The 57118-nt window shown below is 71.2% G+C and carries 46 protein-coding genes; 26 read left to right on the top strand and 20 right to left on the bottom strand.

What is annotated here, in order from left to right; genetic code table 11:
• Nucleotides 1-102 precede the first annotated feature (102 nt).
• Entirely contained in the window at nt 103-1593 is a 1491-nt protein-coding gene (locus ACFWU3_RS28975) for an oligopeptide:H+ symporter (RefSeq protein ID WP_384443584.1), read from the bottom strand.
• Nucleotides 1594-2054: 461 nt separating this feature from the next.
• On the opposite strand from ACFWU3_RS28975, the gene ACFWU3_RS28980 reads away from it, so the two are divergent.
• Nucleotides 2055-2732 carry a response regulator transcription factor gene (locus ACFWU3_RS28980; protein ID WP_313945949.1) on the top strand — a complete coding sequence of 226 codons (678 nt, stop codon included), beginning with the start codon at nt 2055-2057 and terminating at the stop codon, nt 2730-2732.
• 633 nt (nt 2733-3365) lie between these two features.
• Nucleotides 3366-4631, top strand: coding sequence for an ATP-binding protein (locus ACFWU3_RS28985; protein WP_384443586.1), 1266 nt, complete (start codon nt 3366-3368; stop codon nt 4629-4631).
• A gap of 47 nt (nt 4632-4678) precedes the next feature.
• On the opposite strand, the gene ACFWU3_RS28990 is transcribed toward ACFWU3_RS28985, so the two are convergent.
• A complete protein-coding gene (locus ACFWU3_RS28990) occupies nt 4679-5188 on the bottom strand; it encodes a GtrA family protein (RefSeq protein ID WP_384443588.1) in 510 nt (169 codons plus the stop codon).
• Between the two features lie 42 nt (nt 5189-5230).
• Here ACFWU3_RS28990 and ACFWU3_RS28995 point away from each other — a divergent pair, with 42 nt between their 5' ends.
• The 4 genes from ACFWU3_RS28995 to ACFWU3_RS29010 all read left to right on the top strand — a co-directional run bounded on the left by ACFWU3_RS28995 (nt 5231) and on the right by ACFWU3_RS29010 (nt 9963).
• The gene (locus ACFWU3_RS28995) at nt 5231-6475 is read left to right on the top strand and encodes a 5-(carboxyamino)imidazole ribonucleotide synthase (RefSeq protein ID WP_384443590.1); all 1245 of its coding nucleotides are present in this window, start codon (nt 5231-5233) and stop codon (nt 6473-6475) included.
• Entirely contained in the window at nt 6472-7005 is a 534-nt protein-coding gene (gene purE / locus ACFWU3_RS29000) for a 5-(carboxyamino)imidazole ribonucleotide mutase (protein WP_340473455.1), read from the top strand. The genes ACFWU3_RS28995 and purE overlap by 4 nt, the downstream gene beginning before the upstream one ends.
• A gap of 6 nt (nt 7006-7011) precedes the next feature.
• The gene (locus ACFWU3_RS29005) at nt 7012-8208 is read left to right on the top strand and encodes a dipeptidase (protein ID WP_384443592.1); all 1197 of its coding nucleotides are present in this window, start codon (nt 7012-7014) and stop codon (nt 8206-8208) included.
• A 648-nt stretch (nt 8209-8856) separates the two neighbouring features.
• Complete coding sequence (locus ACFWU3_RS29010; RefSeq protein WP_384443594.1) at nt 8857-9963, top strand: membrane dipeptidase; 1107 nt, start codon at nt 8857-8859, stop codon at nt 9961-9963.
• Between the two features lie 31 nt (nt 9964-9994).
• Here ACFWU3_RS29010 and ACFWU3_RS29015 read toward each other — a convergent pair whose 3' ends face one another.
• Nucleotides 9995-10357, bottom strand: coding sequence for a VOC family protein (locus tag ACFWU3_RS29015; RefSeq protein ID WP_384443596.1), 363 nt, complete (start codon nt 10355-10357; stop codon nt 9995-9997).
• A 116-nt stretch (nt 10358-10473) separates the two neighbouring features.
• On the opposite strand from ACFWU3_RS29015, the gene ACFWU3_RS29020 reads away from it, so the two are divergent.
• Nucleotides 10474-10992 carry a CGNR zinc finger domain-containing protein gene (locus ACFWU3_RS29020; RefSeq protein ID WP_384443598.1) on the top strand — a complete coding sequence of 173 codons (519 nt, stop codon included), beginning with the start codon at nt 10474-10476 and terminating at the stop codon, nt 10990-10992.
• 217 nt (nt 10993-11209) lie between these two features.
• Here ACFWU3_RS29020 and ACFWU3_RS29025 read toward each other — a convergent pair whose 3' ends face one another.
• Nucleotides 11210-12553 (bottom strand): UDP-glucose dehydrogenase family protein, encoded by a 1344-nt coding sequence (locus ACFWU3_RS29025; RefSeq protein WP_384443600.1) that lies wholly within the window; start codon nt 12551-12553, stop codon nt 11210-11212.
• A 163-nt stretch (nt 12554-12716) separates the two neighbouring features.
• On the opposite strand from ACFWU3_RS29025, the gene ACFWU3_RS29030 reads away from it, so the two are divergent.
• On the top strand, nt 12717-13898 hold the full coding sequence (locus ACFWU3_RS29030; protein WP_384443602.1) for an acyl-CoA dehydrogenase: 1182 nt from the start codon (nt 12717-12719) through the stop codon (nt 13896-13898).
• Between the two features lie 123 nt (nt 13899-14021).
• Here the strand turns inward: ACFWU3_RS29030 and ACFWU3_RS29035 are convergent, their stop codons facing one another.
• The 3 genes from ACFWU3_RS29035 to ACFWU3_RS29045 form a co-directional block, all read right to left on the bottom strand.
• Nucleotides 14022-15167 (bottom strand): RNA polymerase sigma factor, encoded by a 1146-nt coding sequence (locus ACFWU3_RS29035; RefSeq protein ID WP_384443604.1) that lies wholly within the window; start codon nt 15165-15167, stop codon nt 14022-14024.
• Complete coding sequence (locus ACFWU3_RS29040; RefSeq protein WP_384443606.1) at nt 15164-15583, bottom strand: YciI family protein; 420 nt, start codon at nt 15581-15583, stop codon at nt 15164-15166. Before ACFWU3_RS29040 ends, ACFWU3_RS29035 begins: the two co-directional genes overlap by 4 nt.
• 178 nt (nt 15584-15761) lie before the next feature.
• On the bottom strand, nt 15762-16967 hold the full coding sequence (locus ACFWU3_RS29045) for an LCP family protein (protein WP_313945971.1): 1206 nt from the start codon (nt 16965-16967) through the stop codon (nt 15762-15764).
• Nucleotides 16968-17085: 118 nt separating this feature from the next.
• Between ACFWU3_RS29045 and ACFWU3_RS29050 the strand changes: the two genes are divergently transcribed.
• The gene (locus ACFWU3_RS29050) at nt 17086-17634 is read left to right on the top strand and encodes an acyl-CoA thioesterase (RefSeq protein ID WP_313945972.1); all 549 of its coding nucleotides are present in this window, start codon (nt 17086-17088) and stop codon (nt 17632-17634) included.
• A gap of 35 nt (nt 17635-17669) precedes the next feature.
• On the opposite strand, the gene ACFWU3_RS29055 is transcribed toward ACFWU3_RS29050, so the two are convergent.
• The gene (locus tag ACFWU3_RS29055) at nt 17670-19034 is read right to left on the bottom strand and encodes an LCP family protein (protein WP_384443657.1); all 1365 of its coding nucleotides are present in this window, start codon (nt 19032-19034) and stop codon (nt 17670-17672) included.
• Nucleotides 19035-19244: 210 nt separating this feature from the next.
• Here ACFWU3_RS29055 and ACFWU3_RS29060 point away from each other — a divergent pair, with 210 nt between their 5' ends.
• Nucleotides 19245-20261 (top strand): glycosyltransferase family 2 protein, encoded by a 1017-nt coding sequence (locus ACFWU3_RS29060; RefSeq protein WP_384443609.1) that lies wholly within the window; start codon nt 19245-19247, stop codon nt 20259-20261.
• Nucleotides 20262-20337: 76 nt separating this feature from the next.
• On the opposite strand, the gene ACFWU3_RS29065 is transcribed toward ACFWU3_RS29060, so the two are convergent.
• The 4 genes from ACFWU3_RS29065 to ACFWU3_RS29080 all read right to left on the bottom strand — a co-directional run bounded on the left by ACFWU3_RS29065 (nt 20338) and on the right by ACFWU3_RS29080 (nt 26707).
• On the bottom strand, nt 20338-22050 hold the full coding sequence (locus tag ACFWU3_RS29065) for an LCP family protein (protein ID WP_384443613.1): 1713 nt from the start codon (nt 22048-22050) through the stop codon (nt 20338-20340).
• Between the two features lie 51 nt (nt 22051-22101).
• Nucleotides 22102-23856 carry an LCP family protein gene (locus ACFWU3_RS29070; protein WP_384443615.1) on the bottom strand — a complete coding sequence of 585 codons (1755 nt, stop codon included), beginning with the start codon at nt 23854-23856 and terminating at the stop codon, nt 22102-22104.
• 220 nt (nt 23857-24076) lie between these two features.
• Nucleotides 24077-25522: an LCP family protein gene (locus ACFWU3_RS29075; protein WP_384443617.1), complete on the bottom strand. Its 1446-nt coding sequence runs from the start codon at nt 25520-25522 to the stop codon at nt 24077-24079.
• 432 nt (nt 25523-25954) lie between these two features.
• Nucleotides 25955-26707 carry a TIGR03089 family protein gene (locus ACFWU3_RS29080; RefSeq protein WP_384443619.1) on the bottom strand — a complete coding sequence of 251 codons (753 nt, stop codon included), beginning with the start codon at nt 26705-26707 and terminating at the stop codon, nt 25955-25957.
• Nucleotides 26708-26837: 130 nt separating this feature from the next.
• Between ACFWU3_RS29080 and ACFWU3_RS29085 the strand changes: the two genes are divergently transcribed.
• The 3 genes from ACFWU3_RS29085 (at nt 26838) to ACFWU3_RS29095 (ending at nt 30468) form a co-directional block, all read left to right on the top strand.
• Nucleotides 26838-28178, top strand: a complete 1341-nt coding sequence (locus tag ACFWU3_RS29085) for a peptidoglycan recognition protein (protein ID WP_384443621.1) — start codon at nt 26838-26840, stop codon at nt 28176-28178.
• 85 nt (nt 28179-28263) lie between these two features.
• Nucleotides 28264-29346, top strand: coding sequence for a sugar phosphate nucleotidyltransferase (locus ACFWU3_RS29090; protein WP_384443623.1), 1083 nt, complete (start codon nt 28264-28266; stop codon nt 29344-29346).
• A 99-nt stretch (nt 29347-29445) separates the two neighbouring features.
• The gene (locus ACFWU3_RS29095; protein WP_384443625.1) at nt 29446-30468 is read left to right on the top strand and encodes a DNA-3-methyladenine glycosylase family protein; all 1023 of its coding nucleotides are present in this window, start codon (nt 29446-29448) and stop codon (nt 30466-30468) included.
• Nucleotides 30469-30692: 224 nt separating this feature from the next.
• Here ACFWU3_RS29095 and ACFWU3_RS29100 read toward each other — a convergent pair whose 3' ends face one another.
• The 3 genes from ACFWU3_RS29100 to ACFWU3_RS29110 are packed head-to-tail and all read right to left on the bottom strand — an operon-like array spanning nt 30693 to nt 33457.
• On the bottom strand, nt 30693-31991 hold the full coding sequence (locus ACFWU3_RS29100; protein WP_384443627.1) for a coenzyme F420-0:L-glutamate ligase: 1299 nt from the start codon (nt 31989-31991) through the stop codon (nt 30693-30695).
• Nucleotides 31988-32944 carry a 2-phospho-L-lactate transferase gene (gene cofD, locus ACFWU3_RS29105; RefSeq protein ID WP_384443629.1) on the bottom strand — a complete coding sequence of 319 codons (957 nt, stop codon included), beginning with the start codon at nt 32942-32944 and terminating at the stop codon, nt 31988-31990. Before cofD ends, ACFWU3_RS29100 begins: the two co-directional genes overlap by 4 nt.
• 12 nt (nt 32945-32956) lie before the next feature.
• Entirely contained in the window at nt 32957-33457 is a 501-nt protein-coding gene (locus tag ACFWU3_RS29110) for a cysteine dioxygenase family protein (protein WP_356706208.1), read from the bottom strand.
• Nucleotides 33458-34119: 662 nt separating this feature from the next.
• Here ACFWU3_RS29110 and ACFWU3_RS29115 point away from each other — a divergent pair.
• The 3 genes from ACFWU3_RS29115 to ACFWU3_RS29125 all read left to right on the top strand — a co-directional run bounded on the left by ACFWU3_RS29115 (nt 34120) and on the right by ACFWU3_RS29125 (nt 39966).
• On the top strand, nt 34120-34383 hold the full coding sequence (locus ACFWU3_RS29115; protein ID WP_023541320.1) for a WhiB family transcriptional regulator: 264 nt from the start codon (nt 34120-34122) through the stop codon (nt 34381-34383).
• A gap of 241 nt (nt 34384-34624) precedes the next feature.
• Nucleotides 34625-38452 carry a glycosyltransferase gene (locus ACFWU3_RS29120; RefSeq protein WP_384443631.1) on the top strand — a complete coding sequence of 1276 codons (3828 nt, stop codon included), beginning with the start codon at nt 34625-34627 and terminating at the stop codon, nt 38450-38452.
• Nucleotides 38449-39966: a DUF5719 family protein gene (locus ACFWU3_RS29125; RefSeq protein WP_384443633.1), complete on the top strand. Its 1518-nt coding sequence runs from the start codon at nt 38449-38451 to the stop codon at nt 39964-39966. Before ACFWU3_RS29120 ends, ACFWU3_RS29125 begins: the two co-directional genes overlap by 4 nt.
• Before the next feature lie 104 nt (nt 39967-40070).
• Here ACFWU3_RS29125 and ACFWU3_RS29130 read toward each other — a convergent pair whose 3' ends face one another.
• Nucleotides 40071-40493 (bottom strand): DUF3499 domain-containing protein, encoded by a 423-nt coding sequence (locus ACFWU3_RS29130; RefSeq protein WP_352210434.1) that lies wholly within the window; start codon nt 40491-40493, stop codon nt 40071-40073.
• 274 nt (nt 40494-40767) lie between these two features.
• On the opposite strand from ACFWU3_RS29130, the gene ACFWU3_RS29135 reads away from it, so the two are divergent.
• The 7 genes from ACFWU3_RS29135 to ACFWU3_RS29165 all read left to right on the top strand — a co-directional run bounded on the left by ACFWU3_RS29135 (nt 40768) and on the right by ACFWU3_RS29165 (nt 48612).
• On the top strand, nt 40768-41196 hold the full coding sequence (locus tag ACFWU3_RS29135; RefSeq protein ID WP_313945987.1) for a metallopeptidase family protein: 429 nt from the start codon (nt 40768-40770) through the stop codon (nt 41194-41196).
• A gap of 220 nt (nt 41197-41416) precedes the next feature.
• Nucleotides 41417-43033 carry an L-lactate permease gene (locus ACFWU3_RS29140; protein WP_384443636.1) on the top strand — a complete coding sequence of 539 codons (1617 nt, stop codon included), beginning with the start codon at nt 41417-41419 and terminating at the stop codon, nt 43031-43033.
• Nucleotides 43034-43083: 50 nt separating this feature from the next.
• On the top strand, nt 43084-44448 hold the full coding sequence (locus tag ACFWU3_RS29145) for a phosphomannomutase/phosphoglucomutase (protein ID WP_384443638.1): 1365 nt from the start codon (nt 43084-43086) through the stop codon (nt 44446-44448).
• A gap of 445 nt (nt 44449-44893) precedes the next feature.
• Nucleotides 44894-45076, top strand: a complete 183-nt coding sequence (locus ACFWU3_RS29150; RefSeq protein WP_384443640.1) for a Trm112 family protein — start codon at nt 44894-44896, stop codon at nt 45074-45076.
• 34 nt (nt 45077-45110) lie between these two features.
• Nucleotides 45111-46247, top strand: a complete 1137-nt coding sequence (locus tag ACFWU3_RS29155) for an SIS domain-containing protein (protein ID WP_384443642.1) — start codon at nt 45111-45113, stop codon at nt 46245-46247.
• A gap of 109 nt (nt 46248-46356) precedes the next feature.
• Nucleotides 46357-47532, top strand: coding sequence for a mannose-6-phosphate isomerase, class I (gene manA, locus ACFWU3_RS29160; protein WP_384443644.1), 1176 nt, complete (start codon nt 46357-46359; stop codon nt 47530-47532).
• A 99-nt stretch (nt 47533-47631) separates the two neighbouring features.
• The gene (locus tag ACFWU3_RS29165) at nt 47632-48612 is read left to right on the top strand and encodes a cation diffusion facilitator family transporter (RefSeq protein ID WP_384443646.1); all 981 of its coding nucleotides are present in this window, start codon (nt 47632-47634) and stop codon (nt 48610-48612) included.
• A gap of 94 nt (nt 48613-48706) precedes the next feature.
• Here the strand turns inward: ACFWU3_RS29165 and lepB are convergent, their stop codons facing one another.
• On the bottom strand, nt 48707-49399 hold the full coding sequence (gene lepB, locus ACFWU3_RS29170) for a signal peptidase I (protein WP_384443648.1): 693 nt from the start codon (nt 49397-49399) through the stop codon (nt 48707-48709).
• Nucleotides 49400-49535: 136 nt separating this feature from the next.
• Nucleotides 49536-51590, bottom strand: a complete 2055-nt coding sequence (locus ACFWU3_RS29175; RefSeq protein WP_384443659.1) for a fructose-specific PTS transporter subunit EIIC — start codon at nt 51588-51590, stop codon at nt 49536-49538.
• 435 nt (nt 51591-52025) lie between these two features.
• Between ACFWU3_RS29175 and ahcY the strand changes: the two genes are divergently transcribed.
• Together ahcY and ACFWU3_RS29185 are read left to right on the top strand one after the other, a co-directional pair.
• On the top strand, nt 52026-53483 hold the full coding sequence (ahcY, locus tag ACFWU3_RS29180; RefSeq protein ID WP_327683636.1) for an adenosylhomocysteinase: 1458 nt from the start codon (nt 52026-52028) through the stop codon (nt 53481-53483).
• Between the two features lie 344 nt (nt 53484-53827).
• The gene (locus tag ACFWU3_RS29185; protein ID WP_384443650.1) at nt 53828-54442 is read left to right on the top strand and encodes a hypothetical protein; all 615 of its coding nucleotides are present in this window, start codon (nt 53828-53830) and stop codon (nt 54440-54442) included.
• A gap of 73 nt (nt 54443-54515) precedes the next feature.
• Here the strand turns inward: ACFWU3_RS29185 and ACFWU3_RS29190 are convergent, their stop codons facing one another.
• Nucleotides 54516-55589 (bottom strand): RDD family protein, encoded by a 1074-nt coding sequence (locus tag ACFWU3_RS29190; RefSeq protein WP_384443652.1) that lies wholly within the window; start codon nt 55587-55589, stop codon nt 54516-54518.
• 121 nt (nt 55590-55710) lie between these two features.
• On the opposite strand from ACFWU3_RS29190, the gene ACFWU3_RS29195 reads away from it, so the two are divergent.
• The gene (locus ACFWU3_RS29195) at nt 55711-56718 is read left to right on the top strand and encodes a stage II sporulation protein M (RefSeq protein ID WP_384443653.1); all 1008 of its coding nucleotides are present in this window, start codon (nt 55711-55713) and stop codon (nt 56716-56718) included.
• Nucleotides 56719-56868: 150 nt separating this feature from the next.
• Here ACFWU3_RS29195 and ACFWU3_RS29200 read toward each other — a convergent pair.
• On the bottom strand, nt 56869-57118 hold a 250-nt coding region (locus tag ACFWU3_RS29200), incomplete at its 5' end, for a hypothetical protein (RefSeq protein ID WP_384443655.1).

The following is a 57118-nucleotide window of genomic DNA, read 5'->3' on the forward strand; positions in this document are numbered from 1 at the left end:
GGGGGGGGGGGGGGGGGGGGCCCCGCCGGTGGGGGGTCTTACTCGGGGCCCGCCCCCCCGCCGGGCTGGGGGCCGGCCCCCCTTCCCGGCCAGGGGCAGGGGTCAGCGGACGTCGCCCATGAGCTCCTTGACCTTCTTGCGGTACATCCACACCGCGACACCGGCGACCACGGCGAGCGTGGCCTCCAGACCGACGATGCCCATCCTGTCGAGGTTCACCCCGGCGATGGAGAGCAGACCGGTCGTGGCGTCACCGGCGGTGACGGCCAGGAACCAGACACCCATCATCTGGGAGGCGTACTTCACGGGCGCCATCTTCGTGGTGACGGAGAGGCCGACCGGCGAGACCAGGAGCTCACCGACGGTCTGCACGAAGTAGATGGCGACCAGCCACATCGCGGCCGCCTTGTGACCGCCCTCGGCGATCGACAGCGGGGCGAGGAAGAGGAAGAACGAGGCGCCGACGAGGATGAGGCCGGACGCGAACTTCACGATCGTGCTCGGCTCCTTGCCCCGGCGGTTCAGCGCGATCCACAGCCAGGCGAAGACCGGCGCGAGCGCCATGATCATGACCGGGTTGACCGACTGGTACCACGAGACCGGGAATCCCCAGCCGAACACGGTGTTCTTCGCGGATTCGTCGGCGAACAGCGACAGGGTCGAACCACCCTGGTCGTAGATCATCCAGAAGATGGCGGCGGCGACGAAGAACCAGATGTACGCGGTCATCTTCGACTGCTCGACGCGGTCGAGCGACTTGTCGCGCTTGATGCGGGCGATGACCCACACCGGGATGACCAGACCGGCGACGGTGAGCGGGACCAGCAGCCAGTTCAGGGTGTAGACGCCGGAGAAGCCCACGATGCCGTAGAAGACCACGGCGACGGCCAGCCAGAGCAGGCCCTTGCGCAGCGTGGACGTCTTCTCCTCGGCGGTCATCGGCGTCGGGACGATGTCGGAGCGCGAGCTGAGGTGGCGGCTGCCGAGCATGAACTGGGCCAGACCCAGACCCATGCCGAGCGCGGCGAGCGCGAAGCCGAGGTGCCAGTTGACGCTCTCACCGACGGTGCCGATGATCAGCGGGGCCGCGAAGGCGCCCAGGTTGATCCCGACGTAGAAGATCGTGAAGCCACCGTCACGGCGCGGGTCCTCCGGGCCGTTGTAGAGGTGGCCGACCATCGTGGAGATGTTGGCCTTCAGCAGGCCGGAACCGATCGCGACCAGACCGAGGCCGGCGAAGAAGGTGCCCGACGTCGGCAGCGCCAGCGTGAGGTGACCCAGCATGATGATCGCGCCGGCGACGGCGACGGTCTTGCGGGGGCCGAGGACACGGTCGGCGAACCAGCCACCCGGGAGGGCGAGCAGGTACACGAGCGAGAGATAGACCGAGTAGATCGCGGTCGCGGTGGCCGCACTCATGTGCAGACCGCCGGGAGCCACCAGGTACAGCGGAAGCAGAGCCCTCATGCCGTAGTAGGAGAAACGCTCCCACATCTCGGTCATGAAGAGAGTGGCCAGTCCGCGGGGGTGGCCGAAGAAGGTCTTCTCGTCGCCAGGAATGCTGGCCGAGTCCTTCGTCAGGCTGGACGCCATGGTCGATCCTTGCTTGCTCGGGACGCGACTGCCTCGTGAGCGGTTACGCGCCCGGTGGGGGGCGGCCGGCACCGGCAGCAAGCCGCTCCACCCCCACGCCCGAGGGGTTCGCTCCGTGTCGTGACGGAGGCGAGGACGGTCCGCACCGGGATCCACGCCCCTGGCGCAACGTCGCGTCCGGGGCCCGGCCCACAGGTCATTCACTGCGCTCGGGGCCGAAGGGCTCAGCGCAGAAAAGAGACCCTTGGCCGACAGGCCAAAGGGTCCCCGTGCAGTACAACAGGCGTCTCGCCACCATACGACACGACACAGTGGCATATGGAAGGACTTGAGAGATGGATCACAGGTTTTACTGGAACCGTCCGCCCTGAATCGAAGGTCGCAACCATGATTGCATCCCAGTCCCGCAGGGTGGTTGGAAGACGCACCGATGTGCACGCCACGCGGACTACCATCACCACATGACGCGTGTACTGCTCGCCGAGGACGACGCATCCATCTCGGAACCGCTGGCCCGCGCCCTGCGCCGGGAGGGGTACGAGGTCGAGGTGCGCGAGGACGGTCCGGCAGCGCTGGACGCCGGTCTGGCGGGCGGTGTCGACCTCGTCGTACTCGACCTCGGTCTGCCCGGTATGGACGGCTTGGAGGTCGCCAGAAGGCTCCGCTCGGAGGGCCACACGGTGCCGATCCTGGTGCTGACGGCGCGCGCGGACGAGGTGGACACGGTGGTGGGCCTGGACGCCGGCGCGGACGACTACGTGACGAAGCCGTTCCGCCTCGCGGAGCTGCTCGCCCGGGTCCGGGCGCTGCTGCGCCGCGGCGCGACGGAGCCGGCCCCGGCGCCGGCGACGCACGGGGTGCGGATCGACGTCGAGTCGCACCGTGCGTGGATGGGCGACGAGGAACTCCAGCTGACGGCGAAGGAGTTCGACCTCCTGCGCGTCCTGGTCCGCGACGCGGGCCGGGTGGTCACCCGCGACCAGCTGATGCGGGAGGTCTGGGACACGACCTGGTGGTCGTCCACGAAGACGCTGGACATGCACATCTCCTGGCTCCGCAAGAAACTCGGCGACGACGCGGCGAACCCGAGGTACATCGCCACGGTGCGGGGTGTGGGTTTCCGCTTCGAGAAGAGCTGACGGGGCGGCCGGCGCGGAGCCCAAGGGGCCGGCCGGGCCACCCGTGCCGGCGGAGCACCAGGCGCCTGCCGGGGGAGACCTGCGGTCGGCGCTGAGAGGCGGGGCGAGCGGCCGCGCTCGGCGCGTTCAGTCCTTGGGCTCGGTGGGTGGCGCCCGCGACAGCGGAGTGAGGAGCCCCCCCCCGTGCGGCCGGAGACGGCTGGCCTCGATGGCGAACGGCACCGCTGGGCGGGGGCGGCCATCCGACGGTGGAGCATCAGCCCCCGGCGAGAGCACCAGCACCCGGCGGAGTGCCGGGGGCCCGGTGCTCGAAGCGGAACGACCGCTGCCCGCGAAGACCCTCGCGCTCGGCAGGGAAGGCGTGCCCTGGCCCGGAGCACCGGTCCCAGCGGGAAGCGGCCGCGCACGGCGCCGGAGCACCGGCCCTCAGCGGGAAACGGCGGCGCCTCGGCCGGGAGCACCGGCCCCAGCGGGAAACAGCCGCACCCGGCCCCGGCGCACCAACCTCGGCGAGAGTGCCGGCGCCCCGTGGGGAACGCCCCCACTACCGTCGACAAGACGTGCCCCGCCGAGAACACCCCCCGCACGCCATAGGCTCGGTGTCGGCACCATCCACCCCGCCCGGAGGGCATCTTGCGTCGACGGCTCATCAATTCCACGCTCGCCGTGGTTCTCGTCGTCATCGCCGTCTTCGGCGTGTCCCTCGTCCTCGTCGAGACCCGCACCATCAGCAACAGCGCCCAGGAGAGTGTCGACTCCGAGGCCGTACGGCTCGTCAGCATCGTCGACAGCCGGCTCATCGGTGGTGAGCCCGTCAATCCCGGCATCCTGGCCGACCAGAGCGGCGCCCAGCGTTACGCCCTGATCGAGATCCCCGGGCGGCCGTCCATCGAGATCGGGGAGCGGCCCGAGGGCAGCGTCATCCGCGGGGTCGCCCAGGGGGAGCGCGGTGAGACCGTCACCGTCGAGGAGCCCCGTTCCTCCGTGACCCGCGAGGTCGGACGCACCCTCATGATCATCGGGGCCGTCGCGCTGCTCGCCGTCATCGCCGCCATCCTTCTCGCCGTACGGCAGGCGAACCGTCTCGCCTCCCCCCTCACCGACCTCGCCGAGACCGCCGAGCGCCTCGGCTCCGGCGACCCGCGCCCCCGCCACAAGCGGTACGGCGTCCCCGAGCTCGACCGCGTCGCCGACGTCCTGGACGCCAGCGCCGAGCGCATCGCGCGGATGCTCACCGCGGAGCGCCGGCTCGCCGCGGACGCCTCGCACCAGCTCCGTACGCCGCTGACAGCCCTGTCCATGCGGCTGGAGGAGATCTCGGAGACCGACGACCCGGCGACCGCGAAGGAGGAGGCGAGCGTCGCGCTCGCCCAGGTGGAGCGGCTCACCGACGTGGTGCAGCGGCTGCTCACGAACTCCCGCGATCCCCGTATCGGCTCCGCGATCGTCTTCGACCTCGACGAAATCGTGAAGCAGCAGATCGAGGAGTGGCGGCCGGCCTACCGGAGCGCGGGGCGCGCGGTGGTGTGCTCGGGGAAGACGGGCATGCGGGCGGTCGGAACCCCGGGCGCCGTCGCCCAGGTCCTGGCCGCGCTCATCGAGAACTCCCTGATGCACGGTGGCGGGACCGTGGCCCTGCGCACCCGTGTCACCGGCAACCAGGCGGTCATCGAGGTCACCGACGAGGGGCCCGGCGTGCCGGCCGACCTCGGCGCGCGGATCTTCGAGCGGACCATCAGCGGCCGCAACTCCACCGGCATCGGACTGGCCGTGGCGCGGGACCTCGCGGAGGCGGACGGCGGGCGGCTGGAGCTGTTGCAGCAGCATCCGCCGGTCTTCGCGCTCTTCCTCAGCCGCGTGGCCCGCAAGCCCAAGGACGACCCGCCGACGGTCAGATAGCCGGCACCGGCCCGCTCAGCCGACCCGGCTCCCGGCCGGACACGGGCTCAGCGGCCGACCCGGTCCGGCTGCGCCGTGTGCTGCCCCAGGAACGATTCCGCGGTCTGCACCGCCTCGCGCGCGGGCAGCGCCCGGAAGACCCAGGTGCGGTAGGACCAGAAGCGGAACAGCGTCGCGATGCCGATGCCGAGGAACTTGAAGATGTTGCTCTGCAGCGGGCTGTCCCAGCCGAAGCCGTACGTCGCCGTGTACAGAATGCCGTTCTCGATGACCAGGCCGACCAGGCTGAACAGCAGGAAGAGCGTGAGCTCCTTGGTCCGGCCCGACTTGTCGCGGTCCCGGTAGGTGAAGTACCGGAAGCCCACGTAGTTGAACGCGATGGCGATCACGGTGGCGAGGACCGACGCCCGGACCACGGGGAGCTCGGTGGTGTGCCGCACCAGGTTGAAGACGGCGAGATTGACCAGCAGCCCGGCGCCGCCCACCGCGCCGAACTTCGCGATCTCCCGCATGAGCTGATCGAGCCGCCCGCGTAGCGCTCCGCCTCGTTCACTCATAGTGAGAGTCCAGCCCATCAGATCGACAGCGTCATCCCCGTCATGCTAACCAGCCGCCTCCGCGGTTGCCCGGGCACATCGACAATCGTGTGGCGAGGCTGTGACACGGGCGCAGGGGCCCCGCGGAGCGGCGGATACCCTAGGAGAGTGACGTTCCCGGTAGTCGGCATGGTCGGCGGCGGTCAGCTCGCCCGTATGACCCACGAGGCAGGCATCCCCCTCGGCATCCGTTTCAAGCTTCTCAGTGACACCCCGCAGGACTCCGCGGCCCAGGTGGTCAGCGATGTCGTCATCGGCGACCATCGCGACCTGGACACGCTGCGTGAGTTCGCCCGCGGGTGCGATGTGATCACTTTTGATCATGAGCACGTCCCCATCGAGCACCTGCGTGCGCTGGAGGCCGACGGCATCCCCGTCCGGCCCGGCCCCGACGCGCTCGTGCACGCGCAGGACAAGGGTGTGATGCGCGCCAGACTCATGGAGCTCGGCGCGCCCTGCCCGCGCCACCGCATCGTGACCGACGCCGCCGATGTGTCCGCGTTCGCCGAGGAGGTCGGGGGTTTCCCCGTCATCCTGAAGACCGTGCGCGGCGGCTACGACGGCAAGGGCGTCTGGTTCGTGCGGACGGAGGCGGACGCCGCCGATCCGTTCCGCGCGGGTGTGCCGGTCCTCGCCGAGGAGAAGGTCGACTTCGTCCGCGAGCTCGCCGCCAACATCGTGCGCTCCCCGCACGGCCAGGCCGTCGCGTACCCCGTCGTCGAGTCGCAGCAGGTCGACGGCGTCTGCGACACCGTCATCGCGCCCGCCCCCGGCCTCGACGAGGAGCTCGCCGGGCAGGCCCAGCAGCTCGCCCTGCGGATCGCGGGGGAGCTCGGCGTCGTCGGGCATCTGGCGGTCGAGCTGTTCGAGACGGCCGACGGCCGCATCCTCGTCAACGAGCTGGCCATGCGCCCGCACAACAGCGGCCACTGGACCCAGGACGGCGCGGTCACCTCCCAGTTCGCCAACCATGTGCGGGCCGTGCTCGACCTGCCGCTCGGCGACCCCCGCCCGCGCGCGCCCTGGACCGTGATGTGCAATGTCCTCGGCGGCGACTACCCGGACATGTACCAGGCGTATCTGCACTGCATGGCCCGGGACCCGCAGCTGAAGATCCATATGTATGGCAAGGACGTCAAGCCCGGCCGCAAGGTGGGGCACGTCAACACCTACGGCAACGATCTGGACGACGTGCTGGAGCGCGCCCGTCACGCGGCCGGCTATCTCAAGGGAACGATCGTCGAATGAGCAGCATGACCGGTCCTGCCGTTGGCATCGTCATGGGGTCCGACTCCGACTGGCCCGTGATGGAGGCGGCCGCGCAGGCCCTCGACGAGTTCGAGATCCGCTACGAGGTCGACGTCGTCTCCGCGCACCGCATGCCGCGCGAGATGATCGCGTACGGCGAGAAGGCCGACTCCCGCGGCCTGAAGGTGATCATCGCGGGCGCGGGCGGTGCGGCCCATCTGCCCGGCATGCTCGCCTCCGTCAGCCCGCTGCCGGTCATCGGTGTCCCGGTCCCGCTGAAGTACCTCGACGGCATGGACTCGCTGCTGTCCATCGTGCAGATGCCGGCGGGTGTGCCGGTGGCCACGGTCTCCGTGGGCGGCGCGCGCAACGCCGGTCTGCTGGCCGCGCGCATCCTCGCCGTGCAGGACGCCGAACTGCTCTCCCGGATGCGGGAGTTCCAGCAGGAGCTGAACGACCAGGCCACCGACAAGGGCAAGCGCCTGCGCGCCAAGGTCGCAGGTGCGGACTCCTTCGGCTTCGGGAAGTAAGTGTCCATGACATCCCGCACGGATCACCTCGCCCGGGCGCGCGAGCTGCTCGCCGCCCACCCCGTCGTCGACGGTCACAACGACCTGCCCTGGGCGTTGCGCGAAAACGTCCGCTACGACCTGGACAAGCTCGACATCGCCGGTGACCAGACCGGCCGGCTGCACACCGACATCCCGCGGCTGCGGGCCGGCGGGGTCGGCGCCCAGTTCTGGTCCGTGTACGTCCGCTCCGACATGTCCGGCGAGGACGCCGTCAGCGCGACGCTGGAACAGATCGACGGCGTGCAGCAGTTGCTCAGCCGCTACCCCGCGGACCTGGCTCCCGCGCTGACCGCGGGCGACATGGAGAAGGCCCGCGGCGAGGGCCGCATCGCCTCGCTGATGGGAGCCGAGGGCGGCCACTCCATCAACAACTCCCTGGCGACGCTGCGCGCGCTGCACACGCTCGGCGTGCGCTACATGACGCTGACCCACAACGACAACACCGCCTGGGCGGACTCGGCGACGGACGAGCCCGGCGTCGGCGGCCTCTCCGCCTTCGGGCGCGAGGTGGTCCGCGAGATGAACCGCGCCGGGATGCTGGTCGACCTCTCGCACGTCGCCGCCTCGACCATGCGGGACGCGCTCGACACCTCGGTCGCCCCGGTGCTCTTCTCGCACTCGTCGGCCCGGGCGGTCTGCGACCACGTCCGCAACATCCCGGACGACGTGCTGGAGCGCCTCGCGGACAACGGCGGTGTGGCCATGGCCACGTTCGTACCGAAGTTCATCCTGCCGGCCGCCGGCGACTGGACCCGGGCCGCGGACGATAACCTGCGGGCGCACGGCTTCCACCACCTCGACACCACGCCCGAGGCGATGAAGCTGCACCAGGCCTTCGAGGAGGCGAACCCGCGGCCCGCCGCCACCGCGTCCACGGTCGCCGACCATCTCGACCACATGCGGGAGACGGCGGGCGTCGACCACATCGGCATCGGCGGCGACTTCGACGGGACGGCGTTCACGCCCGCCGGGCTCGATGACGTGGCCGGCTATCCGAACCTCGTCGCGGAGCTGCTCCGGCGCAACTGGTCCGAGGCCGACCTCGCGAAGCTCACCTGGCAGAACGCCGTGCGTGTCCTGGCGGACGCGGAGGCGGTGGCACGGGAGGAGCAGGCCCGGCGCGGACCGTCGAACGCGACGATCGACGAGCTCGACGGCTAGAGCCGGTCGTTCGGCTCGTGCCGCGTCGCATGCACTGGCCCGCACCTCCTGTGGCCCCGTAGCCCTTCGGGCACGGGAGGTGTCCGCCCTCGCACCTCTTCGGGCGGTGCCCCCACCCGTCGTACCGCGGGCGGGGGAGAAGCCCGCACCTCTTCGGGTAGGGGGTGTCCGCACCCGCTCCCCCTCAGGGACGGGAGACACCTCCAGCCCTTGGGCCCGGGGGCACCCCCACGCGCACCTCTTCGGGGAGGGGGTGTCCGCACCCGCTCCCCCTCAGGGACGGGAGACACCCCCAGCCCTTCGGCCCGGGGGCACCCCCACGCGCACCTCTTCGGGTGCGGGAGGTGTCCGTGCCCGCAGCCCTGCGATCTGGGGCGCGGGCGTGCCTCCCACCGCGGCGGCTCGTTCCTCCGCCTTGCGGTCGCACGCATAAGGCTCCCCCCCACGCACCGCGGGCCTGGGAGATTCCCACTCCCTGACCGTGGGCTTGTGTGCTTCCGAGGGGCCGTGAGGGCGAGCCCTTCGACAGCGCCCCCGGAGGGTACGGGCACCCCGCCCCGTACCCCCGAACGCTCCGTCCGCCGCGACCCCTCGCCGCTCCCGTGCCACGGTGGCCGTACGGCCCGCCGTCGGAGCACGGAGCAGCACATGGCAGATCTTCAGGACGACCCCCAGACCGGCTCGGCCGCGGTCGGCGACGTCGACCATGTCCGCGACTCCGCGCCGGCGGTCGGCTCTGCCCCCGCGGAGTCCGGCGAGCCCGGCGCCCCCGCGGAGGAGGGCCCGGGACCCCTGGAGCGCGCCCGCGAACTGCTCGCGCGGTACCCCGTCATCGACGGTTCCAACGGACTCGCCCACGCCCTGAGGGACATGGCGCACTACGACCTGGAGGAAGGCGAGAGCCTTCTCGAGACGGACATCCCGCGGCTGCGCGACGGGGGCGTGGGTGCGTTGTTCTGGTCGCTCCTGACGCCGCCCGGGCTCGCCGGGGACCGCGCGCCGGCCGCGACCCTGGAGCACATCGACCTCATCCGGTCCGTGGTGGAGGCCCACCCCGAGGCCCTGCGCCCGGCGCGGAGCGCCGACGAGCTCGCCCACGCCCGCAACTGCGGCCGTATCGCCGGTCTGCTCGGCCCGGTCTCGGGGCCCGCGCTCGCCGACTCGCTGGCCACCCTGCGCGCGTATCACGCCCTCGGCGTCCGCAGCGCGGCCCTCGCGGGCACCCGCTGGACCCAGCGCGGCGGTCTGACGCCCTTCGGCCATGAAGTCGTACGCGAGATGAACCGTCTCGGCATGCTGGTGGACCTCTCCGGCTGCAATCCCGAGACCATGCAGCGGACCCTCGCGGTCACCCGGGCCCCGGCGGTCATCTCGCAGCACCCGACGCGGGTCCCCGACGACGTGCTGCGGCAGCTGCGTGCCAACGGAGGTGTGTGCATGGCGGTCTGCACGGCCGCCTCGGTCCGTGAGACGGCCGATCTGCTGGACCACATCCGCGACGCGGCGGGCCCCCGGACGACGGCCCTCACCGGCGCCTACGACACGGGGGCCGCCCACGCTCCCGGCCTCGAGGACGTCTCGTGCTACCCCCGCCTCATCGCCGAACTGCTCGAACGCGGCTGGCCGGAAGCCGACATCGAGGCGCTCACCTGGTCGAACATGTACCGGGTGCTGCGGGACGCGGAGTTCGTCGCGCGGGCGACGCAGGCGAGGCGGCCGGCGTCGACCGCGCGACTGACCGCGCTGGACGCGTAAGAGGTCCCGCTGCGGCGGAGGCGGCGCGGGATCAGTTCGCGCAGAGGCAGAACGGGTGGCCGGCCGGATCGGCGTAGACGCGGAAGCCGCGGGACCGGTCGTCCGCCTCCAGCACCGTCGCACCGAGCGCCAGGACCTGCTTCTCGGCGGCGTCCATGTCGTCGACCATCAGGTCCAGATGGAACTGCTGCGAGTCGTCCGGCGCGGGCCACTTCGGCGGTACGTGACCGGGCGCGGCCTGAAAGGCGAGCGCGGTGCCGGTGGCGCCCACCAGGTTCACCCAGCCCGCGCCGTCGTCCTCGATCTCCCCGCCCAGCACCTCGGCGTAGAAGCGGCCGAGTGCGGCGGGGTCGGGACAGTCCAGTACGACCGTGCCCAGGGTGGCGATGGCCATGGTTCCTCCTCGATCGGAATGCGGAGCCGACGGTGACTGTTGGCGCAGTTACCGCTACATCGGCTCAACCGGTAACCGTTACTGCATGGTCCCGCATCGGAGGTAACGTCGCAACCATGAATGAGAGGGCAGTCGCACCCGGCGGGCTGGCGCTGGTCGAAGCGCTGGTGAACACGCTGGACGTCGAGACCGGCAAGGACGCCCTCGACACTCCGGAGGGCCGCGCGGCCCACGGCCTCGCCGAGAGCGAGGTCGCCGCCGCGCGGGAACTGCGCGAGGCCCTGCGCGCGGCCTGTCTCGCCCACGCGGGCCACCGGCCGGCGGGCGGCCCGCCGCCCACGGCCCTCGACGGGCTCCTCGCGGCGGCACCTCTGCTGGTCACCGTCGCCGAGGACGGCACGGCCGCCCTGCGGCCGGCGGCGCCCGGCACCCTCACCTCGCGGGTCGCCGAAGCGATCGCGGCGGCCGTGGCGGACGGCACGTGGGCGCGGCTGAAGGCGTGCGAGGCCGAGGACTGCCAGTGGGCGTACTACGACCGCAGCCCGTCGGGCCGGCGGCGCTGGTGCTCGATGTCGGTGTGCGGGGCGCGCGCCAAGATGCGTACGTACCGAGCCCGCCGCACGACGGCCGGCTGAACCGCGAGAGTCCCCCGGGCAGTCCGCCCCCGGGCCCCGGCTCGTCCGCGCCCCGGGCACCCGAAACCCCGCCCAGCGCCACGGGCACCCGAACCCTCGGGCGCCCGAACCCTCGCCCGGCGCCACGGGCACCCGAACCCCCGGGCGCCCGACCCCCGCCCAGCGCCACGGGCACCCGAACCCCCGGCGCCCCGAGCTCCCCGCTCGGCGCCCCGGCTCAGGCCTTGGGGCGGCCCATCGCCCGGTACGTCCAGCCGGCCTCGCGCCACTTCACGCTGTCCAGCGCGTTGCGGCCGTCCAGGATGAGACGGCTCGAGGTGACCTCGCCCAGCTCCGCCGGGTCCAGCTCGCGGAACTCGCGCCACTCCGTCAGGTGCAGCACCACATCCGCGCCGCGGACCGCGTCCAGCGCCGATTCTGCGTAGCCGAGCGTCGGGAACAGACGCCGCGCGTTCTCCATGCCCTTGGGGTCGTAGACCGTGACCTGGCCGCCCTGGAGGTGGATCTGGCCCGCCACGTTCAGCGCGGGCGAGTCCCGGACGTCGTCGGAGTCGGGCTTGAACGTCGCGCCCAGCACCGCGACCCGCTTGCCGAGGAAGGAGTCGCCGCCGACCGCGTCCCTGGCCAGCTCCACCATGTGCCCGCGGCGCCGCATGTTGATCGAGTCGACCTCCCGCAGGAAGGTCAGCGCCTGGTCGGCGCCCAGCTCACCGGCGCGCGCCATGAAGGCGCGGATGTCCTTCGGCAGACAGCCACCGCCGAAGCCGATGCCCGCCCGCAGGAACTTGGAGCCGATGCGCTCGTCGTAGCCGATGGCCTCGGCGAGCTTCACCACATCGCCGTCGGCGGCCTCGCACACCTCGGCCATGGCGTTGATGAAGGAGATCTTCGTCGCGAGGAAGGAGTTCGCCGAGGTCTTCACCAGCTCGGCCGTCGGGAAGTCCGTCACCACGAACGGCGATCCCTCCGAGACCGGCGTGCGGTAGACCTCGCGCAGCAGCTTCTCCGAGCGCTCGCTCTCCACGCCCACCACGATCCGGTCGGGGTGCAGCGTGTCCTGGACCGCGAAGCCCTCGCGCAGGAACTCCGGGTTCCATGCCAGCTCGGCGTCCGCGCCGACCGGCGACAGCTCCGCGAGCAGCGCCGACAGCCGGGCCGCGCTGCCCACCGGCACGGTCGACTTGCCGACCACCAGTGCCGGGCGCTTCAGCTGCGGGGCGAGCGAGGTGAAGGCGCGGTCCACGAAGGACATGTCGCAGGCGTACTCGCCGTGCTTCTGCGGGGTGTTCACACAGACGAAGTGGATGTCGCCGAACTCGCCGACCTCCTCCCAGGAGGTCGTGAAACGCAGCCGTCCGCTGGAGCCCTCGATCCCGGCGACATGCTTCGCCAGCAGCTCCTCCAGCCCCGGTTCGTACATCGGGACCCGGCCGGCGGAGAGCATCTCGATCTTCTCCGGGACCACGTCGAGTCCCAGCACCTCGAAGCCCAGTTCGGCCATGGCCGCGGCGTGCGTGGCGCCGAGGTAGCCGGTGCCGATCACGGTGATCTTGAGGGCCATGCGGTGCTCCAGAGAATTGCGCGGCAAGAATGCGACCCGAGCATAGCCGCGCCGCCGCCGGGGCACTTTTCCGCTGTCGCCAAGCTCACGTATGCCGATGGGCGGGGGGACCTCTAAAATTGGGTTACTTAACGGTAGTTAGCACGCTTGGGGAGTGAGAGAAGTGGCCGGATCGACCGGTAACTCGGCTTTTGACCTGTACCGCCCGTCCGAAGAGCACGACATGCTCCGTGACGCGATCCGTTCGCTGGCCGAGGCGAAGATCGCTCCCTTCGCGGCCGAGGTCGACGAGGAGGCGCGCTTCCCGCGCGAGGCCCTCGACGCTCTTGTCTCCAACGACCTGCACGCCGTCCACGTCCCCGAGGAGTACGGCGGCGCCGGCGCGGACGCGCTGGCCACCGTGATCGTCATCGAGGAGGTAGCCCGTGTCTGCGTCTCCTCCTCCCTGATCCCCGCCGTGAACAAGCTCGGATCCCTTCCGGTGATCCTGTCCGGCTCCGAGGACCTGAAGAAGAAGTACCTGGGCCCGCTCGCCAAGGGCGACGCGATGTTCTCGTACGCCCTCTCCGAGCCGGACGCGGGCTCCGACGCCGCCGGCATGAAGACCAAGGCCGTACGCGACGGCGACTTCTGGGTCCTCAACGGCGTGAAGCGCTGGATCACCAACGCCGGTGAGTCCGAGTACTACACGGTGATGGCTGTCACGGACCCGACGAAGCGCTCCAAGGGCATCTCGGCGTTCGTCGTCGAGAAGGGCGACGAGGGAGTCTCCTTCGGCGCCCCGGAGAAGAAGCTCGGCATCAAGGGCTCCCCGACCCGCGAGGTCTACCTCGACAACGTCCGCATCCCCGCCGACCGCATGATCGGCGAGGAGGGCACGGGCTTCGCGACCGCGATGAAGACCCTGGACCACACCCGCATCACGATCGCGGCCCAGGCGCTCGGCGTCGCCCAGGGCGCCCTCGACTACGCCAAGGGCTACGTCCAGGAGCGCAAGCAGTTCGGCAAGCCGATCGCGGACTTCCAGGGCATTCAGTTCATGCTCGCCGACATGGCGATGAAGCTGGAGGCGGCGCGACAGCTCACGTACTCGGCGGCGGCCAAGTCGGAGCGGGTGTCCGCCGGAGGCGCGAAGGAGGACCTGACCTTCTTCGGCGCGGCGGCGAAGTGCTTCGCCTCCGACGTCGCGATGGAGGTCACCACGGACGCGGTCCAGCTGCTCGGCGGCTACGGCTACACCCGCGACTACCCGCTGGAGCGCATGATGCGCGACGCGAAGATCACGCAGATCTACGAGGGCACCAACCAGGTGCAGCGGATCGTGATGGCGCGGAACCTGCCGTAGTCCGGCCGCTCCCCGTCACCGCACTTCGGAGGCATCCCGCTCGCGCGGGGTGCCTCTCGTCGTCGAGGGGCCGAGCGACGCCTGAGACGGAACCCGGCCGCCGAGTGGGCCGCACGCGCCCCGTCAGCCGCCCCCGCGGGCGTTCAGCCGGGCCGCCTGACGGATCAGGTGGTCCCGTTCCGCGAGGTTGGGGGCCTTGTGGGCCGCCTCGGCATAGAGGCGGGCCGCCGTCGGCAGATCGCCGTCCCGTTCGTGGAGGTACGCGGACACCGCGGTGTGGCGGGGCAGGGCGTCGTCCAGTGCCGCGAGCGCCGCGAGGCCCGCGCGCGGGCCGTCGGCCTCGCCCACCGCCACCGCGCGGTTGAGGCGGACGACCGGACTGTCCGTCAGACGCGTGAGCTCGTCGTACCACTCGACGATCTGCACCCAGTCGGTCTCCTCGGCCGTGGGCGCGTCCGCGTGGAGTGCCGCGACGGCGGCCTGGGCCTGGAACTCACCCAACCGGTCGCGGGCGAGGGCCGCCTGGAGGATCACGACGCCCTCGGCGATCGCCGACGTGTCCCACCGGCCGCGGTCCTGCTCGGCGAGCGGCACCAGACTGCCGTCGGGCGCGGTCCGGGCGGCGCGCCGGGCGTGGTGCAGCAGCATCAGGGCCAGCAGGCCCGCCACTTCGGGGTGGTCGATCGCGGCGGCGAGCTGCCGGGTGAGCCGGATGGCCTCGGCGGCGAGGTCGACATCGCCGGAGTAGCCCTCGTTGAAGACCAGATAGAGAACGCGCAGCACCGTGGCGACGTCGCCGGGCTGGTCGAAGCGCACGCCGGAGACGGTGCGCTTGGCCCGGCTGATCCGCTGCGCCATGGTCGCTTCCGGCACCAGGTACGCCTGGGCGATCTGGCGGGTGGTCAGCCCGCCCACGGCGCGCAGCGTGAGCGCGACCGCGGACGACGGCGTCAGCGACGGGTGCGCGCACAGGAAGTAGAGCTGGAGCGTGTCGTCCGCCGCGGGCGCGGAGCCCGGCGCCGGTTCCTCCTCGACGAGCTCCTCACGCCGGCGACGGGCGGTGTCCGAGCGGGTGGCGTCGAGGAACTTGCGCCAGGCCACGGTGATCAGCCAGCCCTTCGCATCCCGCGGAGGGTCGGCCGGCCAGACACGGACGGCTTCGACCAGCGCGTCCTGCACCGCGTCCTCGGCCGCCGCGAAGTCGGCTCCGCGGCGGACGAGGACGGTGAGCACGCTGGGCGTGAGACTCCGGATCAGGGCCTCGTTCATCGATGGGGGCACTCCGTGATGGTCGGGTGCGGGCCGAGGAACGGACGCAGCTCGAGCCACTCGTGGATCGGCTTGCCGCCTGCCCCGGGGGCGGCCGAGAGCTCCCCGGCGAGCTCGACGGCGCGCTCGTAGCTGTCGACGTCGATCACCATCCAGCCGGCGATCAGGTCCTTGGTCTCGGCGAACGGCCCGTCGGTGACCGGCGGGCGCCCCTCACCGTCGTAGCGGACGAACGTCCCCTCGGGGGCGAGTGCCTGGCCGTCGACGAACTCGCCGGTCTGCTCCAGCCGGGCCGCGAAGTCGGCCATGTACCGCACATGGGCCGAGATCTCCTCCGGCGTCCACTGGTCCATCGGCACGTCGTTGGCCGGAGCCGGGGCGCCGCGGTAGTGCTTGAGCAGCAGGTACTTCGCCATCGTGGATCTCTCCTCGGTATGGGTGCGACCCATTGTGGTCGCTTGCACCCCGGGGACGGAGCCGGGCACGGGTTCTCGACATCGCTCGACGTCGCCGCCGAGAAATTTTCCGCCGGACACGGAAGGGCCCGCCGCGCGACACAGCGCGGCGGGCCCTTCCCCAGGCGGTCGGGAACCGTCAGTTACCGGTGACCGTGACCTTCTCGTCGTTCTTGAGCTGCTCCACGAGCTGCTTCACCTTCGCCTTGTCCCAGACGAGGTTGCCGCCCCTGGTGCCCGAGATCGGCATGTTCATCGACGTGCCCTCACCGCCCGTGACGCCCTTCATCGCGAAGAACATCTGGCCCAGCGACCAGAGCGACATGTCCTTGTCCACGATCAGGGTGTCCAGGCCCGCGCCCATGGTCGGGTAGAGCTTGAAGGGGTTCAGGATCGTGCTCGGCGTCGCCGTCTGGGAGGCCAGGGCCGCGAGGAACTTCTGCTGGTTCTTCGTACGGTCCAGGTCGCTGCCGGCGAAGGCGTAGCGGGTCCGGACGAACGCCAGCGCCTGCTCGCCGTCCAGCGTCTGCTTGCCGGCCTGGAAGTCGGCGCCCGACTTCTTGTCCTTGAAGGCCTTCGGGATGTCCATCTCGACACCGCCGATCGCGTCCACGATGCCGGCGAAGCCGGCGAAGCCGATCTCGACGTAGTGGTCGATGTGCAGACCCGTGTTGTGCTCGACCGTACGGACCAGCAGCTCCGGGCCGTCCTCGGCGTACGCGGCGTTCAGCTTGACCCGGCGGCCGGTGTTCGGGAAGAGCTTGCCGGAATCGGAGCCCTTGAACGACGGTATCTCGACGTCCGAGTCTCGCGGCAGCGAGATCAGCGTCGGGCCGTTCGAGCCGTCGTGCAGGATCATCATCGAGTCGGTCCGCTTGCCCTCGGCCGAGCCGGTGTGCAGCTTCTTCTTGTCCTCGGCCGACATGCCCTCACGGCTGTCGGACCCGACGATCAGATAGTTGGTGCCGTCGCCGGCTCCCGGACGCTCGATGACCTTGGAGAGGTCGACCTCGCGCTTGAGCTTGCCGTCGGCCCAGAAGTACGTGCCGATCGTGACCGCGAGCAGCGCCACCACCAGGACGAGCGAGCCGATCTTGATCCGGCGACGCCAGTCCGGGCCGTAACCGCGCGGTGCGTGGCCCTGGGGCGGCGGGGCGCCGGGGCCGCCGGCGGGCGGGGAGCCGTAGACCTGGCCCGTGTTGTAGCCGCTGTCGTAGGGGGCGTCGTCATACCCCTGCGACTGCTGCTGCGGGACCGGCCGTCGCTGCACATGGCGCATCACGCGAGCGCCCTCGGGCTGAGAGCCCTGGCTGCCGCGTCCGTATCCTTCGGGCCAATCGTTCATGGCGACCAGTGTGCCGGTGGGACCTCGCGCCATACAGAGGGGGTGGGGAATCGGACCTGGCCTGTTGCCAAGCTGATGCAATGACCCGATTGTGTGACCCCCGCATAGGGTGGACGTCATGACAGATCAGGCCCAGCGCTCGGAGTCCGTAATTCCGGGCAAGCCCACTTCGGCGTCCCGTACCACCCTCAGTCACATCATGACCGGCAGTGACACCAATCTCCTCGGCACGGTGCACGGCGGCGTGATCATGAAACTGGTGGACGACGCGGCGGGCGCGGTCGCGGGCCGGCACTCCGGCGGTCCCGCCGTCACGGCGTCCATGGACGAGATGGTGTTCCTGGAGCCCGTCAGGGTCGGTGACCTGGTGCATGTGAAGGCCCAGGTCAACTGGACCGGCCGGTCCTCCATGGAGGTCGGTGTGCGGGTCATGGCCGAGCGATGGAACGAGTCGACCCCTGCCCAGCAGGTCGGCTCGGCGTATCTGGTGTTCGCGGCGGTCGACGGGGACGGCAAGCCCCGCGCCGTACCGCCCGTGGTCCCCGAGACCGAGCGCGACCGGCGGCGCTACCAGGAGGCCCAGATCCGGCGTACGCACCGGCTGGCCCGCCGCCGTGCGATCAAGGAACTGCGCGAGAAGCGCGCCGCCGACGGAATGCAGGACTAGAGCCCGGCGCCCGGCGCGGGCGGGCAGCCGCCCCGTCAGGGGCAGACCACCTGGTCCCCCTTCACGGTGTCGAACTCGCCCTGCTTCACATCCTTCGCCCGCACGGTCGTCACGCCCTTGTATTCGGCGCCCGCGGTCACCTTCAGCGTCTGCCCCTGGCCCTTCACGGGCCGCAGCTCGCACCCGGGCAGCGCCGCCGCCAGGGAGCGGGCCGAGCGGTCCCAGCGCGGGTCGTACTCGACGAGGGTGCGCCGCACCTCGGGGCTGCCGCCGCCGTTGAAGGGAGAACCGGTCGTGTTGAAGCCGGTCGCCCGCAGGGCGGAGTCGACCTTGCGGCCGAGACCGTCGGCGCGCGTCCCGTTGTAGACCTGCACCCGGATCTGCTGCGGGGCGACGTCGACCAGCGGAACCTCGGGCCGCTGCGGGGTCTCCGGCGCGAGCGGCTTGTCCTCGCGGATCATCCGGAACAGTTTCTGCGCCTTCGCGTCGTCCCACGTGACCGTGGAACCGATGTCCTTCGCCGGGCCCGCCCCGCCGATGGGTACGGAGGTGAACTCCGAGGAAGCCGCCGAGAAGCCCCGCATCGCCCTGCTGAGCGCCAGCATCTCGTCGGGGCCGAAGCCCGCGTCGGCCCGGACGGAGTCGAGCATCGCCGATGTCACCTTGCGGAACTTCATCGGGTTCAGCGTGACGCCGGTGCCGGTGGCCTGCTTGATGAAGGCCGCGACGAAGCGCTGCTGGCGCTGCATCCGGCCCAGGTCGGACGCCCCGTCCACATGGCGCGAGCGCACGTACTGCAGTGCCCGGCCGCCGTCGAGCCGGTGGGTGCCGGCGGCGAGATCCAGACCGGTGTACGCGTCCTTCATCGACTGGGCCGTGCAGATCTCCACCCCGCCGACCGCGTCCACGGTCTTCATGAAGCTGGTGAAGTCGACCTCCAGATAATGGTCGATCTTCACCTTGGTCAGCTGCTCGACGGTGCTGACGGTCAGCCCCGGGCCGCCCTCCGAGTACGCCGCGTTCAGCTTCACCGGGTGGGCCTCGTGGCGCTTGCCCGTGTTCCGGTCGGTGTGTGCGGGGATCTCGACGTAGCTGTCCCGGGGCAGGCTGACCACGCTCGCCCGTTCCCGGTCGCGCGAGATGTGCACCAGCATGATCGTGTCGGTGCAGCGGCAGGGAGCTCCGCCGAGACGGTACTTCTCCTTCTCCTCGGCGGTGATCTTGTCGCGGCCGTCGGTGCCGACGAGGAGCAGATTCATCCCGTGTCCGCCCGCGGGCCGGTTCTTCATGTCACGGAACGGATCCACCCGGCTGATCCCGGTGTCCAGACTGGTCACCACCGCATGTCCGATGGCGCCCGCGCCGAGCACCAGGACCGAGAGGGTCGTCGCCACCCGCAGGCCCCAGCGCGGTCGGGGGACCGGCCGTCCGGTCCGGGGCCTCGGGTTCGGCCGGGGACGGGGAGAGCGGGGCGGTGTGGGCACGGGGGAGGCACCTCCGTGGGTGACGTGGGGGAATCCTGCACACCGTAGGCCCATACGATCTGCTGCCAGGGGCAGAGAACGGCCGCCGCGCCTCCGTGTCCCCCGTTCGCGGTAACGTGGCGCCCGATGAACGCCACGCCCCCTGTCTCCGTGATCATGCCGGTCCTCAATGAGGAGCGGCACCTGCGCAACTCGGTCCGCCACATCCTCGAGCAGGAGTACGGCGGCGAGATGGAAGTGGTGATCGCGCTCGGCCCGTCCACGGACCGTACCGACGAGATCGCCGCCGAACTCGTACGTGAGGACCCCCGTGTCCACACCGTGCCGAACCCCACCGGCCGTACACCGGCCGCGCTGAACGCCGCCATCAAGGCATCCAGCCACCCGATCGTGGTGCGCGTCGACGGCCACGGCATGCTGTCGGCGAACTACATCGCCACCGCCGTCCGGCTCCTGGAGGAGACGGGCGCACAGAACGTCGGCGGCATCATGCACGCCGAGGGCGAGAACGACTGGGAGCACGCGGTCGCCGCCGCGATGACCTCGAAGATCGGCGTCGGCAACGCGGCCTTCCACACCGGCGGTCAGGCCGGTGCCGCCGAGACCGTGTACCTGGGTGTCTTCCGCCGTGAGGCGCTGGAGCAGCAGGGCGGCTACAACGAGGAGTTCATCCGCGCCCAGGACTGGGAGCTGAACTTCCGCATCCGCGAGGCCGGCGGTCTGATCTGGTTCTCGCCGGAGCTGCGGGTGCAGTACCGTCCGCGTCCCTCCGTGCGGGCACTGGCGAAGCAGTACAAGGACTACGGCCGCTGGCGGCACGTCGTCGCCCGCTACCACCAGGGCTCCATCAACCTGCGCTACCTCGCGCCGCCGGTCGCGGTCTGCGCGATCGCCGCGGGCGTCGTGGTCGGCGCGGTGCTCACCCCCTGGGGCCTGCTGGTCCCCGGCGGCTACCTCGCCGCGATCGCCGCGGGCTCCGTCCCCGCAGGCAAGGGCCTGCCCCTCAAGGCGCGGCTCCAGATCCCGGTGGCGCTGGCCACCATGCACATGTCCTGGGGCTTCGGCTTCCTGACGAGCCCGCGCGCGCTGGCGAGGAAGGTCATCGCGAGCCGCCGTCCGGCCGTGCAGAGCGCGTCGGCCTGACGCGTACGAGACGTCTCGCACGGAGGGCCCCGGGTGCACGCACCCGGGGCCCTCCGCGTCGGCGGTCCTGCGCGGTCTACCAGGTGAATCCCGGCTGGATCTTCATGCAGGCCTTGGTGTTGCCGTTGAGCGCGCGCGCCGAGTCGGGCGTCTTGTTGTCGACGGCCGGCGCCTTCGGGAAGGCGGTGCCCTGACGCCAGTCCGATCCCACGATCAGCGCGATGCCGGTGACGTCCGTCGACTTCTTCACCGAAGTCAGCGGGATCCCGAGGGCTTTGGCGATCGCCTGGGCGTCGCCCTCCAGCTCCGCGTTGGAGTACCGGACGACCGTCTTCGCCTGCGCGTTGGGCGTGGCGTCGGCCACCGCGCGGGTGAAGCCCTTGCCGCTCAGCACCCCGGCGATCTCCGTCGCGCGGCCCTTCTGCGGGATCCGGCCGTCCGCGCCGGTGCCGTTCTGCACCGACACCGAGATCTCGGCGGGCGCGGCCGCAGGGTCCTTGGACACCGCCGGCGCCGCCGGCTTCTTCGGCGGGGTCTTCGCCGCCTTGCCGTCCAGCGGGACGTCCTCGCGGACCATCCGGAACAGCTGCTCGGCGTCCCCCTCCTTGGGCTCGACCTTGCCGGCGTAACCCGGGCGCTGCGAGTAGACGTTCGGCATGGTCGTCATGGTGATCCGGCCGGTGGGCACGCTCTTGAGCTGGCCGCCGAGGTCGTAGAGCTTCTTGACCGAGTCGATGCCGTTGTCGACGGTGAGGGCCCCGATGGCGGCCTCGGCGAGTTTGCGCAGCTTGTTGGGGTCGGTGAGCTTGGTGTTCTCGCGCAGCTCGCGCACCATCGAGTTCATGTACATGTGCTGCGCGTGGGTGCGCGCGAGGTCGGTGCCGTCCTCGAAGCCGTAGCGCGTCCGCAGCCACTGGAGCGCCTGCTCACCCTTGACGGGGTGGGTGCCCGCGGGCAGCTTGAGCCCGGAGCCCTGGCCGGTGCGGTTGCGGGAGTGCACGTTCTGCAGGACACAGACGGGGACGCCGCCGATGGCGTCGGCCATGGAGACCACGCCCGCGAAGTCGATCATCATGAAGTGGTCGATGGTGATGCCGGTGAGTTCGTACCAGGTCGCCACCGTGCAGCCCGGACCACCGCGCCCCAGTGACTCGTTCGTCGGGGCGAAGCGGGACGCCGGATAGGTCTTCTTGCTGTCCGGGTCGGTGCACTCAGGGATCTTCAGCATGGTGTCGCGCGGCATGCTGATCACCGAGATGTTGGAGCGGTCGGCGGACATGTGCACCAGCATCTGCACATCGGCGAGCGGGGTCGAGCCGAAGGTCTTCTTCGCGCCGCCGAGCTTCTGGTTCGCCGCGTTGTCGCGTGCGTCCGATCCGATGAGCAGGATGTTCAGCGGCGTCTGACCGGCCGCGTTGGCCTTGTGGTCCGGCATGTCGTTGCCGAGGGTCAGATCGTCCTTCTTGAGCTTGCTGTTGAGGTGCTCGTAGTACAGATAGCCGGCACCCGCCGTGGCGAGTATCAGCAGCGAGAGCACGGACGCGACCCAGCGCAGTATGCGGCGTTTGCCGCGTTTCTGCCGTCGTCGTGCCGCCGGGCCGCGGCGGCCGTGTCCGCCTTTGCCGGCCGTCCCCGCCGCCGGGGCCTCCCGCTCGTCGTCGAGAGCCAGACGCGCACGGCCCTTGGAGCCGTCGCCCTCCTCGTCGTACAGCCCCTCGTCCCACCCCACTTCACGGGCGTGCGGGACGCCCTGGCGCGTCCCCTTTCCCCGCACGCTGTTCTGACCCACCCCTGGTTCCCCCTGTCGTTCAGGCAGGCCGAGCGACCGGGAGGTCCCGAGTCACTTGGCGCACACCTGTTTGTCCGCTTCGACCTTCTGCACACCTTCCGGCGCCTTCGCCGGACCGGTGATGGGCACCCCTGCGCCCTTGTAATCCGCACCGAGGGTCAGCGTCATCGCCTCGAGTCCCTCGGCGTTCGCCGTTCCCGGCTTCAGTGCCGTCGCGGGCAGCCCCATCAGATCCGCGAGCTTGCGGGCCTGGTTCGCCTGGTTCGGCGCGTACGTCAGCGTCGTCTTCGCGAGCTTCTCGGGGGCGTTGCCCTCGTTGCTCGACTTCAGGACGCCCTCCTCGTTCTGCAGCCAGGTCAGCGTCGCCAGCGCCGCCCCCTGGGTGTTGCTGCCGTTGTAGACGGCGACCCGCACATCTGCGGCCGCGGCCCTCGGCCCGGTCAGCAGACCCTTCTGCTTGTTCTTGGCGTCCTGCTCCTTCTGCTTCACCTCGGTGAGCGAGGTGTCGTTCTGGATCATCGAGAAGAGCGGCTTGGCCTTCTCCTCGCTCAGCAGCACGGTGGCACCGTCGGTGTTGTCGACGACGGGGACGGTGGCGAAGGTGATGTTCTTCGGGTCCACCTTGGACAGTTCCATGCCGAGGTCGCGCAGCCGCGAGATCTTCCCTATGCCCGTGTCGACGGTGAGCGCCTTGGTGGCGGCCTCCGCCAGGTCCCACATCTTCGAGGGGCTCGACATGGTGTCGCTCGACTTCATCTTGCGGATCAGCGAACTCAGGAACTGCTGCTGGATCTCGATACGGCTGAGGTCGCCGCCGAAGCCCACCGAGTGCCGCGTCCGGACGAACGCCAGGGCGTCCTCCCCTGCCAGGACGTGCTTTCCGGCGGGAAGGTTGAGCTTGGAGTCCTTGTCGTTGATGTCCTTGGCCAGGCACACCTCGACACCGCCGACGGCCGTCGTCATGGTCTTCACCGCGTTGAAGTCGGCCATCATGAAGTGGTCGACGGTCACGCCGGTCAGCTCCTTGACCGTCCGCATGGTGCAGCCCGGGTCGCGGCCCGACTGGCCGAGGCTCTCGTTGAACCGGGTCTTCTGCGTACCGGGGATGATCTTCGTCTCGTCGCCGGACTTGGTCTCGCAGTCCGGGATGTTCGTGATCAGGTCGCGCGGGATGGACAGCGCCGTCGCGTTGGTCCGGTCCTTGGAGACATGGAAGAGGATCGTGGTGTCGGCGTGGCCGACGCTGTCCTTGTCCCCGTAGGACTCGTTGCCCGCGCCGGACCGCTTGTCGGTGCCGATGACCAGGATGTTGACGGCCTGGTCCTTCTTGAAGCCGCCGCTGCCGGCCCCCGCCACGTCGACCGTGTTGAGGTTGCCGTCGAAGTGGCGGTACACGAGGTATCCGGCGACGGACGTGGCGACGACGAGGAAGGCGACCACGCCGCCCGTCCACATCATCGCCTTCTTCTTGCGGGAGTTGGCCTGCTTGCGCTTGCGGCGGCCCGCGTGCGGCGGGTTCTTGCCACCCGAGGCGTCGCCGGCGCGACGGGAGCGCTGCGGGGGCACCTCGCGGCCGGGGGCCTGGGTCCTGCGGCCCTGCGCGCTGCGCGGGGACGGAGTTCGCGGGGCGGATCCGCCGGCGTCGGCTGCCTTACGGGCGGCGCTTCTCGAGGAGGAGCCGCCCGACGAGGCCGACTGCGCTGCGGATTGACCCAGTCGCAGCTCGTAGTTGCCGGTCTGCGGGTTGAGTACCCACTGGTCGGCGGGGTCGATCTCGTCCGCCCGCCCACGGCTTTGCGCATCCACGGTTGCTTGAGTCCTCCGTCGGTGCCACGCGACGCGCCTCCCCCGAAGGGCGCTCGGTCTTTCGATCCAGCAGTGCGCGACACGGGGTCGTAGCACCGGATCGCGTCACACTATCCGCCCAGTTCAACGTGGGGCGACGTCCGTGACAAATTCCACGCCCCTTACAAGTGGGCAATCTGCCTAATAGGCATGGACTCCCCGCCCTGCCTTGGTCATCGCTTTACTCACAGGCGGCCGCGGCCGCGTTCCGGCCGGCGAACGTCGGCGACGGCGACGGGTCCGTGGAGCTGTTCGGATCCGGCTTCTCGCCAGGCTGCTTCTCACCGATTCCGCCGGGAACCACGGTGATCGGACTGTCCTGCCGCAGCCGCTTGAAGAGCTCGGCGGCGTCCGGCTGCCGCAACTCGTCACGGTTCGGATCGGCGGAGTACGCCTGCCGGGGGACCGTGAGGAACTGCACTTTCTCGGTGGGGATGCTGCGCACCGAGCGCGTCAGGTCGTACAGGTCCCGCAGCGAGTCCAGGCCCGGGTCCGTGGTCAGCGACTTCGTCGCCGCGTCCAGCACCGGGTAGAGCCGTGCCGGATTCAGCAGCACGCCGTTGCTCTGGACCTTCTTGACCAGTGCGCCGAGGAACTGCTGCTGGCGGTCCATGCGTTCCGTGTCACTGCCGTTGCCGATGCTCTTACGGGCGCGGACGTAGCCCAGGGCCTGCTCGCCGTTGAGGGTCTGCTTGCCGGCGGGCAGCTTCAGATGGGCGTCGGCGTCGTCGATCGGTTCCTTGAGGCAGACCTCGACACCGTCGACGGCGTCGACCATCTCCTTGAAGCCGCTGAAGTCCACCACCATGTGGTGGTCGACGCGGATGCCGGTCATGCGCTCCACGGTACGGATGGTGCAGGCGGCGCCGCCGAACTCGAACGCCCAGTTGAACTGCGCGAACTGCTCACTCGTGCGGGTCCCGTCGGGCTTGCGGCAGCTGGGAATGGACACCATCAGGTCGCGCGGGACGGACATCGCGGTCGCGCTCTGCCGGTCCGCCGCGATGTGCAGCAGGATCGCGGTGTCGGAGCGCTGGGTGCCGCCGTCCTGGCCGTACTTGCTGTTGCCCTTGCCGGAGCGGGTGTCGGAGCCGAGGAGCAGGATGTTCTGCGCGTTGAGCGCGACGGGCGTGGGCCGTTCCTTCTCGTAGGTCTCCAGCTCGGCCGCGGCGGAGGTGTCGGTCGTGATGTTGCCGTCGAGCTTCTGGTAGAACCACCAGCCGACCCCGGAGGCGGCCACCACGAAGACGGCGGTGCCGAGGGCGACCCAGCGCAGCCAGTGGCGCTTGCGGGCCGGCGCGTCGGGCCCGGCCTCGGGTGCGGCGGGATCCGCTTCGGCGGTGGCTTCGGTGACGGCGACCTTGGGCTCTACGGCGGCGTCGGTCTCCGTGTGGGCAGTTCGGGCGTTTTGAGTGGGTTCGGCGGTGGTGTCGGCGGACTCGTGGGCGGCGGCTTCGGTTTCGTCGTCGCCGGTTTCGGCTTCGGCGGACCCGTCGGGGGAGTGTTGACCGGCGGAGTGCTCGTCGGCGGTGGCGTTCGCCCGATCGTCCGCCGGGCCGTCGCCCGCGTCTTCCGTTGAGCCGTCCGCCGGGCCGTCCGTGCGCCCGTCGCCGGCGTTGCCGGACACTCCGGCGTCATCCGCCGATTCGTCCCTATCATCCCCGTCTGCGCCGCTCTCGCCCGTGGCGTCCTCATGTGTCCCGCCCGCCCGAAGCGTCTCGTCCGATGGCGAGTTCTCGCCATCCCCGGACGCGGGCGGAGGGGTGCTGGCCCGGCCCGTACGAGGCGCGGGGGTGTCCGCCGCGGGCGGGTCCGATGCCCGCTCGTCCCCGGCGTGGCCGTCCGGTTCGGCCGGCGTGCCAGCACTGTCCGTCACGTCTGCGTCCATCCTTCATGGCGTCGGCGGCGCGCTGGGTCGCCGATCGCAGGACTAGACGGCTGAACCTCACGCTTGGTTGTGCGTTGAAGCACACGTATCGCCGATCATCCACCGGAGTTGAGGCCGGAGCCCGAGGGCTCGGCCCGTGTGTGCGCCACACGAGTGGCCCTCGGAGGCTTGTCATACTGCGGTGTTGGTGACCCGCTCGCTCTCGATGCGCTTGTCAAGGTTGTCTTGGGACAGTTCCCCGAGATTGCGGCACAACACCACGGAGGCGCCTGCTGCGAGCGGTGCGAACAGCCCGGCGGACAGGCCCTCCCAGGATGTGTAGTCGCGTCCCGTCAGCAGCCGGGACCCGCTCACCAGGCCCAGTTCGGCCGCATCCGTGCGCGCCTTCTCGACCAGCTGGACGCCGGTCAGCTCCACTCCGCCGACGGCGAGCGCGGGCGCGGCCGGGTCCACCGGCGCGAACGGCGCGAAGCGGTCGCCCTGGGCGGGCACCTCCACCGCGTAGTCGACGAACCCCTCGGGCGGCTGGGGGAAACGCCCGCCCAGCGGCCGCAGGGCGAGGGCCACCCGCTCTCCGGAGCAGGCGCGCGCCTCCTCCAGTGTGTCCGGACCGCTGACGACGACGTCCGCGTCCGCCGGGTCGCCACCCACCTCCACGGTCACGCCGACCGACGAACAGGCGAGCAGCCACACCGTGCTCTGCCAGTGCGCGGGCAGCAGCAGCGCGAGCCGGTCGCCCGGTCCGGCGGCAAGATCGCCCTGGAGCAGATTGGCTGTCTTGGCCACCCAATTGGCGAAGGTCGCGACGGACAATTCGACGCGTTCACCGGTGGCGTCGTCGTAGAAAGTGACCAAGGGGCGCGCCGGGTCCGCGGCGAGCGCGGATCGCAGCAGGTCGGCGGGGGTACGGTCGCTGGGGTTCACGCGGCCCAGCGTACGTGGCGGGGTACCCCGGCAGGCCGCCGTCCCGGTGACGGGTTCCTCCGGTCGGACCGACGCGCCGGCTCTTTTCTCCGGGAAGCGAACTCGGCTGCCCCGGCACACCATCAACTGCATGCGTGGATTCCTGGCTTCTTCGATCGGTGTCGCGGCCTCCGCCGCGCTCGTCCTTCCGCTCTCCCTGTCCTCAGGCGCCATAGCCGCGCCACCACGAGTCATAGCGGCGCCGGACGTACCCGGCTCCACTCAGTCACTGCCGCTGACGGCCGTCGGACCGACGTCGTCCGACCGTTCGCGCGGACCTGCCGCCGAGCGGCGGCTCCCCGAGCAGGACGTCAGACCCTTCTCCCTCATCGGCGTCGTCTGGGACGACGTGCACGCCGAACTGCACGGCTCGGTCCAGGTGCGCACGCGCGCGGTCGGCACCGGCGCGTGGTCGGCCTGGCAGGACGTCGAGACCCACAACGACGAACACGGCGCCGACCCCGGCACGGCCGAGGGTGAGTCCGGCAAGGTGCGCGGCGCCACGGCCCCCCTGTGGGTGGGTGCTTCGGACGGCGTGGAGGTACGCGTCCGACCCGAGACCTCGGAGCCGGTCCCGCTGCCCGAGGGCATGCGCGTCGAACTCGTCGACCCCGGTGAGGACCCCGACGCGTCGGAGCGGGTCGCCCCGGGCGGCGGCACGGCGGCCGGCACCGTGCTTCCCGCGCTCAGCGCGAAGGAGACAGTGGCTCAGGTGCGGGCCCAGGCGCAGGCCGAGGTGAACGCGGGCACCGCCGACGCGACCGACGCGACCGACGCGACCGACGCCACCGAGGTGGAGGCCGCCGGAGCCGCCGCCAAGCCCTACATCGGCCCCCGGCCGCGCATCATCACCCGCAAGGGGTGGGGCGCCAGCGAGTCGCTGCGCGAGAAGACCTTCGTCTACACGAAGACCGTCAAGGCGGCCTTCGTCCACCACAGCGCCACCGGCAACAGCTATACGTGCAAGCAGGCGCCCTCAGTCCTCCGCAGTATCTACCGCTACCACGTGGTGAGCAGCGGCTGGCGCGACTTCGGCTACAACTTCGCCGTCGACAAGTGCGGAAACATCTACGAAGGCCGCGCGGGAGGCGTGACCAGAGCGGTGCTCGGCGCGCACACGCTGGGATTCAACACGAACAGCATGGGCGTGGCCGTACTCGGCACGTACAGTCGCTCCACCCCGCCGGCGGCCGCCGTGACCGCGATCGCCCGGCTGACCGCGTGGAAGATCGGGCTGTTCAAGGGCAACCCGAAGGGGAAGGTAACGCTGACGTCCGGAGGCAGCGGCAAGTACAAGAAGGGCAAGAAGGTCAGCTTCAACGTCATCTCCGGACACCGCGACGGGTTCCTCACCGAATGTCCGGGAGCCCGCCTCTACAGCAAGCTCGGCACCGCCCGGAGCGCCTCGGCCAAGCTGCAGGGACGTGGCTGACGGGGAACGTGCCGCCCACTGCATACACTGGCCGGTCTCGAACGACTGATCACGCCCGGCCCGGACAGGAAGCAGAGACGACACGGTGACAGAAGCGATCCTCCTGGTCGGCGGCAAGGGCACCCGGCTGCGTCCCCTCACCGTCAACACGCCGAAACCGATGGTGCCGGCGGCGGGTGTCCCCTTCCTCACCCACCAACTGGCGCGGGCGCGGGCGGCAGGTGTCGATCACATCGTGCTGGCGACGTCCTACCTCGCCGAGGTCTTCGAGCCGTACTTCGGTGACGGGTCCTCGCTCGGTCTCCATCTGGAGTACGTCACCGAGGAGGAGCCCCTCGGCACCGGCGGCGCGATTCGCAATGTCGCAAGCCGGCTGCGGTCGGGGCCGGACGAACCGGTCCTCATCTTCAACGGAGACATCCTCACCGGCCTGGACATCGGCGCACTCGTCTCGACGCACCGCTCCTCGGGCGCCGATGTCTCGCTCCATCTGACCCGTGTGGAGGACCCGCGGGCGTTCGGCCTGGTGCCGACGGATCCGAGCGGCCGGGTGACCGCGTTCCTGGAGAAGCCGCAGACGCCGGAGGAGATCGTCACCGACCAGATCAACGCGGGGGCCTATGTCTTCCGGCGTTCGGTCATCGACACGATCCCGTCGGGGCGGCCGGTCTCGGTCGAGCGGGAGACGTTCCCGGACCTGCTGAGCGCCGGTGCGCATCTCCAGGGCATGGTCGACTCCACCTACTGGCTGGACCTCGGTACGCCCCAGGCCTTCGTCCGCGGCTCCGCGGACCTGGTCATGGGCCGCGCGCCGTCGCCGGCGGTGCCCGGTCGCTGCGGTGACCGTCTGGTGCTGGAGTCGGCGACGGTGGCGGCGGACGCCAAGCTCACCGGCGGCACCGTGGTCTGCGAGGGAGCGAGCGTCCACCCGGGCGCCCGGGTGGACGGCAGTGTGGTCCTGGCGGGCGCCGTGGTGGAGGAGGGCGCTGTGATCTCCGCCTCCCTGATCGGCGAGCGCGCCCGGGTCGGTGCGCGCACCGTCCTGTCGGACACCGTCGTGGGCGACGGTGCGACGGTGGGCGCGGACAACGAACTCCGTGACGGTGCGCGGGTGTGGTGCGACGCGGTGCTGCCCGCCGGAGCGGTGCGGTTCTCCTCGGACCAGTGACGAGCGCCCGCCCTCCGGGGCGGGTGATCCCGGCCAGGCGCCGGACCGGGTGGGTGAAGGGCCCGCCGAGGGAAGCGCGGGCCCGTACGCTCATACACCGTGGCAGGACGATTCACTCCGACGCCCCGGACGACCCCGGCGACCCCGACGACCCGCACCACGGTGCGCGGCGGTCACACGGCTGTGCCCACCGGCGCCGTCCCGGCCCAGGTCTCCGCCTCCCGGACCCGTCGCTGGACGCCGCCCTGGCCCCTCGACCTCGGGCTCGTCCTCGGTCCGCTGCGGCGCGGCCCCGGCGACCCGGCGTTCCGTGTCACACCGGACGGCTCGGTGTGGCGCGCCTGCCGGACACCCGCCGGCCCCGGCACACTGCGCGTGGCCCTGCGGGACGGCGCCGCGGAAGCCGAGGCGTGGGGCCCGGGCGCGGAGTGGCTGCTGGAGGGCCTGCCCGACCTGCTCGGCGCGCAGGACGACCCGGACGTATTCGTCCCCCGCCACCGGCTCGTGGCCCACACCCACCGCCGCCGCCCGGGCCTGCGGCTCACCCGCACCGGACTGGTCCTGGAGTCGCTGATCCCCTCGATCCTGGAGCAGAAGGTCACCGTCGAGGAGGCCTACCGCGCCTGGCGGCTGCTCGTGCGGAAGTACGGCGAGCCCGCGCCGGGGCCCGCGATGCGCCTGTACGTGACACCGGAGGCCCGCACCTGGGCGCTCATCCCGTCGTGGGAGTGGCACCGCGCGGGCGTCGACAACAAGCGTGCCTCCACCATCCTGCGCGCGGTCCGGGTGGCCCGCCGGCTGGAGGAGGCAGCGGCGATGGAGCCCGAACAGGCGCGTGCCCGGCTGGAGTTGATCCCGGGTGTCGGGCCCTGGACGTCCGCCGAGACCGTGCAGCGCAGCAACGGCGCACCGGACGCGGTCACCACCGGCGATCTGCATCTGCCGCGCATCGTCGGCTACGCACTCGCGGGCGACCGCGACGCCGACGACGCCGCGATGCTTGAACTCCTCGCCCCCTACGCGGGCCAGCGCCACCGGGCCGCCCGTTTCATCCTGCTGAGCGGCCGTACGCCCCCGCGCCGCATGCCGAAGATGCCGCGCACCGACATCGGCAAGCTCTGACCGGTGGCCCCGGGAGCATCCGTCCCCCGGGGAGCGCCTGCTGGTGCCGCACCCGGCGGGCTTTGCCCTGTCGCGGCCGCCCTGTGCTTCCCCGTAGCCCTTCGGCACGGGAGGTACCCCCACGCCGCGTCGGCCACACGTCCTGGTGGCTCCGCTGGAAGGACCTCCGGCCGCATGCGACGGCACGCACCGGACGACGCTCCTCAACGGGCCGACCGCCCTAGCTAGCGCACCTCGATGAAGGCGGCCGCCTCACGCGCGGGCCGGTCCTTCGGCGGTGCCGCCGCGTGGCCCACCGCCACGGCGCCCATCGGGTCCCAGTCCGCCGGCAGGTCCAGGACCTTGCGGACGACGTCACGGCAGAACATCGTCGACGACACCCAGGCCGAGCCGAGGCGTTCACCGGCCAGCGCCACCAGGAAGTTCTGCACGCCCGCGCCCGTCGCGACCACGAACATCTCCCGCTCCGCGGCGTCCCGCCGCGCGTCGCCGTAGTGGTGCGAGCCGTCCATGACCAGGCACGGCACCACGAGGTACGGCGCCCGGCGCAGCACATCGCCCCGGCGCACCCGCTTCGCGATCGACTCCTCCGACTTGCCGTCCCGCCGCAGGTCCTCGATCCACGCGTCCTTCATCGCGTCGAGCAACGCGGTGCGCGCGACGGTCGATTCGAGCAGGACGAAGCGCCACGGTGTCGTGTGGTGCGGCGCCGGCGCGGTGACGGCTGCGGCCACGGCGCGGCGCACCGCGCCCGGGTCGACCGGCTCGTCGGTGAACTCGCGCACCGTGCGCCGCTGGGCGACCGCTTCCCGTACCGCCTCCGACGTACCGAGCCGGAACATGTCGTCGGCGGGGGAGCGCACCAGCGCGCGGGCGACGTCGCCCTCACCGTCTCCGTCGCCGACCAGATGGGCGAGTCCGCGCACGACGGCGACCGGCAGCCCTTCCGCCTTACCCTTCACCAGGTCGCCGGCGGAGGCGAGTTCGTCCGCGGTGGCGACGACGGTCGCGCTCAGCGGATTGCCGTGGGCATCGGTGCCGCCGCGCAGATCGTCGAGCACGCGGACACCCGCTGCGCCGATGGCGACATCGGTGAGGCCGTTGCGCCACGGGCGTCCGAAGGTGTCGGTGACGACGACGCCGACGTCCACGCCGAGCGACTCACGCAGTCCGTCGCGGAGCGCCCGCGCCGAGGCGTCGGGGTCCTCGGGCAGCAGCAGCACCGTCCCGGCAGGGGTGTTGGAGGCGTCCACCCCGGCGGCGGCCATGACCAGGCCCTGCCGGTTCTCGACGATGCGCAGCGGACCGCGCCGGGCCACGACCCGTACGGTCTCCGCGTCGATGGCGGCCTCGCGGTCGGCAGCGGCGAGGATCCGTCCCTCGGCCTTGCTCACGATCTTGGAGGTGACCAGCAGGATGTCGCCGTCCGCGAGATCCGGCGCGGCGGCGGCGACCAGGGCGGCGAGGTCGTCGCCCGGGCCGACCTCCGGCAGTCCGGGCACGGCCCGGACCTCGAACCTCACGCCCGGACCTCCTCGGCCAGGGCCAGCGCCTGACGCGCCATCTCGGCGGTCGCGTCGGTGTCCGTCATCAGCAGCGGCACGGCACGGCAGCGGATGCCCGCCGCCTCGATCTCGCCGACCGTGCCCGCGTCGACGGTGTCGACGAGCCAGCCGTCCAGCAGACCGGAGCCGTAGTGCGAGGCCACGGCGGCGGCCGTCGCCTCCACCCCCACGGCCGCGAGCACCTTGTCGGCCATCCCGCGCACGGGAGCGTTCCCGACGATGGGGGACAGGCCCACCACGGGCACACCCGCGTCGGCGATGGCCTCGCGGATGCCGGGCACGGCGAGGATCGTGCCCACGCTGACGACCGGGTTCGACGGCGGGAAGAGAATGACGTCGGCGGAGGCGATGGCCTCCAGCACGCCCGGTGCGGGCTTGGCCTGGTCGGCGCCGACGGGCACGACGGCCTCAGCGGGCACGGAGGCCCGCAGCTTCACCCAGTACTCCTGGAAGTGGATGACCTTCTTCTCGCCGTCGATCTCGACGGCGACATGGGTCTCGACGCGGTCGTCCGTCATCGGCAGCAGCCGCACGCCGGGGTTCCAGCGCGCGCAGAGCGCTTCGGTGACGGCGCTGAGCGGATAGCCCGCCGCGATCATCTGGGTGCGGACGATGTGGGTCGCGAAGTCGCGGTCGCCGAGGCCGAACCACTCGGGTCCCACCCCGTACGCCGCCAGTTCGCTCTTGACCTGGAACGTCTCGTCCGTACGCCCCCAGCCCTGCTCTTCGTTGATGCCACCGCCGAGGGTGTACATCACGGTGTCGAGGTCGGGGCAGACCTTCAGCCCGAACAGATGGATGTCGTCGCCGGTGTTCCCGATCACCGTGACGTCCGCTTCGGGCGCGGCCTGCAGGAGACCACGGAGGAAACGGGCGCCGCCGATGCCGCCGGCCAGAACCACAATGCGCATGGCCCCAGTCAATCAGGCGCGTACGACGTCCTGGGCCGCCGGGGAGGACTGGCTCGGGTGCATCGGCATTTCGGTCAGACCCGGGTAGTAGACGTGCAGCGAGACGGCCGGCTCGAGCGAGTCGTTGATCACTTCGTGCGCATAGCCGGGCGCGAACACCCGCTGTGCGCCCGCACCGAGCGAACGGGAGGTGCGCTCGGTGCGCTCGGTCAGTTCGCCCTCCAGCACGGTCAGCACACCGGACGAGGGGCCGTGGTCGTGCATCCCGCTGCCCTGGCCGGGCACCCACGACAACAGCCACACCTCGTAGCCCGGACCGGTGCGCAGCAGGTGGTACCAGCGGCTGGCGGCGTCGTACTCGACGAGGTGGGCCCACTGCGCGCGGTCGGCGGCGACGGAGCGGGCGAGCCCGACGAAGTCGGCGACGGTGGCCGGGTGCTCACGGGCAGGCTGGAGAAGGTGCTGTACGGCGAGGATGTCGCCGGCGATCTGAAGGTCGCTGTCGCTGTTCATGGTGTGCGGTTTCCTCGGCAGAGAACGAGCAGTGCTGGGGGAGTCGCGAGACACGGGTGACGCGGCATGCGGAACGAACGGCATGCGGGGAGTCGCTGGAGCGCCAGGGCATCAACAGCTGGAACAGCAACAGCGCGCCTGGACAGCGCTGCGGAACCCACGGAGCGGGGTCGCGTAGTGCGCTGAGGTCGCTGGCATGTCACCAAAGGTGCCGGGTCGGCGTCTTTGATGTCAACTCAATGACCGATTTGGCGGCAATCTTTCACCTCATCCGGTTACTGCGCACGGAGAAAGGTTTGTGCAGCCAGGGCCTGGGAGACATGGCGCAGCAACCGCGCTCGCAAACGCCGCTGCCGTCCTGTGACCGGACTGTGATCCGGATCGCTTCACCGGCTCGATCGCAACAAGATCGAACCCTGCGGCGTCTTCCCCGATAAGAGGGGAAGGCGGTGGTTGGAGCAGGCCGCTGGCATGTGTCAGATTTTTGGTGATTTGAACACTTTCCGCATAGCCTTGGTTCCGCAGAGTGAATACGGGGCCCAATAGCAGATCTCGGCTTGACTGGCCCGGATCCACGCACTTGTAATTTCACTCGTGTCGTTCGGCCGACATCGATCAAACGGCAACATCACGGGGACGCAAAAGACAGACGAGGGGCGCACATGACCGAGCTGTTCGAACAACTGCTGGTCGAGGACGCGGACGAGGAACTCGGCTGGCAGGAGCGCGCGTTGTGCGCCCAGACCGATCCCGAGTCCTTCTTCCCCGAGAAAGGCGGCTCCACGCGGGAGGCCAAAAAGGTCTGCCTCGCCTGTGAAGTCCGCTCCGAATGCCTTGAGTACGCCCTTGCCAACGACGAGCGATTCGGAATCTGGGGCGGCCTGTCCGAGCGCGAGCGGCGCCGGCTGAAGAAGGCCGCCGTCTGAACACCGAGCGAATATCCCGGGTCCGACCAGCCCTCACCCGACGCAACCTGCCTCACGGTCCGCCGCCTGCACCCGCATCGCAGCCGGCGGACCGTTCGTGTGTCCGGCGCACCCCCGGTGTCCGGGGCCGTGCGGGCACTTCGCACCCCAGCGCATTTTCCTACCGTTAGTGTGGGGCCCCGTCCGAGACGCTCCAACGCCCCATCGGGGGCGACCCCCCGGCCGGAGGGCCCGTACCTCAATGTCCGCCACCACAGCCGCGTTCGCCTCAGCACATCCGCCGGAGTTCCCGCGGCACGTCGTCACCGCCGTGCTCGTCTCCCACGACGGCGCGCGCTGGCTCCCCGACGCCCTCGCCGGACTCCTCGGCCAGGAGCGCCCCGTGCAGAACGTCGTCGCCGCCGACACCGGCAGCGCCGACGACTCCGCGCGGCTGCTCACCGAGGCACTCGGCGCCGACCGCGTCCTGCATCTGGCACGCCGCACCGGCTTCGGCACGGCCGTCGACGAGGCCACCCGCACCGCGGGCATCCTCACCCCCGATGACCTGCCCTATCTGAAGCGGCCCAGCGGCTGGGACCCGGTCACCAGGAGCTGGCGCGACGAGACGTACGACATGCCGGAACTGCCGTACGGCGAACCGGTGCAGTGGCTGTGGCTCCTCCACGACGACGCGGCGCCCGAGCCGGACGCCCTCGCCGAACTGCTGCGCGTCGTCGACTCCGACGAGTACGCGGCCGTCGTCGGGCCCAAGCTCCGCGGCTGGTACGACCGCAAGCAGCTCCTGGAGACCGGCGTCTCCATCGCCAACAGCGGACGTCGGTGGACCGGACTCGACCGGCGCGAGCAGGACCAGGGCCAGCACGACCAGGTCCGCTCCGTACTCTCCGTCTCCTCCGCCGGCATGCTCGTCCGCCGCGACGTCTTCGAGGAACTCGGCGGCTTCGACCGCCGGCTGCCCCTCATGCGCGACGACGTCGACCTGTGCTGGCGCGCGCACTCCGCAGGCCATCGCGTCCTCATCGCCCCCGACGCCGTGCTGCGGCACGCGGAGGCCGCCGCACGCGAACGCCGCACCGTCGACTGCGCGGGCCGCTCCGTCGCGAGCCCCCACCGCGTCGACAAGGCCGGGGCCGTCTACACGCTGCTCACCAACGCCCGTGGTGTGACGCTTCCCTATGTCCTGCTGCGCATCGTCCTCGGCACGCTGCTGCGCACCCTCGCCTATCTCGTCGGCAAGGTGCCCGGCCAGGCCGTCGACGAGGTCATGGGCCTCTTCGGCACCCTGCTGCGACCCGAGCGCATCATCGCCGGCCGTCGCAGAAGGGCGCAGGGCCGAGCCGTCGAAGCCGCCGAACTGCGCTCCCTGTTCCCGCCGACCGGCGCCACCGTCCGTGCCACGGTCGAGCAGGTCGCCGGACACTTCGGCGCCGGCAAGGACTCCGACGCGGGCGGCTCCCGGCACGGCGCCGTCGAGTCCGGCCCCGGTGGTGACGACGCCGACTACCTCGAGATCGAGCAGTTCGCCCGGCTGAAGAAGATCGCGGGCAAGCCCGCGCCGGTGCTGTTCGCCCTCCTCCTGATCGTCTCCGTCGTCGCCTGCCGCGGACTCTTCGGCGGCGGATCGCTCGCCGGCGGCGCCCTGCTGCCCGCCCCGGCCGACGTCTCCGACCTCTGGTCGCGCTACGCGGACGGCTGGCACCCCCTCGGGACCGGCGGCACCCAGACCGCACCGCCCTATCTGGGCATCCTCGCGGGCCTGTCCACGCTCTTCCTCGGCTCCACCGGATTCGCGCTCACCGTGCTGCTCGTCTGCTCGGTGCCGCTCGCCGGTCTCACCGCGTACTTCGCCTCACGGCCCATCGTCGAGTCCAGGCTGCTGCGGGCCTGGGCGGCCGTCGCGTACGCCTTCCTGCCCGCGGCCACCGGCGCCCTCGCCACCGGACGGCTCGGCACCGCGGTCCTCGCGATCCTCCTGCCGCTCATGGTCCGCGCGGCCGTCGCGGCACACGGTCTGCGCGCGGGCGCCGGCTCCGGCGCGCGCGGCAGCTGGCGCGCGACCTGGGCGTACGCCCTGCTGCTCACCGTCACCACGGCGTTCACGCCCGTGGTCTGGCTGATCGCGCTGGTCCTCGGGATCGGCGTCCTCGTCCTGCGCCGTAACGACATCACCGCCTACGCGCTGCGCCTCCTCGCCGCCGTGGGCACTCCGCTGCTCGTCCTGGCGCCCTGGTCGCTCACGCTGCTGACCAGTCCCTCGGCCTTCCTCCGCGAAGCCGGACTCGACATCGGCAGCGGCAGCGCGTCGGCGCTCGACCTGCTCGGCACCAGCCCCGGCGGTCCGAAGGCGGGCGGCGGGCTCCTGCTGATCGGCATCGTCCTCGCCGCCCTGGCCGCGCTGCTGCGCGAGGAGCGGCAGTTCGCGGTCCGCACGGCCTGGGCCGCCGCGCTCGTCGGGCTCCTCTTCGCGGCCGTCGCCAACGGCTCCGGCTGGGCCGGACCCGCCACCCTCGTCTACGGCATCGCCCTGCTGTCGGCGGCCGTCCTCGGCGCCGAAGGCGGCCGGACCCGCGTCGCCGCCCAGAACTTCGGCTGGCGGCAGCCCGTCGCCGTGCTCATCGCGCTGGCGGCGGGCATCGGCCCGGTCGTCGCGGCCGCGGGCTGGATGATCGGCGGCGCCGCCGATCCGCTCACCCGGCGTGACCCGGTCCAGGTGCCCGCGTTCGTCGCCGAGGAGAGCGACACCCGGGACCAGCCGCGCACCCTCGTCCTCGGCGGCACATCGCCCGCGCAGGTGCCGTACACCCTCGTACGGGGCTCCGGCGGCCGGCTGGGTGACGCCGAGCTGGCCGAGGCGGGTGGCAGCGACGCCCGCCTCGACAAGATCGTCGCCAATCTGGTCGCCGGCTCCGGGGCCGACCAGACCAGCCAGCTCAGCGGCTTCGCGATCCGCTACGTCCTCGTCCGGGACGGAGCGCCGCGGCAGACCAGCCGTGTCCTGGACGCCACCCCCGGACTCAGCCGCCTCAGCCAGCTCGACGGCAGCGCGCTGTGGCGGGTGGACCGTCAGGTCGCCCGCGCCACGATCGTCACCGGCAAGGGCGACCCGCTGCCCGTCGCCTCGGATACCGTCGAGGCGCACACCAAGATCCCCTCGGGTGGCGAAGGGCGCGTGCTGCGCATCGCCGACCGCGCCGACGACGGCTGGCAGGCCACGCTGGACGGCCGCGCCCTGACGAAGACGACCGTCGACGGCTGGGCGCAGGGCTTCGAGCTGCCCACCGAGGGCGGCCGGCTCGACCTGACGTACGAGGACTCCGCCGCCCACACCGGCTGGATCTGGGCGCAGGCCTTCCTCGCCCTGGTGCTCGTCGTTCTCGCCCTGCCCGGCCGGCGGGCGCAGATCGATGACGACCTGCCGGACGAGGCCGTCGCCGTACCGGCCCAGCCGGTGGACGGCGAGGGCCGCCGGGCCCGCCGGCTGCGCGCCCAGGCGGAGGCCGAGGCGGAAGCGGGGAACGAGGGGGAGGAGCCCCCGAACGCCCCGCCCGTCCCGGCCACGGCCCCCGGCACGACGGAGGACGACGGCCACTACGCCGACCCGTACGCCGAGCCCCCGGCGGACCGGAACGTCTTCGACCCGCAGCCGTACGCGGCCGTCCCCCAGCAGCAGTACGGCGAGTGGGACGGGCAGCAGACCTACCCGGAACCCGGCTACAGCCCCGCGTACGGCCAGGACCAGTACCCCTACGGCAGCGACGGCACCTACGGCAACGAGCAGTACCAGCAGCCGTACCAGGCCGACCCCTACCAGGCCGATCCGTACCGGAACGGCGGCTACGGCGAGGGCGGCCAGTACCAGGGCGGCCGGTACGCCGAGGGCCAGTACCAGGACGGCCAGTACACGGAGGGCCAGTACGGCGACGGGCAGCAGTACCCGGAGGGTCAGTACCCGCAGGGTCAGTACCCGGACGGGCAGTACGACCCCTACCCGTACGACGGCGAGCAGGGCCGGCGTCCCGGACCGAACGGCAACCACGGCAACACGACGCGAGGCGAGTCAGAGTGAAGCGCACGACCATCTCCCTGCTCGCCACCGTCACCGCCCTCGCCGCGGTCACCGGATTCGCGTCCCTGAGTGCCCCCGGCGACACCGCGGAGAAGGAGACGACGGCCGCGGCCCGGCTCCCCGTGGAGCGCTCCAGCCTGCTCTGCCCCGCGCCGAGCAGCTCCGAGGTGGCCGAGACCGAGTACTCGTCCTTCACGCCGGCGGGGAAGGACGGCGGGGCGAAGAGCGGCGCGGCCGTGCTCAAGCCGTCCAGCGCGGTGCTCGCCGACCCGGACACCGCGCCCAAGAAGGCGCCCGCGAAGAAGCCCGGACCCGCCAAGCCGCTGCTCACCCTGAAGGAGCCCGGCAAGCCCGTCGGGGCGAAGGTGAGCGGCGGGGACGCGGCGGCGCTCGTCGGTACGGCCACCGGCCGTTTCGCACCCGGCTGGAGCGCCCAGCAGACGACCACGGTCACCGCGGGCGGCGCGCGCGGCCTGCTCGGTGTCGGCTGCACCCCGCCCGACACCGACTTCTGGTTCCCCGGTGCGTCCACCGCCGAGGAGCGCCAGGACTACGTCCACCTGACCAATCCGGACGACACCCCGGCCGTCGCCGACATCGAGCTGTACGGCAAGGACGGAGCGCTCAAGACCACGCTGACCGAGGGCATTCCCGTGCCCGCCGGATCGAGCGTCCCCGTCCTGCTGTCCACGCTGACGTCGCAGCCGTCCCCGGACGTCACGGTCCATGTCACGACCCGCACGGGCCGGGTGGGCGCCGTGGTGCGGGCCGCCGACGAAAAGGCCGGCAGCGACTGGCTGACCGCGTCGGCGGACCCCGCCGGCACCGCGGTGCTGCCCGGGATCCCCGCCGACGCCACCTCGGTTCGGCTGGTGGCCTTCGCCCCCGGCGAGGACGACGCGGATCTGAAGATCCAGCTCGCGGCCCCGGACGGCGCGATCGTGCCGGCGGGCCACGAGACCCTGCATGTGAAGTCCGGCATGACCGCGAGCGTCGATCTGGCCGACGTCACCAAGGGCGAGGCCGGATCGCTGATCCTCAGCCCGTCCCAGAGCGGCGGGGCGACCCCCGTCGTGGCGGCACTGCGGGTCGTCCGCGGCAAGGGCGACAAGCAGGAGGTCGCGTTCATCCCGGCCACCGCGGCCGTCGGAGAGCGGGCGACGGTCTCCGGCAACCCGGCCAAGGGCGCGACGCTCTCGCTGACCGCACCCGGTGCGGCCGGCGAGGTCAAGGTCACGGCGTCGGCGGGCACCGAGGGCGGCACCCCCGCCGTGAAGACCTACAAGGTCAAGGCGGGGACGACGACGGCGGTCGTGCCGCCGGTGCCGACGGGGCTGAAGGGCACGTACGCGCTGACGGTGGAGACGGTCTCGGGCGGTCCGGTGCACGCCTCGCGCATGCTGGCGCTGCCGCAGGACGGTGTCCCGATGTTCACGGTGCAGACGCTGCCGGACGACCGGGGGACGGTCGCGGTGCCGAAGGCCCGCCAGGATCTGTCGGTACTGGACGACTGACGGCGGCGCCTCGACGGCTCAGGGAAGCCGCGGGGGTCGACCGATGGCGGCGGCGCGGGACGCGGCGACCGACTGAGGTCGGCCGCGGTGCGGGGTGCAGGCTCTCAGGAGTCCGGTGAGCGCAGCACCCGCAGATGGCCCCGGCGGGCGACCTCCATGGGGTCGGCCGTCCGTCGGCCGTTCTGCGCCTCGGCCGCTCTGCCCTGAGGGCGCGCGGCTTCCCGTACGGCGTTGGCGAGCGCTTCGAGATCGTCGCCGCTGGGGCGGGACGGGGCGGAGCCATCGGTGAGCCGCACCACCTCCCAGCCGCGCGGGGCGGTCAGCCGCTCGCTGTGTTCCGCACACAGGTCGTAGCAGTGGGGCTCGGCGTAGGTGGCGAGCGGGCCGAGGACCGCGGTCGAATCGGCATAGACGTACGTCAGTGTCGCGACGGCGGGGCGGCCGCACGCGGTGCGCGAACAGCGACGTACAGGGCTCACGACGTTGGACGGTACCGCACTCTTGAGCGGGCTGCGACGACTCTCCACCAGGTCACTCCACCGTGTCGTGGTACGACGCCCGCATCGAGGGCGTCCCGGGCAACTGGCCTGACCTGCGCGGAAGGAGAAGCACCGGAACGGCGACCACCCGTGATGCGGTCATGACTTGGCGTAAATGAGGTCAATCACGACGACGCCGACGATCGCCGGGCAGCCCGCAATCGGGCCGAACGATCGTCGGAACGCTCACATTGCGACATCGTGCCTCCTCGGCGCGGGCGCGCGATCGCCGCCCGCCCCGGAGAGCTACCCTGCGTCAGTGATGGACAGTCCTGTACCGCCCCCTCCGATCGAGCCGCGGCCGCGCCGTCGCGACCGCCATGGTCGCGGGATGCGCGGACCCGTCGCACCACCCCAGGTGCCGCTCGCGGCGAGCCGGGCCGAATCCTTCCGTGACCTGGTGCAGGACTCGATGGAGCGACTGGAGCGGCGCTGGCCGCAGCTGGCCGAGGTCGACTTTCTGGTGCTGGACGTGCCGGGAGCACCGGACGAGGCGGTTCCGCTGGGTGCCTCGGCGCCCGCGGACAAGGGACGGCCCGCACGGATCGTGGTCTACCGCCGCCCGGTGGAGATCCGTACGAAGAACCGCGACGAGCGCGCGCTGCTGGTGCACGAGGTCGTCGTGGAGCAGGTCGCCGAGCTGCTCGGTCTGGCGCCCGAGTCCGTGGACCCGCGATACGGGCAGGACTGAGCCCGCCTTCTGCCGGAGGCCGGCCGCGGATCCACATGCCGCCCGCCCGCGGATCCGCACCTCTGCCGGCCGCGCATCCGCCGCCTGCTGAGCGTCGGATTCCTTGAAAGCCGAACGAATCCCTGTGCGGACCATTGACCTCCGCTTGTCGGGGACACGACCATTCCTGAGTCGGTGAGAGATCGCTTTCCGCATCACGGAATCCGGAGGTAGGTCTGTCGTGTTCGTGCAGGACCTGGAACCCGTCGGCAACTCGCTCGCCCTGTCCGCCCTCGTGGCCGCGCTCCCGCTGGTCACTGTCCTGGTGCTCCTCGGCGCCGTACGCATGAGAGCCCACCTCGCCGGACTGATCGGCCTCGCCGTCGCCGTGCTGGTCGCCTGGGCCGCCTTCACGATGCCGCTCGGCCAGACCCTCTCGGCCGGGGCGCAGGGCGTGCTCTTCGGGCTCTTCCCCATCATGTGGATCGTCGTCAACGCCCTGTGGGTGTACCGGATGACGGTCCGCACCCAGCACTTCGACATCCTGCGCCGCTCGTTCGGCCGGCTCTCCGACGATCCGCGCATCCAGGCCCTGGTGATCGCCTTCTGCTTCGGGGCGCTGCTCGAAGCGCTCGCCGGTTTCGGCGCCCCCGTCGCCATCTGCTCGGTGATGCTCGTCGCGCTCGGCTTCGACCCGGTGAAGGCGGCGGTCGTCTCCCTCGTCGCCAACACCGCGCCCGTCGCCTTCGGCGCCATGGGCACCCCCGTGGTGACACTCGCCCAGGTCACCGGCCTGCCACTGGACACGGTCGCCGCGGTGGTCGGCCGGCAGACACCGCTGCTCGCGCTCGTCGTACCGCTGGTGCTGGTCTACCTCGTCGACGGGCGGCGGGGGCTGCGGGAGACCTGGGTGCCCGCGCTCGCCTGTGGAGTCGCCTTCGCCGTGGCCCAGTTCGCGGCGGCCAACTACGTCTCCGCCCAACTCGCCGACATCGCCGCCGCCTTGGCGGGCGCGGCCGCCCTGATCGCCGTACCGGGCGCACGCAGGCCCGCCGAGGAGCCGGTGCGGGCGGCCGTACTGACCGGCGTACGCAGTGAGGAGCTCGACCGCGAGGACCCCCGGCGGGAGGTGGTGCGCGCCTACGCCCCGTACGCCCTCATCGTCGTGATCTTCTCGATCGCCCAGATCCCGCCCGTCAAACGGCTGCTCGCGCAGGCGACGCGGATCTTCGACTGGCCGCTGCTGAATGTCGCGGATCCGGACGGGAAGCCGGTCGGCGCCAACGAGTTCACCCTGCCGCTGATCGCCACCGGCGGGACGCTGGTGCTCCTTGCCGGTGCGCTGACCGCCGTCGTCCTCGGAGTACGGGCGGCCGACGCGGCGCGCGAGTGGCTGGCGACCGTGCGCGAGCTGCGGTTCGCGATCCTCACGGTGATCTCCGTCCTGGCTCTCGCGTACGTGATGAACCTGTCCGGGCAGGCGGCCACCATCGGGCAGTTCGTCGCCGCGGCGGGTGCCGGGCTCGCGTTCCTGTCGCCCGTGCTGGGCTGGTTCGGTGTCGCCGTCTCCGGTTCGGACACCTCCGCGAACGCTCTCTTCGGCGCACTCCAGGTGTCGGCGGCACGCGAGTCCGGACTGTCGCCGGAACTGCTCGCTGCGGCCAACAGCTCGGGCGGGGTGCTCGGCAAGATGATCTCTCCGCAGAATCTGACGATCGCCTGCGCGGCCGTGGGGCTCGCGGGCAAGGAGGGCGATCTCCTGCGCAAGGTGCTGCCGTGGAGCCTGGGACTGCTCCTGGTCATGTGCCTGATCGTGACCGCGCAGAGCACCGCGGTACTGGGCTGGATGCTGCCTTAGTTTGTGCGGGTAGTTTGATGCGACCGCAGAGACTTTCAGGAGGATGGCACGTGACCGCTGATCTGTCGCAGATCGTCAAGGCGTACGACGTCCGCGGGGTGGTGCCGGACCAGTGGGACGAGGCGCTGGCCGAGCTGTTCGGGGCAGCCTTCGTGCAGGTGACGGGCGCGGACGCGATCGTCGTCGGCCATGACATGCGCCCCACGTCACCCGGGCTGTCGGGCGCCTTCGCCCGCGGCGCGGCGGCCCGCGGCGCCGACGTCACCCTGATCGGGCTCTGCTCGACGGACCAGCTGTACTTCGCGTCCGGGCACTACGACCTGCCCGGCGCGATGTTCACCGCCTCGCACAATCCGGCGCAGTACAACGGCATCAAGATGTGCCGGGCCGGCGCGGCCCCGGTCGGCCAGGACACCGGACTCGCGGACATCCGCGCGCTGGCCGAGAAATGGTCCGCGGAGGGCGCCCCGGCCCCGGCGTCCTCGCCCGGCACGGTGACCGAGCGGGACACCCTGACCGACTACGCCGCCCATCTGCTGTCGCTCGTGGACCTCTCCGCGATGCGCCCGCTGAAGGTCGTCGTCGACGCGGGCAACGGGATGGGCGGCCACACCGTCCCCACCGTCTTCGCGTCCCTGCCCCTCACTCTCGTCCCGATGTACTTCGAACTGGACGGCACCTTCCCCAACCACGAGGCGAACCCGCTGGACCCGGCGAACATCGTCGACCTCCAGGAGCGCGTCCGGCTGGAAGGCGCCGACCTCGGCATCGCCTTCGACGGGGACGCCGACCGCTGCTTCGTCGTCGACGAGCGCGGCGAGGGCATCTCCCCGTCCGCGATCACGGCACTCGTCGCGGCCCGGGAACTGGCGAAGCACCCCGGCGGCACGGTGATCCACAACCTGATCACGTCCTGGTCGGTCCCCGAGGTCGTCCGCGAGAACGGCGGCAAGCCGGTCCGCACCCGCGTCGGCCACTCCTTCATCAAGCAGGAGATGGCGCGGACGGGAGCGATCTTCGGCGGTGAGCACTCGGCCCACTACTACTTCCGCGACTTCTGGAACGCGGACACCGGCATGCTCGCGGCCCTCCACGTCCTGGCCGCGCTCGGCTCCCAGGACGGCCCGCTGTCCGCGCTCGTCGCGCAGTACGACCGCTACCGCGGCTCCGGCGAGATCAACTCCACGGTCGCGGACCAGGCGGGCCGCACCGCGGCGGTGAAGGCGGAATTCGCGCAGCGGCCCGGCGTGACGACGGACGAACTGGACGGCCTGACGGTGTCGGCCGACGACTGGTGGTTCAACCTCCGCCCCTCGAACACGGAACCGCTGCTGCGCCTGAACGTGGAGGCACGGGACGAGGCGACGATGGCGAAGGTGCGAGACGAGGTCCTGGGGCTGGTGCGGGAGAGCTGAGGCGTAGGCCTGGGGCTCGAGGCAGGCAGCGGGTGCGGGGCTCGAGGCAGGCAGCGGGTGCGGCGCGCGGTGCCCGGCACGGTCGGGTGATGCGTGCCGGGTCGGCGGGGTGCGGTGCGTGCGGTGTGCGGGCGGCGTGTGCGGGTGGGTACGAGGCTCGGGCCCGCACGCCGGGCCCGAGCCTCCGGGCACGACGTAGCCGGAGCCTCAGGGGACGCCGGGCAGGCAGCCGAGTCGCCGGCCCTGAGTCTTCGGGGTGCGGGCGCCCCGCACGCCGCCCCGGGCTTCCGAGGGCGCAGGCGCCCCGTACGCCGCCCGCACGGGCACCCCCAGAACGCGCCGCACCTCGCCCCCCGGCGGTAGGCTGACGTGGCCCAATCCGCATGACCGCGACCGCGTGTTCGGCGACCACCGCACACGGTCCGCCCCGAAGGGAACCTCACACATGCCGCTCGAAGCCGGTCTCCTGGAGATCCTCGCCTGCCCGGCCTGCCACGCACCGCTCAGCGACAGCACGGCGGAGGAGACCCCCGAGCTGATCTGCACCGGCAAGGACTGCGGCTTGGCCTACCCCGTACGCGATGGCATCCCCGTCCTTCTCGTCGACGAAGCACGCCGCCCCGCCTGACCCACCACCGCACGGCGATCGGAGACCCCATCCCATGCTCGACGAGTCGCTCCTCGACGATCCGGAAGCCCTGGCCCGAGCCGATCGCCGAGGACTGCTCCGTGGCGCCGCCGAGGCCGGGGCGCGGGTCCGCACCGCCGCCCGGCACGCCGCGGAGGCCGGCATCTCCGAGCTGAAGCCCGAGGGCCGCCCCCGTGCCGTCCTCGTCGCCGGCCCCGGACACGCCGCCACCGGAGTCGCCGATCTGATCGGCGCACTCGCCGGTGCGTTCGCCCCCGTCACCCGCCTGCATCCCACCGGTGTCGCACCCGCGGCCGGCGCGCTGCGCTGGGCGCTCCCCGGCTGGGCCGGATCGGTGGACCTGCTGCTCATCGCCACCACCGACGGCAGCGAACCGGGCCTCGCGCTCCTCGCGGAGCAGGCGTACCGCCGGGGTGCCACCGTCGTCGCCGTCGCCCCGCGCAACTCGCCGCTCGCCGAGGCCGTCGACGGTACGCACGGCATGGTCGTCCCGATGGCCACCGCCCCGCACGAGCTGTACGAGGAGACGCAGGCCGCGAGCCCCGGCGCGCTGTGGGCGCTGTTCACCCCGCTGCTGGCCCTGCTCGACCGGGTCGGGCTGCTGGAGGCCCCCGCCGAGATCCTGGAGAAGGTGGCGGACCGTCTGGACCGCACCGCCGAGCGCTGCGGCCCGGCGATCGCCACGTACAGCAATCCGGCCAAGACACTCGCCGCCGAACTCGCCGACAGCCTTCCGCTGGTCTGGACGGAAGGCGGGGGAGCGGGGCCGGTGGGCCGCCGGTTCGCCGCGGTACTGGCCGAGCTGGCCGGATGCCCCGCGCTCGCCGCCGAGCTGCCCGAAGCGCTCCCGGCGCACGGCGGGCTCCTCGTCAGTGACTTCGCCGCGGGCGCCGACCCGGACGACTTCTTCCGCGACCGGGTGGAGGAGCCGCAGGCGCTGCGGGCCCGGGTCGTCCTGCTGCGCGACCGGCCGGTCGGCGGCCTGACCGCAGCCCCCGCGGCGCGTGAACTGGCGCTCGGTCACGACACCCCGATCAGCGAGCTGGAACCCGAGGAGGGCTCGGAGCTGGAATCCATCGCCGAGCTGCTCGCCGTCACCGATTTCGCCGCTGTTTACCTGGCGCTCGCCGCGCTGGGCAACCCTGCGTAGCACCGCGGCACCGCGGCACCACAGCACCACAGCGCCGTGGCACCCACCGCAGCGCCGTTTCACCGCACCACCGCAGTACAGCAATGAAGCAGGGAGAAGCCGAAAGATCATGGACCGCCTCGCCAACACCGTGCGCCCCTACGCCTGGGGATCCACGACCGCGATCCCGGAGCTGCTCGGTATCGAACCCACCGGCGAGCCGCAGGCCGAGATGTGGATGGGCGCCCACCCGGGCGCTCCGTCCCGGCTCACCCGGGAGGCGGGTGAGCGGGCGCTGTCGGACGTGATCGCCGCGGACCCGGTCGGCGAACTCGGCGGCGCGGCCGTCGAGAAGTTCGGCCCGCGTCTCCCCTTCCTCCTCAAGATCCTCGCCGCGGGCGGCCCGCTCTCCCTCCAGGTGCATCCGAACCTCGAACAGGCGAAGGCGGGTTACGCCGCCGAGGAGAGCGCCGGCGTCCCGCTCGACGCCCCGCACCGCAACTACAAGGACGCCAACCACAAGCCCGAACTGATCTGCGCGCTCACGCCGTTCGACGGCCTGTGCGGATTCCGGGACCCGCTGGAGGCCGCAGGACTGCTCGCCGGCCTCGGCGTCGACACGCTGGAGCCGTACGTCGATCTGCTGCACGCCGGTCCGGAGGAGGCCGCGCTCCGCGAGGTCCTGACCGCGGTGCTGACCGCCGACCCCGAGGAGATGACGAAGACCGTCCACGCGGCCGCGCTCGCCGCGGAACGGCTCGGCGGCCCCTACATCCCGTACGCCGCCATCGCCCACCACTACCCGGGCGACCCGGGCGTCATCGCCGCGATGCTGCTCAACCATGTTCAACTGCAGCCCGGTGAGGCCCTGTTCCTCGGTGCCGGAGTCCCGCACGCGTATCTCGACGGCCTCGGCGTCGAGATCATGGCCAACTCCGACAACGTCCTGCGCTGCGGACTGACGCCCAAGCACGTGGACGTCCCCGAACTGCTGCGCATCGTCCGCTTCGAGGCGGGCGACCCCGGAGTGCTGCGCCCGGAGGCATCCGCGTCCGGTGAGGAGTTGTACGACACCCCCACCGACGAGTTCCGTCTCTCGCGTTTCGTCATCGCGCCGGGAGCGGCCGCACGCGACATCACCGCGCCCACCCCGCAGATCCTGCTCTGCACCGCGGGCGGCGTCACCGTGGGCGAACTGACGCTCGCACCGGGGGAGTCCGTGTTCGTCCCCGCAGGTGACAAGACGGAGATCGCGGGCACCAGGGGCGGTACCGGAACCCTCTTCCGCGCCACTGTGGTGGTCTGACGCCGGCCGCCTTCCGGTGCTGCAACAATGGCGCACCGCAAAGACCGGGCAAAGACCGAACCGGCGACCGACGTCAGGACGAAGGGACATACCGCACACATGAGCGCGTCAGGCGGAACCAAGGCGATCGTGGCGGCACTGGCCGCCAACCTCGCAATCGCGGTAGCGAAGTTCGTGGCGTTCCTGTTCAGCGGCTCGTCGTCGATGCTCGCCGAAAGCGTCCACTCGCTCGCCGACTCGGGCAACCAGGGCCTGCTGCTCCTCGGCGGGAAGAAGGCCCAGCGCGAGGCGACCCCGCAACACCCCTTCGGCTACGGCCGCGAGCGCTACATCTACGCCTTCCTGGTCTCCATCGTCCTCTTCTCGGTCGGCGGCATGTTCGCGATCTACGAGGGCTACGAGAAGATCAAGCACCCGCACCCGATCGAGGCCTGGTACTGGCCGGTCGGCGTCCTCGTCTTCGCGATCATCGCCGAGACGTTCTCCTTCCGTACGGCCATCAAGGAGTCCAACGCGATCCGCGGTGCGCTGTCCTGGACGCAGTTCGTGCGCCGGGCCAAGGCACCGGAGCTCCCCGTCGTCCTGCTGGAGGACCTGGGCGCGCTGGTCGGTCTGTTCCTGGCGCTCGGCGGCGTCGGTCTCGCGCTGGGCACGGGCAACGGCGTGTGGGACGGCATCGGCACGCTCTGCATCGGTGTCCTGCTGATCGTCATCGCGATCGTCCTGGCCGCGGAGACGAAGTCGCTCCTGCTGGGCGAGGCGGCCGGTGTCGAGGACGTCGAGAAGATCAAGAAGGCCCTGGTGGACGGCGAGGTGGTCACGCGCATCATCCACATGCGCACCCTGCACCTCGGTCCGGAAGAGCTTCTGGTCGCGGCGAAGGTCGCGGTGGAGCACGACGACACGGCCACGGAGATCGCCCACGCGATCAACGCCGCCGAGGACCGCATCCGCGCCGCCGTCCCGATCGCCCGTGTGATCTACCTGGAGCCGGACATCTACGACGCGGCGGCGGCCGAGGCGGGTGTGAACCCGGCGAAGTCCCCGGGCGGCGGCCCGGCCCCGGACGCGGCGCACTGACGCCTCGGGCGCGCGAACGGCATCCCGCATGCGCGGAGAAGGGCCCCCGGACCACGTGGTCCGGGGGCCCTTGCGTTGGTCGCTTCTCATGAGGTCATCGTGTGCCGGTCGGTCGGGCCGGGGCAGTCGGCGGCGCACCCGGCCGCCCGGGAAACTGCCCGGCCGCCCGTGCACGACGCCGCCCCGCCACCCAGCCGGCCAGAGCGAGCCCCGCTCCGGCCGGCAGGGCCACGCCCGAGACCACGACACCCGCGACCAGCAGCACGGGCACGGCGGTGTCGTCCGCACGTCCCTTCACCGCCGCCACCGGCACCGTGCCGCCGCCTTCGAAGAAGCGCGAGTCGAGCGAATCCATCCGGTTGTCCCCGAGCAGGAAGACCTGCCCGTCCGGCACCTTCACGTCGTACGGAGGCGCACCGCCGACCGCGTCTCCGTCCCTGAGGTACGGCTCTCGCAGCGGCTTCCCGTTCACGGTGACCCGCTCACCGCTGTCGCAGCAGGCGACGGAGTCACCGCCGACGCCCACGACCCGCTTCATCGTCTCCTGGCCGACGGGAGCCGGAGCGCGGAACAGGACGATGTCGCCGCGCCGTACGTCATCGGGACCCGCCTCCTCGAAGAAGACGGCGTCGCCCTGCGCATACCCGGGGGTCATCGAATCGCCGCTCGCGGCGCGCACCGAGTACCCCATGAGCGGCACCAGCGTCCCCGCCATTCCCAGCAGGCCCGCCGCCAGCAGCACCAACCCGGCACCACGCGGATTCCGCTTCGACCGTCGGGCTGTCATGTGGTCCCCCCACGTCGTCACCCCGGCCCGCACAGAGCCCGGGCCCCGCGCGACGCCCGCGCGGGGCCCGGGGTGCATGGCCCTGAGTCATGCCTACTGCCCGCCCCTGCACGCACCTGTGCCGGCAGGCGTACGGCTACTGAACTTCGCGCAACACCGCGAGGACCGCCGCCTCGTCGGGCGCGGCCGACAACCGCTCACGGAAGCCGGTGTCCATCAGCTTGCGCGAGAGCATCGCGAGGATCCTCAGGTGTTCGTCGCCCGCGGCCGCCTCCGGCACCGTGATCATGAAGATCAACTTGGCCTGCGTGCCGTCGAGCGAACCCCACTCCACGCCCTCGGCCGACCGCGCGAACCCGACCACCGGCGCCGTGACCGCGTCGGTCTTGGCGTGCGGAATGGCGATCTCCTCGCCGAGCCCCGTGGAGCCCTGCTCCTCACGGGCGAACGCCGCCGCCACCAGCGCGTCCAGATCGGCGACCTTCCCGGTGGTGGCGAGCATCGCGGCCATCTCGCGGATGGCGGCATCCTTGGTCTCCGCCTCCAGGCGCACCTGCACGGTCTGCCCGGTGAGATACCCGGACAGCACCTCGTCGCCCGCAGCCCCGGTCCCGGCCATGTGCTCGGCCTTGGGCTCAGCCTCGGGCTCGGCTTGGGGCTCAGCCTCGGGCTCGGCCTGGGGCTCGGTGGCGCCGGAGGCCGACGGGGGAGCGGCAGGTGCCTTCGTGAGTACGGCCGCGGTGCCGGCGCCCGTCCCGGCGCCGGCGAGCACCGGCTCGGGTACCAGAGGCCCGGTCCCCGTCGCGGGTCCGGCTCCCGCGGTCGCGAGTGCGGCCTCACCGCGGCTGCCGCGCTCCTTGATGTCGATCAGCGCGTTCGTCGTGATCGCCGTGACGAGGGTGCCGACGGCCACGGCGAGGAAGAACATCGGCACCCCGCCGATCGCCCCGAGCACCGCCACGATCGGTCCGCCGTGCGGTACCGCGTCCTCGACCGAGGCGACACCGGCGATGGCGCCGGCCACCGCACCACCGAGCATGTTCGCCGGGATCACCTGCGCGGGCCGGGCGGCCGCGAACGGAATCGCGCCCTCGGAGATGCCGAACATGCCCATGAACAGCGCGGCCATACCCGTCTCGCGCTCCTGCTGCGAGTAGAGCCGGCGCCGTATCAGCGTGGCGAGCCCCTGACCGAGCGGCATCACCGGGATCGCTGCCGCGCACATACCCATGACGGTCTGGTTGCCGGTCGCGATGAGCCCGGCGCCGAAGAGGAACGCGGTCTTGTTGACCGGGCCGCCCATGTCGAACGCGATCATGAGTCCCAGCAGCGCACCCAGCAGTACCGCACTGGTTCCGGTCATCCCGCTCAGCCAGTCGGTGAGATGCGTGAACACCCAGGCGATGGGTTCGCCGATGACGTAGATGAAGAACAGACTCAGCGCGGTCGTCGCCACGATCGGGATCACGATGATCGGCATGATCGGCTGCGCGAACCTGGGGACCTTGACCTTCTTGATCCACAGGACCAGATATCCGGCCAGGAACCCGGTGACGATGGCGCCGATGAACCCCGCGCCCGCCTCGGAGTCGTAGAACTCCCCGTGCCCGGCGATCCAGCCCCCGATCATGCCCGGCACCAGCGCGGGCCGGTCGGCGATCGCGTAGGCGATGTATCCGGACAGAATCGGGATCATCAGCTCGAAGCCGATGACACCGACGGCGTTCACATCCGCCCAGAAACTCCCCTCGGGGATCACATAGCCCTTGGCCGTCGCGTCACCGCCGAGGGCGAGGGATATCGCGATGAGCAGTCCGCCGACGACCACGAACGGGATCATGTACGAGACGCCGTTCATCAGCGCCTTGTAGACGGTGCTGCGCTCCTTGCCGCCCCCGGCCGCCCCGGATCCGCCGCCACTGCCGCCGTCCGCAGTGTGCACGGGCGCGCTCTGCACCTGCTCGATCAGGTTCTCCGGGTGATGGATCCCTTCGGCCACCCCGACGGCCAGCACCTTCTTGCCCACGAAACGGCTGCGGTCGACGTCCTTGTCGGCGGCGATGATGATGCCGTCAGCGTTTCTGACATCGTTGTCAGTCAAGACGTTCTCGGCGCCGATGGAGCCCTGCGTCTCCACCTTGATCTCGACGCCGAGCGCCTCCGCGGCCTGTGCCAGCTTCTCCGCGGCCATGTAGGTGTGCGCGATGCCGGTCGGACAGGCGGTCACCGCGAGCAGCCTGACCTTCCGCTTCTCGCTCTCCGGACTGGTCACGTGTTTCTCCTAACGCTTGTGGCGCAGATCGTGCAGATTCCCGATCCCGCAGCATCGTGCAACACGTTTGCGCCACATCAAAAGCCCTGGTGGCCCGGCACTTAAGGGACAAGGGGCCTGGGATGTGGCCGAATCCCGCCCCGGGGCGGGCTGGGGTCGACCGCAGGGATCGGTGTAGATTCGTGACCAGACTCAGACGTCGCTGCTGATGGCGGTCGGGCGGTCCTGACGGACCGACCGAGGGAGAGAGGGCCTCCGACGGACTGCGCTGCGAGTGGCCCGGGCATTCCTGTGTCCGCCGCCGCAGAGCCAGCCGTACCCACCTCGACCCACACCACGAGGAGCAGCTCGCCCATGACGACTGTCGCCACCGGCCAGGACTTCAAGGTCGCCGACCTTTCGCTCGCCGACTTCGGCCGCAAGGAGATCACCCTCGCCGAGCACGAGATGCCCGGCCTGATGTCGATCCGCAAGGAGTACGCCGCGCAGCAGCCGCTCGCCGGCGCCCGCATCACCGGCTCGCTGCACATGACCGTGCAGACCGCCGTCCTCATCGAGACCCTGGTCGCCCTCGGCGCCGAGGTCCGCTGGGCGTCCTGCAACATCTTCTCCACCCAGGACCACGCCGCCGCCGCGATCGCGGTCGGCCCCAACGGCACGCCGGACAGCCCCGCGGGCGTCCCGGTCTTCGCCTGGAAGGGCGAGACGCTGGAGGAGTACTGGTGGTGCACGGAGCAGGCGCTGACCTGGCCCGGCACGCCCACCGGCGGTCCGAACATGATCCTCGACGACGGCGGTGACGCCACGCTCCTGGTCCACAAGGGCGTCGAGTTCGAGAAGGCCGGCGAGGCACCCGACCCGGCCACCGCGGACAGCGAGGAGTACGCCTACATCCTCCGCCTGCTGAACCGCACCCTCTCCGAGGACCCGCAGAAGTGGACCCGCCTGGCGTCCGAGATCCGCGGCGTCACCGAAGAGACCACCACCGGTGTTCACCGTCTGTACGAGATGCACCGCGACGGCACCCTCCTCTTCCCGGCGATCAACGTCAACGACGCGGTCACCAAGTCCAAGTTCGACAACAAGTACGGCTGCCGCCACTCGCTCGTCGACGGCATCAACCGCGCCACCGACGTCCTGATCGGCGGCAAGGTCGCGGTCGTCTGCGGCTACGGCGACGTCGGCAAGGGCTGCGCGGAGTCCCTCCGCGGCCAGGGCGCCCGCGTGATCATCACCGAGATCGACCCCATCTGCGCCCTCCAGGCGGCGATGGACGGTTACCAGGTCACCACGCTCGACGAGGTCGTCGGCACGGCCGACCTGTTCATCACCACCACCGGCAACAAGGACATCATCATGGCCGCCGACATGGCCAAGATGAAGCACCAGGCCATCGTCGGGAACATCGGCCACTTCGACAACGAGATCGACATGGCCGGCCTGGCGCAAATCCCGGGCATCGTCAAGGACGAGGTCAAGCCCCAGGTCCACACCTGGAAGTTCCCCGACGGCAAGGTCATCATCGTGCTGTCGGAGGGCCGCCTGCTGAACCTGGGCAACGCGACGGGTCACCCCTCGTTCGTGATGTCCAACAGCTTCGCCGACCAGACCCTGGCGCAGATCGAGCTCTTCACCAAGCCGCAGGAGTACCCGACCGACGTCTACGTGCTGCCGAAGCACCTCGACGAGAAGGTCGCGCGGCTGCACCTGGACGCACTCGGCGTGAAGCTCACGACGCTCCGCCCCGAGCAGGCCTCGTACATCGGTGTGCAGGTCGAGGGCCCGTACAAGTCGGACCACTACCGCTACTGATCGTCTGCCGACCCCGGCCGGCTGCCCCCTGGATGGCGCGGGTGGACAGTCGGCCGACCGGTCGGACCCGAGCGACGGGCTCGGCCGAAGGCAGCCGGAAAACCAGCGGCGGCCGATGGCAGCCGCGCAGCTACCGGCGGCGGCAGCCGGAGCCACAGCGGCGGGTGGCCGTCACACCACCCGTCGCATGCGGCCGTCAGCAGCCAGTGGCCAACAGACAGCACAGCCGGCAGCGGCACCAGGCAGGCCCCCGCACCCCCGTGTCGGGGGCCTGCCCCGTACGCTCCCCGAACGGCTCCGGCTCTCCGGCACGAGCCTCACCGCCCAAGGACACCGACGCCCCCATGCCCCGCGGCCGCTATTCGCTCCACGATCCGCACGATCACACCCCCCTCGGCAACGAACACTTCCAATGCGCCCCCGGTCCGTCCGGCTGGCGCTACGTCTCGCAGATCACCACCCCCTCCGGCGATCACGCCGGCTCCGTCGACCTCGCCCTCGACGAACTCGGCCGCCCCATCCGCCTCGAACTCCACGCATCGAGCTGGCAGGTCCGTGGCGCCGCGCTCGACGGCGTCACGTGGGTCCGCACCGACCCCACCGGCACTCATGCCACCGAAGGCAATGTCCGCGCCCACGCCTTCACCGGCACTTCCCCCGCCTTCCTCATCGCGACCGCCCGCCTGCTGCACCTCACCCCCGGCTCCCCGGCGACGCGCGTCCGCCTGGTCGCCTTCACGGATCCAGTCCTCGCTCCCCGCACTGTCGATCAGTCCTGGGCCCTGGTGAAGAGTGAAGCGCATGCCACTGACAATGGCCCTCTGACCGTGGACGAATACCAGGTCAGCGCCCTGGACACGGGGGAGCAGCACACGGTGCACATCGCGGGGGACGTGGTTCTCGCGGCGCCCGGCATCGAACTCGAGGACCTCGAGACGCCGCCGTCCGTCCTGCCCTGACGAGCGATCACCGGCAGGCCGGTGGAGCCCACCGGGCGGCCCCGGTAGCTGCTGGCGGTCGGGGTGCCGGCACCTACGCGGGCGGCGCGAATCCCGTCAACTTCGGTGCGCCGCCATCGGCGCGATCACCGGCACCGCGGGACGGCTCGGCCGGGGTGCGGGGATGGGCATCCTTGGTCAGACCGAGCGCGACGGGTGTCGCCGGGGAACCGGCAGACTCACCGTCACCGATGGTCCGGCCCGCACCAGAGGCCGCAGGGCTCCTGGTTGCCGCACCCATATCGACACGCACACCAGCAGCGTTGGTCGCTCCGGCGGCCGGGGAGCCGAAACCGGTTACGGCCGCCGGCATGCGACCGACTCCGGTCATCGGCGCACCTCCAGCATGTCCAGCACTCCCCGCCCCGAAGGCCCGTCGTGCGTCGCGCGTCTGCCGCTCGTTCACCACAGCGGCCAGATAGGCGGCCGGCGGCACACCCTGCGGCGCGGGCGCCCCCGTACGGTCGGCCAGGTCACCCGCCAGCCGTTCCGCCATCGACCAGCTCACCGCCGGGTCCAACTGGCGCATCCGCGTCAGGTATTGCCGTATGGCCAGCCACAGGTGATCGGGCACCGCCGACAGGTCCAACTCCGTGAAACGTCCCACGAGCCACGGCGGCGGAGGCGGCAAGGCATTCCCACGCGTGGCCGGCACCCGCTCCCGCACGACCAGCGTCCCCGCGAACACATCCCCGATGCGCCGGCCCCGCGCCGACACCAGTGACGCGATACAGGCGATGACCCCGAACGACATCAGGATCTCGACCACGCCCATCGCCCCACGCACCAGCGCGTGCCGGAACCGGATCGGCCCACCGTCGTCCCGTACGACTCGCAGTCCACAGGCGAGCTTCCCCAGCGAACGCCCGTGGCTCAGGGTCTCCACCGCTATCGGCGCACCCACCAGGACCAGCAGGAACGTCGCGATCGACACCGCCATGACGGCAGCCTCGTCCAGTGAGGCCGTCGCCACGGCGAGGCCTATGGATATGAAGAGGTAAGCCGCCCACACGACCACCAGGTCGATCACGATGGCGAGTGCTCGACTCGGCAGTTTCGCCGACTGCAGCCCCAGTACGACCGCGTCCCCCGTCACTAGCGCACTCACCGCTGCCGCCCTCCGCCGTCGACCGTCCCTGCCCCTTGCTTCATCAGTCTGCCAAGCTGATCCGCAGCGCGCCGCAGTAGTACGAACCGTACGCACCCAGTGCCTGGAGCAGCAGCCGACCATGGACCTCGATGTCTTCGTGACCGCCCACCGTGCCGAGTGGGACCGCCTGGACCACCTACTGCACCGAGGCCGCCGACTCACGGGCGCCGAAGCAGACGAACTCGTCGCGCTCTACCAGCGCACCGCCACGCACCTGTCCCTCATACAGTCGAGCGCGCCCGACCCGGTCCTCACCGGCCGCCTCACGCAACTCGTCGCGCGCGCCCGGTCCACGGTCACCGGAACCCGGCGAGCCACATGGCGTGACGCGGTCCGCTTCCTCACCGCGGGTTTCCCGGCGGCCGTGTACCGCTCCCGACACTGGTGGGTACCGACCGCCGTCCTCTCCACCCTCCTCGCCGCGATCATCGGCTGGTGGATCGGCTCCCACCCGGAGGTCCAGTCCGCGATCGGCGCGCCCGACGAGCTCCGCCGGCTCACGCAACCGGGTGGCGAGTACGAGACGTACTACTCAAGCCACCCCGCGGCCTCCTTCGCCGCCCAGGTCTGGACGAACAACGCTCAGGCAGCCGCCATGTGCCTCACCCTCGGCGCCTTCCTGTGCCTCCCGGTGATCTGGATCCTGTTCCTCAACATGCTCAACCTGGGCGTCGGTATCGGCCTGATGTCCTCGGCCGGCCGCCTCGACGTGTTCCTGGGACTCGTCCTGCCGCACGGCCTCCTCGAACTGACCGCTGTCTTTGTCGCCGCGGGCACAGGCCTACGGCTCGGCTGGACGCTCATCGACCCTGGCCCTCTGTCCCGCCGGACGGCCCTGGCCCAGCAAGGGCGCGCCGCACTCGGCATGGCCATAGGCCTGGCCCTGGTGCTCTTCGTGGCGGGAGTGATCGAAGGCTTCGTCACCCCTTCGGGCCTGCCCACATGGGCTCGCATCACCATCGGCGTCGTCGCCGAACTGGCCTTCCTGGCATACGTCTACGTCCTGGGCGGACGAGCGGTTCGGGCGGGCGACACCGGCGACGTCGAGGAGGCCGACCGCAGTGCCGAGCTCCCGGCCGCTGCGTGATGTGCGTCCGACCCATCTGACCTGCTACTGTCCTCTCCGCCCGCAAAAACCGTTGACACGGTGGATGTGGGGAGGTAGATTTTGAGGGTTGCCTCGGACTGGACAAGACCGAGAGCAGTTGATAATGTCTCTCTCGCTCTCAACGGAAATTCAAATTTCCGCAGAGCCAATCGACTCCTTATCCGGATCGCTCAGGCCGATTAGCTCGGCCGAAATGCTTCTGATAAAGTCGGTGCAGCCGAAAGGCAAAAGGCCACTCCAATCGGCCATCGGATTCAAACTCCACCGGAAACGGAACGGAAAATGAATCTGGTAGGGTTGGAAACGCAAGACCGAAGGGAAGCGCCCGGAGGAAAGCCCGAGAGGGTGAGTACAAAGGAAGCGTCCGTTCCTTGAGAAC

This window comes from Streptomyces sp. NPDC058685, assembly GCF_042714725.1.
Taxonomy (GTDB): Bacteria; Actinomycetota; Actinomycetes; order Streptomycetales; family Streptomycetaceae; genus Streptomyces.

Coding starts and splice junctions, on each gene's coding strand:
- ACFWU3_RS28990 (WP_384443588.1), bottom strand. CDS start 5,188: ATGAGTGAACGAGGCGGAGCGCTACGCGGGCGGCTCGATCAGCTCATG.
- ACFWU3_RS29005 (WP_384443592.1), top strand. CDS start 7,012: ATGACATCCCGCACGGATCACCTCGCCCGGGCGCGCGAGCTGCTCGCC.
- ACFWU3_RS29060 (WP_384443609.1), top strand. CDS start 19,245: ATGAACGCCACGCCCCCTGTCTCCGTGATCATGCCGGTCCTCAATGAG.
- ACFWU3_RS29085 (WP_384443621.1), top strand. CDS start 26,838: ATGCGTGGATTCCTGGCTTCTTCGATCGGTGTCGCGGCCTCCGCCGCG.
- ACFWU3_RS29135 (WP_313945987.1), top strand. CDS start 40,768: ATGGACAGTCCTGTACCGCCCCCTCCGATCGAGCCGCGGCCGCGCCGT.
- purE (WP_340473455.1), top strand. CDS start 6,472: ATGAGCAGCATGACCGGTCCTGCCGTTGGCATCGTCATGGGGTCCGAC.
- ACFWU3_RS29015 (WP_384443596.1), bottom strand. CDS start 10,357: ATGGCCATCGCCACCCTGGGCACGGTCGTACTGGACTGTCCCGACCCC.
- ACFWU3_RS29155 (WP_384443642.1), top strand. CDS start 45,111: ATGCTCGACGAGTCGCTCCTCGACGATCCGGAAGCCCTGGCCCGAGCC.
- lepB (WP_384443648.1), bottom strand. CDS start 49,399: ATGACAGCCCGACGGTCGAAGCGGAATCCGCGTGGTGCCGGGTTGGTG.
- ACFWU3_RS29150 (WP_384443640.1), top strand. CDS start 44,894: ATGCCGCTCGAAGCCGGTCTCCTGGAGATCCTCGCCTGCCCGGCCTGC.
- ACFWU3_RS29165 (WP_384443646.1), top strand. CDS start 47,632: ATGAGCGCGTCAGGCGGAACCAAGGCGATCGTGGCGGCACTGGCCGCC.
- manA (WP_384443644.1), top strand. CDS start 46,357: ATGGACCGCCTCGCCAACACCGTGCGCCCCTACGCCTGGGGATCCACG.
- ACFWU3_RS29115 (WP_023541320.1), top strand. CDS start 34,120: ATGACCGAGCTGTTCGAACAACTGCTGGTCGAGGACGCGGACGAGGAA.
- ACFWU3_RS29050 (WP_313945972.1), top strand. CDS start 17,086: ATGACAGATCAGGCCCAGCGCTCGGAGTCCGTAATTCCGGGCAAGCCC.
- ACFWU3_RS29185 (WP_384443650.1), top strand. CDS start 53,828: ATGCCCCGCGGCCGCTATTCGCTCCACGATCCGCACGATCACACCCCC.
- ACFWU3_RS28980 (WP_313945949.1), top strand. CDS start 2,055: ATGACGCGTGTACTGCTCGCCGAGGACGACGCATCCATCTCGGAACCG.
- ACFWU3_RS29040 (WP_384443606.1), bottom strand. CDS start 15,583: ATGGCGAAGTACCTGCTGCTCAAGCACTACCGCGGCGCCCCGGCTCCG.
- ACFWU3_RS29035 (WP_384443604.1), bottom strand. CDS start 15,167: ATGAACGAGGCCCTGATCCGGAGTCTCACGCCCAGCGTGCTCACCGTC.
- cofD (WP_384443629.1), bottom strand. CDS start 32,944: ATGCGCATTGTGGTTCTGGCCGGCGGCATCGGCGGCGCCCGTTTCCTC.
- ACFWU3_RS28975 (WP_384443584.1), bottom strand. CDS start 1,593: ATGGCGTCCAGCCTGACGAAGGACTCGGCCAGCATTCCTGGCGACGAG.
- ACFWU3_RS29110 (WP_356706208.1), bottom strand. CDS start 33,457: ATGAACAGCGACAGCGACCTTCAGATCGCCGGCGACATCCTCGCCGTA.
- ACFWU3_RS29045 (WP_313945971.1), bottom strand. CDS start 16,967: ATGAACGATTGGCCCGAAGGATACGGACGCGGCAGCCAGGGCTCTCAG.
- ACFWU3_RS29010 (WP_384443594.1), top strand. CDS start 8,857: ATGGCAGATCTTCAGGACGACCCCCAGACCGGCTCGGCCGCGGTCGGC.
- ACFWU3_RS29025 (WP_384443600.1), bottom strand. CDS start 12,553: ATGGCCCTCAAGATCACCGTGATCGGCACCGGCTACCTCGGCGCCACG.
- ACFWU3_RS29120 (WP_384443631.1), top strand. CDS start 34,625: ATGTCCGCCACCACAGCCGCGTTCGCCTCAGCACATCCGCCGGAGTTC.
- ACFWU3_RS28995 (WP_384443590.1), top strand. CDS start 5,231: ATGCTAACCAGCCGCCTCCGCGGTTGCCCGGGCACATCGACAATCGTG.
- ACFWU3_RS29195 (WP_384443653.1), top strand. CDS start 55,711: ATGGACCTCGATGTCTTCGTGACCGCCCACCGTGCCGAGTGGGACCGC.
- ACFWU3_RS29175 (WP_384443659.1), bottom strand. CDS start 51,590: ATGGCCGCGGAGAAGCTGGCACAGGCCGCGGAGGCGCTCGGCGTCGAG.
- ahcY (WP_327683636.1), top strand. CDS start 52,026: ATGACGACTGTCGCCACCGGCCAGGACTTCAAGGTCGCCGACCTTTCG.
- ACFWU3_RS29020 (WP_384443598.1), top strand. CDS start 10,474: ATGAATGAGAGGGCAGTCGCACCCGGCGGGCTGGCGCTGGTCGAAGCG.